Origin of the sequence: Leeia speluncae (assembly GCF_020564625.1) — a bacterium.
GTDB classification, from domain to species: Bacteria; Pseudomonadota; Gammaproteobacteria; order Burkholderiales; family Leeiaceae; genus Leeia; species Leeia speluncae.
On sequence record NZ_JAJBZT010000010.1, the window covers coordinates 1 to 57,671 of the forward strand.

48 protein-coding genes (1 of these 48 running past the window's edge) are annotated in these 57,671 nt (G+C 44.9%); 22 read left to right on the forward strand and 26 right to left on the reverse strand.

Annotated features, from left to right (window positions below):
* Together LIN78_RS14955 and nhaR are read left to right on the forward strand one after the other, a co-directional pair.
* On the forward strand, nt 1-3,124 hold a 3,124-nt coding region (locus LIN78_RS14955; protein ID WP_227181665.1), incomplete at its 5' end, for a type I secretion C-terminal target domain-containing protein.
* 117 nt (nt 3,125-3,241) lie between these two features.
* Complete coding sequence (gene nhaR / locus LIN78_RS14960) at nt 3,242-4,123, forward strand: transcriptional activator NhaR (RefSeq protein ID WP_227181666.1); 882 nt, start codon at nt 3,242-3,244, stop codon at nt 4,121-4,123.
* Nucleotides 4,124-4,214: 91 nt separating this feature from the next.
* Here the strand turns inward: nhaR and LIN78_RS14965 are convergent, their stop codons facing one another.
* On the reverse strand, nt 4,215-5,084 hold the full coding sequence (locus LIN78_RS14965) for a Tim44 domain-containing protein (protein ID WP_227181667.1): 870 nt from the start codon (nt 5,082-5,084) through the stop codon (nt 4,215-4,217).
* 149 nt (nt 5,085-5,233) lie between these two features.
* On the reverse strand, nt 5,234-6,454 hold the full coding sequence (locus tag LIN78_RS14970) for a LysR family transcriptional regulator (protein WP_227181668.1): 1,221 nt from the start codon (nt 6,452-6,454) through the stop codon (nt 5,234-5,236).
* A gap of 185 nt (nt 6,455-6,639) precedes the next feature.
* Here LIN78_RS14970 and LIN78_RS14975 point away from each other — a divergent pair, with 185 nt between their 5' ends.
* The 6 genes from LIN78_RS14975 to LIN78_RS15000 all read left to right on the forward strand — a co-directional run bounded on the left by LIN78_RS14975 (nt 6,640) and on the right by LIN78_RS15000 (nt 13,578).
* Entirely contained in the window at nt 6,640-7,722 is a 1,083-nt protein-coding gene (locus tag LIN78_RS14975) for a 4-oxalomesaconate tautomerase (RefSeq protein WP_227181669.1), read from the forward strand.
* Nucleotides 7,723-7,796: 74 nt separating this feature from the next.
* Nucleotides 7,797-9,116: an MFS transporter gene (locus LIN78_RS14980; protein WP_227181670.1), complete on the forward strand. Its 1,320-nt coding sequence runs from the start codon at nt 7,797-7,799 to the stop codon at nt 9,114-9,116.
* Between the two features lie 44 nt (nt 9,117-9,160).
* Nucleotides 9,161-10,450: a gallate dioxygenase gene (locus LIN78_RS14985; protein WP_227181671.1), complete on the forward strand. Its 1,290-nt coding sequence runs from the start codon at nt 9,161-9,163 to the stop codon at nt 10,448-10,450.
* Nucleotides 10,451-10,452: 2 nt separating this feature from the next.
* The gene (locus LIN78_RS14990; protein ID WP_227181672.1) at nt 10,453-11,478 is read left to right on the forward strand and encodes an amidohydrolase family protein; all 1,026 of its coding nucleotides are present in this window, start codon (nt 10,453-10,455) and stop codon (nt 11,476-11,478) included.
* Between the two features lie 9 nt (nt 11,479-11,487).
* On the forward strand, nt 11,488-12,180 hold the full coding sequence (ligK, locus tag LIN78_RS14995; RefSeq protein WP_227181673.1) for a 4-carboxy-4-hydroxy-2-oxoadipate aldolase/oxaloacetate decarboxylase: 693 nt from the start codon (nt 11,488-11,490) through the stop codon (nt 12,178-12,180).
* Nucleotides 12,181-13,578 (forward strand): MFS transporter, encoded by a 1,398-nt coding sequence (locus tag LIN78_RS15000; RefSeq protein ID WP_227181674.1) that lies wholly within the window; start codon nt 12,181-12,183, stop codon nt 13,576-13,578.
* Nucleotides 13,579-13,624: 46 nt separating this feature from the next.
* Here the strand turns inward: LIN78_RS15000 and LIN78_RS15005 are convergent, their stop codons facing one another.
* Nucleotides 13,625-17,623, reverse strand: coding sequence for a Pls/PosA family non-ribosomal peptide synthetase (locus tag LIN78_RS15005; RefSeq protein WP_227181675.1), 3,999 nt, complete (start codon nt 17,621-17,623; stop codon nt 13,625-13,627).
* A 272-nt stretch (nt 17,624-17,895) separates the two neighbouring features.
* On the opposite strand from LIN78_RS15005, the gene LIN78_RS15010 reads away from it, so the two are divergent.
* From LIN78_RS15010 to LIN78_RS15020, 3 genes are all read left to right on the forward strand, one after another.
* A complete protein-coding gene (locus tag LIN78_RS15010) occupies nt 17,896-18,354 on the forward strand; it encodes a MarR family winged helix-turn-helix transcriptional regulator (protein WP_227181676.1) in 459 nt (152 codons plus the stop codon).
* 128 nt (nt 18,355-18,482) lie between these two features.
* Nucleotides 18,483-19,217 (forward strand): siderophore-interacting protein, encoded by a 735-nt coding sequence (locus LIN78_RS15015; RefSeq protein ID WP_227181677.1) that lies wholly within the window; start codon nt 18,483-18,485, stop codon nt 19,215-19,217.
* A gap of 297 nt (nt 19,218-19,514) precedes the next feature.
* Entirely contained in the window at nt 19,515-21,518 is a 2,004-nt protein-coding gene (locus LIN78_RS15020) for an alpha/beta hydrolase-fold protein (protein WP_227181678.1), read from the forward strand.
* Between the two features lie 69 nt (nt 21,519-21,587).
* Here LIN78_RS15020 and LIN78_RS15025 read toward each other — a convergent pair whose 3' ends face one another.
* The 4 genes from LIN78_RS15025 to kynB form a co-directional block, all read right to left on the reverse strand.
* A complete protein-coding gene (locus LIN78_RS15025; protein ID WP_227181679.1) occupies nt 21,588-22,199 on the reverse strand; it encodes a hypothetical protein in 612 nt (203 codons plus the stop codon).
* 202 nt (nt 22,200-22,401) lie between these two features.
* Complete coding sequence (gene kynA / locus LIN78_RS15030; protein ID WP_227181680.1) at nt 22,402-23,244, reverse strand: tryptophan 2,3-dioxygenase; 843 nt, start codon at nt 23,242-23,244, stop codon at nt 22,402-22,404.
* Nucleotides 23,245-23,292: 48 nt separating this feature from the next.
* Nucleotides 23,293-24,558, reverse strand: a complete 1,266-nt coding sequence (gene kynU / locus LIN78_RS15035) for a kynureninase (protein WP_227181681.1) — start codon at nt 24,556-24,558, stop codon at nt 23,293-23,295.
* A gap of 56 nt (nt 24,559-24,614) precedes the next feature.
* Entirely contained in the window at nt 24,615-25,244 is a 630-nt protein-coding gene (gene kynB, locus LIN78_RS15040; RefSeq protein WP_227181682.1) for an arylformamidase, read from the reverse strand.
* A 131-nt stretch (nt 25,245-25,375) separates the two neighbouring features.
* On the opposite strand from kynB, the gene LIN78_RS15045 reads away from it, so the two are divergent.
* A complete protein-coding gene (locus LIN78_RS15045; protein WP_227181683.1) occupies nt 25,376-25,879 on the forward strand; it encodes an Lrp/AsnC family transcriptional regulator in 504 nt (167 codons plus the stop codon).
* Here LIN78_RS15045 and LIN78_RS15050 read toward each other — a convergent pair.
* Together LIN78_RS15050 and LIN78_RS15055 are read right to left on the reverse strand one after the other, a co-directional pair.
* The gene (locus tag LIN78_RS15050; protein WP_227181684.1) at nt 25,876-27,144 is read right to left on the reverse strand and encodes a sensor histidine kinase; all 1,269 of its coding nucleotides are present in this window, start codon (nt 27,142-27,144) and stop codon (nt 25,876-25,878) included. The genes LIN78_RS15045 and LIN78_RS15050 overlap by 4 nt on opposite strands.
* Nucleotides 27,141-27,845, reverse strand: a complete 705-nt coding sequence (locus LIN78_RS15055) for a response regulator transcription factor (protein WP_227181685.1) — start codon at nt 27,843-27,845, stop codon at nt 27,141-27,143. The genes LIN78_RS15050 and LIN78_RS15055 overlap by 4 nt, the downstream gene beginning before the upstream one ends.
* A 152-nt stretch (nt 27,846-27,997) precedes the next feature.
* Between LIN78_RS15055 and LIN78_RS15060 the strand changes: the two genes are divergently transcribed.
* From LIN78_RS15060 to LIN78_RS15070, 3 genes are all read left to right on the forward strand, one after another.
* Nucleotides 27,998-28,375 (forward strand): hypothetical protein, encoded by a 378-nt coding sequence (locus tag LIN78_RS15060; protein WP_227181686.1) that lies wholly within the window; start codon nt 27,998-28,000, stop codon nt 28,373-28,375.
* Nucleotides 28,376-28,472: 97 nt separating this feature from the next.
* On the forward strand, nt 28,473-28,847 hold the full coding sequence (locus tag LIN78_RS15065) for a DUF4288 domain-containing protein (protein ID WP_227181687.1): 375 nt from the start codon (nt 28,473-28,475) through the stop codon (nt 28,845-28,847).
* 110 nt (nt 28,848-28,957) lie between these two features.
* Nucleotides 28,958-29,857, forward strand: coding sequence for an aldo/keto reductase (locus tag LIN78_RS15070; protein ID WP_227181688.1), 900 nt, complete (start codon nt 28,958-28,960; stop codon nt 29,855-29,857).
* On the opposite strand, the gene LIN78_RS15075 is transcribed toward LIN78_RS15070, so the two are convergent.
* Nucleotides 29,858-30,214: a hypothetical protein gene (locus LIN78_RS15075; protein ID WP_227181689.1), complete on the reverse strand. Its 357-nt coding sequence runs from the start codon at nt 30,212-30,214 to the stop codon at nt 29,858-29,860.
* Between the two features lie 293 nt (nt 30,215-30,507).
* On the opposite strand from LIN78_RS15075, the gene LIN78_RS15080 reads away from it, so the two are divergent.
* On the forward strand, nt 30,508-32,190 hold the full coding sequence (locus LIN78_RS15080; protein ID WP_227181690.1) for a thiamine pyrophosphate-binding protein: 1,683 nt from the start codon (nt 30,508-30,510) through the stop codon (nt 32,188-32,190).
* Between the two features lie 264 nt (nt 32,191-32,454).
* Here LIN78_RS15080 and lldP read toward each other — a convergent pair whose 3' ends face one another.
* The 5 genes from lldP to LIN78_RS15105 all read right to left on the reverse strand — a co-directional run bounded on the left by lldP (nt 32,455) and on the right by LIN78_RS15105 (nt 40,050).
* Nucleotides 32,455-34,098, reverse strand: a complete 1,644-nt coding sequence (gene lldP / locus LIN78_RS15085) for an L-lactate permease (protein WP_227181691.1) — start codon at nt 34,096-34,098, stop codon at nt 32,455-32,457.
* A 207-nt stretch (nt 34,099-34,305) separates the two neighbouring features.
* Nucleotides 34,306-37,206 carry an FAD-binding and (Fe-S)-binding domain-containing protein gene (locus LIN78_RS15090; protein WP_227181692.1) on the reverse strand — a complete coding sequence of 967 codons (2,901 nt, stop codon included), beginning with the start codon at nt 37,204-37,206 and terminating at the stop codon, nt 34,306-34,308.
* Complete coding sequence (locus LIN78_RS15095) at nt 37,128-38,570, reverse strand: LutB/LldF family L-lactate oxidation iron-sulfur protein (protein WP_227181693.1); 1,443 nt, start codon at nt 38,568-38,570, stop codon at nt 37,128-37,130. The genes LIN78_RS15090 and LIN78_RS15095 overlap by 79 nt, the downstream gene beginning before the upstream one ends.
* Nucleotides 38,567-39,268 carry a LutC/YkgG family protein gene (locus LIN78_RS15100; protein WP_227181694.1) on the reverse strand — a complete coding sequence of 234 codons (702 nt, stop codon included), beginning with the start codon at nt 39,266-39,268 and terminating at the stop codon, nt 38,567-38,569. Before LIN78_RS15100 ends, LIN78_RS15095 begins: the two co-directional genes overlap by 4 nt.
* Nucleotides 39,265-40,050, reverse strand: coding sequence for a (Fe-S)-binding protein (locus tag LIN78_RS15105; protein WP_227181695.1), 786 nt, complete (start codon nt 40,048-40,050; stop codon nt 39,265-39,267). Before LIN78_RS15105 ends, LIN78_RS15100 begins: the two co-directional genes overlap by 4 nt.
* A gap of 233 nt (nt 40,051-40,283) precedes the next feature.
* Here LIN78_RS15105 and LIN78_RS15110 point away from each other — a divergent pair, with 233 nt between their 5' ends.
* Nucleotides 40,284-41,045: an FCD domain-containing protein gene (locus LIN78_RS15110; protein WP_227181696.1), complete on the forward strand. Its 762-nt coding sequence runs from the start codon at nt 40,284-40,286 to the stop codon at nt 41,043-41,045.
* A 74-nt stretch (nt 41,046-41,119) separates the two neighbouring features.
* Here the strand turns inward: LIN78_RS15110 and LIN78_RS15115 are convergent, their stop codons facing one another.
* The gene (locus LIN78_RS15115; protein ID WP_227181697.1) at nt 41,120-41,791 is read right to left on the reverse strand and encodes an XAC2610-related protein; all 672 of its coding nucleotides are present in this window, start codon (nt 41,789-41,791) and stop codon (nt 41,120-41,122) included.
* 324 nt (nt 41,792-42,115) lie between these two features.
* On the opposite strand from LIN78_RS15115, the gene LIN78_RS15120 reads away from it, so the two are divergent.
* Complete coding sequence (locus LIN78_RS15120) at nt 42,116-44,251, forward strand: methyl-accepting chemotaxis protein (protein WP_227181698.1); 2,136 nt, start codon at nt 42,116-42,118, stop codon at nt 44,249-44,251.
* Between the two features lie 160 nt (nt 44,252-44,411).
* Nucleotides 44,412-46,394 (forward strand): methyl-accepting chemotaxis protein, encoded by a 1,983-nt coding sequence (locus tag LIN78_RS15125; RefSeq protein ID WP_227181699.1) that lies wholly within the window; start codon nt 44,412-44,414, stop codon nt 46,392-46,394.
* Nucleotides 46,395-46,888: 494 nt separating this feature from the next.
* On the opposite strand, the gene LIN78_RS15130 is transcribed toward LIN78_RS15125, so the two are convergent.
* Together LIN78_RS15130 and LIN78_RS15135 are read right to left on the reverse strand one after the other, a co-directional pair.
* Nucleotides 46,889-47,401, reverse strand: a complete 513-nt coding sequence (locus LIN78_RS15130; RefSeq protein ID WP_227181778.1) for a hypothetical protein — start codon at nt 47,399-47,401, stop codon at nt 46,889-46,891.
* A gap of 118 nt (nt 47,402-47,519) precedes the next feature.
* Nucleotides 47,520-48,479 (reverse strand): Ppx/GppA family phosphatase, encoded by a 960-nt coding sequence (locus LIN78_RS15135; protein WP_227181700.1) that lies wholly within the window; start codon nt 48,477-48,479, stop codon nt 47,520-47,522.
* A gap of 240 nt (nt 48,480-48,719) precedes the next feature.
* On the opposite strand from LIN78_RS15135, the gene LIN78_RS15140 reads away from it, so the two are divergent.
* Both LIN78_RS15140 and LIN78_RS15145 read left to right on the forward strand, forming a co-directional pair.
* Entirely contained in the window at nt 48,720-50,330 is a 1,611-nt protein-coding gene (locus tag LIN78_RS15140) for a methyl-accepting chemotaxis protein (RefSeq protein ID WP_227181701.1), read from the forward strand.
* 165 nt (nt 50,331-50,495) lie between these two features.
* The gene (locus LIN78_RS15145; protein WP_227181702.1) at nt 50,496-50,840 is read left to right on the forward strand and encodes a hypothetical protein; all 345 of its coding nucleotides are present in this window, start codon (nt 50,496-50,498) and stop codon (nt 50,838-50,840) included.
* A gap of 18 nt (nt 50,841-50,858) precedes the next feature.
* On the opposite strand, the gene LIN78_RS15150 is transcribed toward LIN78_RS15145, so the two are convergent.
* Nucleotides 50,859-51,134: a metal/formaldehyde-sensitive transcriptional repressor gene (locus LIN78_RS15150; RefSeq protein WP_227181703.1), complete on the reverse strand. Its 276-nt coding sequence runs from the start codon at nt 51,132-51,134 to the stop codon at nt 50,859-50,861.
* A 133-nt stretch (nt 51,135-51,267) separates the two neighbouring features.
* Between LIN78_RS15150 and LIN78_RS18280 the strand changes: the two genes are divergently transcribed.
* Complete coding sequence (locus LIN78_RS18280) at nt 51,268-52,464, forward strand: HoxN/HupN/NixA family nickel/cobalt transporter (RefSeq protein ID WP_284700261.1); 1,197 nt, start codon at nt 51,268-51,270, stop codon at nt 52,462-52,464.
* Between the two features lie 47 nt (nt 52,465-52,511).
* On the opposite strand, the gene LIN78_RS15165 is transcribed toward LIN78_RS18280, so the two are convergent.
* The 7 genes in view from LIN78_RS15165 to LIN78_RS15195 are tightly spaced (at most 55 nt apart) and all read right to left on the reverse strand, a layout consistent with a single transcriptional unit that may run on beyond the window.
* Nucleotides 52,512-52,802 (reverse strand): DUF3861 domain-containing protein, encoded by a 291-nt coding sequence (locus LIN78_RS15165; protein WP_227181704.1) that lies wholly within the window; start codon nt 52,800-52,802, stop codon nt 52,512-52,514.
* 3 nt (nt 52,803-52,805) lie between these two features.
* Nucleotides 52,806-53,126, reverse strand: a complete 321-nt coding sequence (locus LIN78_RS15170) for a DUF190 domain-containing protein (RefSeq protein WP_227181705.1) — start codon at nt 53,124-53,126, stop codon at nt 52,806-52,808.
* A 14-nt stretch (nt 53,127-53,140) separates the two neighbouring features.
* Nucleotides 53,141-53,878: an SDR family oxidoreductase gene (locus tag LIN78_RS15175; RefSeq protein WP_227181706.1), complete on the reverse strand. Its 738-nt coding sequence runs from the start codon at nt 53,876-53,878 to the stop codon at nt 53,141-53,143.
* 10 nt (nt 53,879-53,888) lie between these two features.
* The gene (locus LIN78_RS15180) at nt 53,889-54,338 is read right to left on the reverse strand and encodes a GlcG/HbpS family heme-binding protein (protein ID WP_227181707.1); all 450 of its coding nucleotides are present in this window, start codon (nt 54,336-54,338) and stop codon (nt 53,889-53,891) included.
* A gap of 8 nt (nt 54,339-54,346) precedes the next feature.
* Nucleotides 54,347-55,387, reverse strand: coding sequence for an HlyD family secretion protein (locus LIN78_RS15185; RefSeq protein WP_227181708.1), 1,041 nt, complete (start codon nt 55,385-55,387; stop codon nt 54,347-54,349).
* Nucleotides 55,388-55,442: 55 nt separating this feature from the next.
* The gene (locus LIN78_RS15190) at nt 55,443-56,981 is read right to left on the reverse strand and encodes an MFS transporter (protein WP_227181709.1); all 1,539 of its coding nucleotides are present in this window, start codon (nt 56,979-56,981) and stop codon (nt 55,443-55,445) included.
* Nucleotides 56,978-57,671, reverse strand: the 3' end of a protein-coding gene (locus tag LIN78_RS15195) for an efflux transporter outer membrane subunit (protein ID WP_227181710.1). 788 nt of this gene lie beyond the right edge of the window; 694 of the gene's 1,482 nt are visible here — the last part of the coding sequence; its start codon lies off the right edge, out of view; its stop codon occupies nt 56,978-56,980. The genes LIN78_RS15190 and LIN78_RS15195 overlap by 4 nt, the downstream gene beginning before the upstream one ends.

Below are 57,671 nucleotides of genomic sequence, written 5' to 3' on the forward strand. Positions count from 1 at the left end.
TGGCAGCATGACCGTGACCTTAGCCGTTACAAACGGCACGCTGACGGTAAGCGGTGGTAGTGCGTCTATCAGTGGCACGGGTACAGGCACCGTGACATTGACCGGCACAGTAGCTCAAATCAATGCGACGTTGGCAGCGAATGTTACCTATGTACCGACAAAAGATTTCAACGGTACAGCCACCTTAACCATGACCACCAGTGACAATGGTAATACGGGTTCAGGTGGTACGTTGACTGATGTAGATACGGTCTCTATTGCAGTGAATCCAGTTAATGACGCGCCAGTAGTAACTAGCACGTCTGCAACGGTTTCTGAAGAAGGTTTGGCAGGTGGAAACCCAGATACAACGGGCAACCCAACAGATGCCACAAATTCGGCGACCGCCTCAGGGACGATGTCGATTATCGATGTCGATAGTACCGTTACCATTAGCTTGGCTGCGCCAACTCAGACCATTACCTCTGGTGGAGTGGCTCTGACCTGGTCCGGCGTAGGAACTGGTACGCTAGTCGGTTCGGCTAACGGTGTAGAAGTAATGCGTGTAGCAGTAAGTAGTAGTGGTAGTTATACCGTAACGATGTCAAAAGCAATTGATCATACAACAGGCAATGGTGAGAACATTTCCTCATTTAGTGTTGGTGTGACCGCAAGTGATGGTTCTTTGTCATCTACAGGTACATTGACTGTGAATGTCGAAGATGACTCGCCATATGCAGTTGCATCAAGCAATACTGTTTCTCTACCTGTTCAGAATACTAATATTATGTTGATTCTGGATGTGTCTGGGTCAATGGCAGGTACTCGTCTGCAGATTATGAAAGATTCAATCACTGAGTTATTGAATCAATACGATAATCTAGGGGATGTGATGGTTCGGATTGTAACCTTCTCAACCTCCGCAGCGGAACAAGATGCGACATGGGTAACTGTTGCTAGAGCTAAAGAAATAGTGAATGGACTGACCGCTAATGGTACAACTAACTACGATGCAGCATTGATTGCAGCTCAATCAGCATTCACAGATGCTGGCAAAATTGCAGGTGCAAACAATGTTTCATACTTCCTTACTGATGGTTCGCCAAATGGGAACACCGACTGGGACGGTAGTTCTGGCCCGTTGACTAGCGCAGATGGTATTCAAGCGGGTGAAGAGGCAATTTGGCAATCCTTTTTGATTGCTAACAGCATCAACTCTTTTGCTTATGGGATGGGAACAGGTGCATCACAGGCTAATATGAATCCTATTGCCTATAATGGTGCGACTTCAACTAATACCTCATCAGTTGTTGTTGCCGATATTAGTCAGTTGCCACCAATTTTGCGTGATTCAATCTTGACTGCAACCTCAGGCTCACTAACTAGTTCAGGTACACTTGGTGATGGGGCTTCTATTGGTGCTGATGGCGGCCGCATGGTGAGCATTGTTATTGATGGCACAACCTACAACTACGATGGAACATCAACGGGCACCGTTCGTGGTACATATGATTCTGCTACCCATGTTTGGACAATTGGTACGCTTGCCGGTGGTAAAGTAACTTCAACAAGTAATGGTGGTAAGTTTATTGTCGATATGGATACCGGTGCTTATACGTATACGCCGCCAGTTTCTACAACCGCAAACTTTACTGAGGCAATTAGTTATTCACTAGTAGATAACGATGGAGATAGTGCAAGTTCAACATTGTCTATTAACGTCACACCACCAACCGAAGTTACTCTTGTCAGTACTAGCAGTACGATAACAGGCGTGAATATGGGGCTGAGTGGTGAATATTACGGTTATAACGAAACACGTGATGGCACTGCCTCTGATCCTAAGTATGCTTCGTCGACATCGACTGTGCGTTTGCATTCAGATGATGGAAGCGCAGATGCTGGCACTGCAAATAACGTCGATCGCCTAGCTGATGTTGAAGCTATTATCGAAGGTCGCGCTGGCAATACAAACTTGATTAACAATGCGATTATTGCACCCGCTTCTGCATCGGATGCTACATTTAGTACGAATAAGCTAGAGTTTGGTTTAAATAGTGGTTCTAACACACCACTATTTAGTAATGATCTTGGCCAAAATGGCAGAGTTGAAAGTGGTACTATCACCGCTTCTTCAGGTGGAAATACAAATAACTTGTACACCTTCCTGAAGGTTAGCAGTGGTAATGTGGACAGTCTTGCTGCGACAAGTGGCTTGGGTGATACCACCGATGCCATTATTCGCATGGTGGGTTATATCTACATTCCAACTAGCGGATCTTATGATATTCGTATCACAGCGGATGATGGTTATCGCTTGTTGATTGGTGGTCAAAACGTTGCTGAGGTGGATTACATTCAATCTACTGCTGTCACGGTCTTTTCCGGCAAAACGATTTCTGAAGGATTGCTGCCATTAGAATTACTCTATTGGGATCAAGGTGGTCACGCTTCTTTACGTGTCGAAATCAAACCAACTGGTTCAGCAGATACTGCCTATACCGTGATTGGTACCGATCAGTATGCGCTGTTCTCTCCAAGTGATGTACCGACTTTGGCTGCCAATCAGGATATTGTTGAGACTTCTACCAATGGCGTGTATGCAATTCGTACGGGTGCTACTTATACAGGCACAGATACTGCCGAAAAAGTCACTGGAACAGATGGAAAAGACTATATAGATGGTGGAAATGGGAATGACATCCTTTCTGGTGGGGCAGGTTCCGATACGTTGATTGGCGGTGGTGGCAAGGATACGCTGACAGGCGGACTCGGTTCCGATACCTTTGTATGGCATTTATCTGATAAAGGATCTGTCGGTTCTGCTACCGTGGATACCATTACTGATTTTGATACAGCAAGTAAAGCACTTGGGGGAGATATTCTCGATCTTAAAGACCTACTGCAAGGTGAGAACCACACAACAGGTACAGGTAACTTAACAAGCTACCTACACTTCGAGAAATCAGGTTCTGACACGATTATTCATGTGAGCAGTAGTGGTGGATTTGCTTCAGGATTTAACGCAACTGCGGATGACCAGAAGATTGTGTTATCGGGTGTTGATTTAACTAGTGGAAGCACATTAACAGATACCGCTATCATTCAAGACCTGCTGAACAAAGGTAAATTGAATACCGATTAATCCTTTTTAAGTAGGTCACGTAAACCCCTATATAGCAATATATAGGGGTTTTTCTTTGCGTGATGTTTAGCAATCGGTAAGATGTATTCATCAACCAATTAAATAGTCGGGCATGCTGTGAACCTGAAGCATTTATTTTATTTTTGGAAAGTTGCGCATCATGGAGGGGTGATCCGTGCGGCAGAAGCGATCCATATGACGCCGCAAACCCTCAGTGGTCAAATCAAACTATTAGAAGATTCCTTAGGTATTGCACTATTTGAGCGAGAAGGTCGTTCGATGGTGTTGACAGATGCTGGCCGTCTTGCGATGCAATACGCAGATGAATTGTTTGCGCTGGGCGCAGAACTAGAACAGGTGTTAAAGCATTATCCGAAAGACCAAGTGACTGATTTTCGCGTAGGCGTAGCGGATATTGTGCCTAAAAACTTGGTTTATCAGTTATTAAAGCCAGCAATGGCGATTGGTGATTCGGTCAGATTAGTTTGTCGAGAAGGGCCGCTCACTACCTTACTGACTGATTTGGCTACCCATAAATTAGATTTGGTTATCTCAGATGAGCCCTTGCCGGCTAGAGTTGAGGTGAATGCTTATAGCCATCCCCTTATTGAGTCCGGCATCAGTTTTATTGCCCATGAAAAGATGCTGGCGGGTAAAGAGGTACATTTCCCAAATATTCTTGGGGATCTACCTATATTCATGCCGAGCGAACACGCGACACTAGGTAGAAAACTTCGTGAATGGTTTGATCAACAGCATATTCGCCCCAACATTATTGGTGTATTCGATGATACCGCGTTAATGAATGCCTTCGGTCAAGAGGGCGGTGGGGTATTTCCAATTCATAGCGTCATGGAGAAAGAGTATTTGCAGATGCCTAGTATGCGTTTATTGGGACGAACGAATTTTAACTTAACGTATTTTGCTTTGTCTGTAGAGCGGAAGATTCGCCACCCTTGTGTATTGGCGATGACAAGCCACTTAAATGCGGTGACCTAAAAGAAAATAGCCCCAGCTAATTAAATAACTGGGGCTTTAAAAACGTCAGGACGGGAAGACCTGACGCGAAGCAGCTAGTAAGGAGTTTCGATTAGTTAGTTTGTTGAATACCAGCCAACAACCAACCAGAGTTTCCATTTGAAGCGCGAACCAAGTGCCATACTTCATCAATTGGATCTGCAGCAGCATTTTTATCTTCGCGGACTAGGCCGGTAAAGCGCACGCTGGCCACTTGGCGGTTATTTTCTTGGATCACTTCCAAGATTTCCGCTTCAATATTCAGCACATCTGTTGTTTGTGCTGCACCTTTACGGTCTGCAATATCCATTTTGATTTCGGCAAACATTTCAGGCGTCGTGAACTCACGAATATCATCTAAATTACCAGCATCATTTGCTGCTTGTAGGCGGATAAAGTGCACCTTCGCGCTACGCACAAATCCATCTGTATCAAATCCTGCTGGTACTGATGGGGTAAAGCTATTTGATGCAGTAGAACCGTATGGTTGAGCAGATTGATCAAATGTCGCTTGTTGGTTGCGGTATTGGTTTTGAGCATAGTTACCACCCATACCAGCCATTGCCGGTTGTTGAGAGGCTGCTTTTCTTCGCATGAAGAAACCAATTACCATCATGATCGCAAAGCCAATTAAGACCATCATCATGATTGAAGCCATTTCTTCACCAAAGCCAAAGTGTGAAGCCAACGCTGCCAAACCGAGACCGGCTGCCAAACCTGCGATGGGACCAAGCCAAGATCGCTTTTGAGGTTGTGCGGCAGCGGCTGCACCTGGTCTTGCTGCATTATTTGCCATGGGACTTTGCATCGGTTTAGATGGCGCATCGATATTGCGTTGCATACCCGAAGAACGACCACTTCCTAGACGCTTTGCTTCTGCATCTTGGCTGACAAAGGCAAAACCCAGTGTCAGCACGATTGCTAACATGGATAAAAATTTCATGATTCGTCTCCTTCAAAAGACATTAAAGTCATGAAACGAATACTAGACGAATTTTTTTGTAAATAAAAACAGTATTATTTTTATAATTTATCAGAAAAAATCGAACAATTGATGCTTGTTCTGAATCTGATTAATTAACTAGCGTACCGTTAGATGGAACGATGAACTTCGTCTCTAATGACACGTTTTACCTCATTCATCATTTCAAGCACTGCGGGTGAGGGGAGTGATTGTTTTCTGGAGGTAATCCCGATAGAACGCTGCGTATTGTCTAGATCTATCGGCAATGCTTCTACTAACTGGTCTTTGATTTCATAAAAAAGCTGGAAGGGGGAAATAGCGGTGATTAAATCGGTACTTGCTAATAGGTATCTTAAAATCGCTAAATCGCCAGACTCAATTGCGGGTTGAGGCGGTGTTAACCCTTTTTGCAGAAATGCTTTAGTTAGTACTTGCCTAGCAGGTGAATCTTGTCTTGGTAAAATCCACTGCTGGTTAGACAAAGTGGCTAGATCTATTTGATTTTTCTGCGTGAGGGGATGATTGGCTCGGCAAAAAATAGAAACCTGATCCATAAATAAGTGCTCTATCTGAAATTCACTTTGTTCAGCCTTTCCGCGTACGGCACCAATAATGAAGTCGATATCGCCAGACTTTAAACCTTTCGCTAGTTCATCGTATGGGCTTTCTAAGGTCTTCACTTGAATATCAGGATGGGTAATGAGCAACTGACTAATTGCTTTTGGCAAAATCCTGGTCCGGCACAGGGGAAGGGCGCCAATAATCACGGTGCCTTTTAGCGCACCTGCTAATGCGGATAATTCAGTCTTTAAATGGCGAATTTCTGCGCTAATGCGTTTGGCGCGGATGAGGAGTTTTTCTCCGGCCGTATTGGGAATCAGCCCATGCGCCATTCTTTCGAATAAATGAATCCCCAAATATTCTTCCATTCTGCTTAATGACATCGAAACACCAGAACGGCTGAGCGCTAGTTGCTTTCCTGCTTCTGATAGTGATTGATGTTCCGCAATACTCGCAAATACTTGCAGTTTTCTGCCCGCTAATAAAAAAGCACTAAGGTGTTTTTCTTCTTTTGCGGGACGGCAAATTGGCCCCAATTCTTCACAAGCAATTTTTAGCTCCATCAATATTCGGCGACTTCGTTCCTGCACGGCTTCGCCAAAGTGGTTCATTAGCATGCCGTGCGGTAGTCGATCAAATAGGGTGAAACCTAATGTCTCTTCGAGTAAGGCGATGGATCTCGTTAAGGCTGAAGGTGCTTTAAATAGAAATTCTGATGCCCTAGATACACCTTTTTGTTCGGCAACCGCCATGAAAGCAGGAATATTTCTGAGAATTTCATCATCCAATTTCTGTTCCTTTGAAATTGTTAGCACATTAATTAAATTGATTGTGACTTTATATGTTTGATTTTAAATGAATTTGTAAATTCTCATAACTATATGTTCACAAAATTAGAATGATAGGGCACGAAGTTATAACACGGAGGGGAGTTTTAAGAATTAGTATTCACAAAACACAAAGAGGGGATGACATGAAAACAGTCGGCAATGACTTATACGCAGTGAGATGTACATGGATGCGCGGTGGCACATCGAAAGCTGCTTTTTTTCATGCATCTGATTTACCGACAGATCCTGCGCAAAGAGATCAGTTATTACTTGCTGCAATGGGTACGGATGCGCTGCAGCGTGATGGGATTGGCGGCGGACAACCGCTCACTACAAAAATCGCCATTATTTCTTCATCTGTACAGCCCGAAGCCGATGTGGACTACCTATTTGGCCAAGTTGTGCTTGGGGAACATCGCATCGATTATTCACCTACCTGCGGCAATATTCTTTCAGCGGTTGCACCATTTGCGATAGAAGCAGGTTTAGTTGACATCGCGGGGGAAGAAACTGCTGTTCGCATTTATATGGTGAATACCAAAAGCTTTTGTGTAGCAAAAGTAAATACCGCGCAACAGAGAGTGAATTATTTAGGTGTTACCGCGATTAGTGGTGTGCCAGGTACGGGTGCTGCGGTGGAATTGGTTTTTTCCGATGTGGCAGGCTCTTCATGCGGGAGTTTATATCCTACTGGTAATCACTTAGATGAGTTTGATGGCGTTGGGGTTACCTGCATCGACAACGGCATGCCTGTAGTGGTGATGAAAGCGGCAGACTTAGGCGTTAGTGGCTATGAAACGCCTGCAGAGCTAGATGCCAATGCTTTACTAAAGTCTCGGATTGAATCTATCCGATTGCAAGCAGGCGCCAAAATGAACTTGGGCGATGTAACAAATAAAGTCGTCCCCAAAATGACCTTAATCGCTGCCGCAAAAGAGGGTGGTGTGATTTCGACGAGGACATTTATCCCTAAAAAATGCCATGACGCCATTGGTGTTTTGGGCGCAGCCTCAGTTGCTACCGCTTGCCATCATGAAGGGACTATTTGTGCAGAGTTTCTTCAATCTAATTCGTCCGATGGAAATGGGGTTTATTCCATTGAACATCCGACCGGTGAATTCACGATCAGAATCATCGATCAACCTAATCAGCCGATGCAGGTGGCGTTAATCAGAACGGCGCGACCGCTATTTACTGGTTCAGTACTGATACCCAAAAACGACTAATACGGATTTTTACATCCGAAGTACTGACTTTTTCTTTGCCCACTTTTAATGTTGCAACTTGAGGAGACAATAATATGCAACAAAATGCATTAGATGTGCGTGAGTACATCAATGGACAAAAAATGTCCAAATATCAATGGTGGCTTGTGGTTCTCTGCTTCTTGATTGTGGCAGTGGATGGTATGGATGTTGCGATTATGGGCTTTATTGCCCCGAGCATTACAGCAGCATGGCACATTTCAAAAACTGCTTTTGGTGTAGTAATGGGCGCGGCCCCGTTAGGCTTAGCTGTAGGTGCAATTTTTGCTGGTTCTTCTTCTGATTGGATTGGGCGCCGCAAAGTCTTAATTTTGGCTGTTCTAGGATTTGGTATTGCAACGTTGGCGACGGCGTACGCACAAAACCCGCATCAAATGGCGATTCTTCGCTTTATTACTGGGCTAGCATTAGGCGCGGCAATGCCGAATGCAACGACCTTGCTATCTGAATATGTGCCAGAAAAACGGCGTTCATTTCTAATTGCTACCATGTTTACAGGGTTCAATTTAGGCTCTGCAATGATCGGTTTTGTAGCTGCTTATTTAGTACCTCGCCATAACTGGGAAAGTGTACTGGTTTTTGGTGGTGTTTTACCGCTGATTCTTGTACCTGTTATGTTGTTCTCGCTTCCAGAGTCTGCAAGATACCTAGTGGTCAAAGGTGCTGCTGTAGATCGTATTAGAGAAGTACTAACCAAAGTATGCCAAGCAGACTTTTCAAACTGGACAAGCTTTGTTTCAAATGAAAAAGTCGTGGCAAAACAACCAATTACTGTGCTATTTGCTAGCGGTTATGCCTTCCGCACCATTTGCCTATGGGTAACCTATTTCATGGGTTTGTTGGTGATTTATCTGTCTACTGGTTGGTTGCCAACCATTATGAAAGACTCTGGTCTATCTATCGAACGTGCTTCTACACTGACCGCGATGTTCCAATTGGGCGGTACTTTAGGTGGTGTGTTAGTTGGCTTGGCAATGGATAAATTCCGCCCTAACAAAGTGATCAGCACCAGTTATGTGCTAGGTGGTGTGTCGTTGATCATGCTAGGCGCAGCCGGTCTGAATTCTCCAATTATGATACCGGTGATTCTGTTAGCAGGTTTCTGCTTAAGTGGTGCGCAAACGGGATTGAATGCGTATGCACCAGGTTGCTATCCAACCATGGCACGTGCAACAGGTGTGAGCTGGATGCTGGGGATTGGTCGTTTAGGCAGTATTTTAGGTTCTTCAATTGGTGGTGTGTTACTGAGCTTTGGATGGGATTTCCAAATGATCTTCGTCGCACTGGCTGTACCCGCAACCTGCGCAGGTTTAGCAATTTACATTAATAATAAAAAATCAACAGCTAGCTTTTAAGTCTTCACTTATTAGTTGCTGCTAGCAATTCAAAAGGAAACGTCATGGCTCGAATCATTGGTGGCATTGCATGCTCTCATACTCCAACGATTGGTTTTGCGGTAGATAAACAAAAACAAAATGACCCAGTATGGGCACCAATTTTTGAAGCATTTCAGCCCATCCGTCAGTGGCTAGATGAGAAAAAACCAGATGCTTTGTTTGTTATTTATAACGACCATGTCACCTCTTTTTTCTTTGATCACTATTCTGCGTTTACCTTGGGGGTCGATAACACTTACCCAGTAGCAGATGAAGGTGGCGGGGCGAGAGATTTGCCGCCAGTGAAAGGGCATGACGCATTAGCAAGACATATTGGCGCGAGTTTGATGGCTGCCGAATTTGATATGTCTTTTTTCAGAGATAAAGCACTTGATCATGGCTGCTTGTCCCCATTATCGATGATCAATAATGGCAATACTGATTGGGATTTTCCGATTGTGCCGTTGGCCGTTGGGGTGTTGCAGTTCCCTGTACCTAGTGCTGCGCGCTGCTTAAAACTTGGCCGTGCACTACGTGATGCGATTGAGAGCTTTCCAGAAGATATGTCGGTGGCGATTGTAGCTACCGGGGGCTTATCTCATCAGGTACATGGAGCGCGTGCCGGATTCAATAACACAAAATGGGATTTGGATTTCTTATCACTATTTGAAAATGACCCGGAAGCACTGACCCGTCTGACATTGGCGGACTACGCTGAGTTGGGTGGGATGGAAGGCGCGGAAATCATCATGTGGTTGATTATGCGTGGCGCTTTATCCTCTCAAGTGAAGAAGATTCATCAGCAATATTATTTACCTTCGATGACCGGGATTGCCACGGCAATCTACGAAAACCTCGCAGTGCCATTACCGAAAAACCGCACCCAAGATCTCAATTACAAGATGGAACGAGAGCTTGCTGGGGTGGGAGATTTAGAAGGTACGCATCCATTTACGCTGGCGCAAAGCCATAAAACATACCGACTCAATAAATACCTTCGCAACATGATTGTTCCGGCGCATCGCGAGATGTTCTTGGCCGATCCGGAAGCCTCATTTGAGCAGCATGGCTTAACGGAAGAAGAGAAAGACATGCTGCGCAGACGAGATTGGGATGCACTAATTCGCTATGGCGCAATTTTCTTTGGCTTAGAAAAGTTGGGGGCAGTTGTTGGTGTTTCTAACTTACATATCTACGCGGCGATGAAGGGGATGTCTTTAGAGGCTTTCCAAGCTACTAGACAAGCCCCGAATGCGTTGTATTCCGTGGCCGGAAAAGACGAAGGTAAAACAGACTGGAACAAAGGGAAGTAAAGATGATTATTGATATCCATGGTCACTATACGACCGCACCAAAAGCACTAGAAGAGTGGCGTAAGAAGCAAGTTGATAACTTAGCGACGCCAGAATTAGGCCCAAAAGCTTCTGAACTAAAAATTAGTGATGATGAGCTTCGCGAAAGTATTGAAACAAACCAGCTTCGTTTAATGAAGGAGCGCGGTGCAGATCTGACTGTATTTAGCCCGCGTGCGAGCTTTATGGCGCATCACATTGGTGATTTTCAAGTTAGCTCGACTTGGTCTGCGATTTGTAATGAGCTTTGCTACCGGGTGGCGGAATTATTCCCAGAGAACTTTATTGGTGCTGCCATGCTGCCGCAAAGCCCGGGAGTAGATCCAGCAAGTGTTATTCCAGAACTAGACAAGTGTATTAAAGACTATGGTTTTGTGGCGATTAACTTAAATCCAGATCCATCTGGTGGCCACTGGAATAGCCCGCCACTGTCTGACAAACATTGGTATCCCGTGTATGAAAAAATGGTGGAGTACGATATTCCCGCCATGATTCATGTATCTACCAGTTGTAATTGCGCCTTCCATACAACGGGCGCGCACTACCTGAATGCTGATACCACCGCATTTATGCAGTGTTTGACTTCCCGTTTGTTTGAAGATTTCCCGACATTAAAGTTTGTGATTCCACATGGTGGTGGCGCGGTGCCTTACCACTGGGGCCGTTTCCGTGGTTTGGCGCAAGAAATGAAATTGCCAACGCTGGATAAACACCTGTTGGAAAACATTTACTTTGATACCTGCGTGTATCACCAACCAGGTATTGACCTGCTGACCCATGTGATTCCGGTGAAGAACGTGCTATTTGCTTCCGAGATGATTGGTGCGGTTCGAGGTATTGACCCTGAAACAGGTCATTACTATGACGATACCAAGCGCTATATCGAGGCTTCTAACTTATCTGCAGAAGACAAGGCAATGGTCTACGAGGGGAATGCACGACGTGTGTACCCATTGTTAGATAAAAAACTGAAATCACAAGGTAGATAAGGAATCATCATGAGTGCATTTAACGAGCTAGGCGTGGTCTACCGCCAAATTGAACGGGCAGATAAAGAAGCCGTGGCTGCTTTGTCTCGATTTGGTGTGGCGACAATTCATGAGGCAATGGGTCGTGTTGGACTGATGAAGTCTTATATGCGTCCTGTGTACAATGGCGCCAAATTTTGTGGTACAGCAGTGACTATTTTGTTGCAGCCGGGAGATAACTGGATGATGCACGTTGCTGCAGAACAGTTGCAACCGGGCGATGTAGCGATTGCCGCGTGTACAACCGATAATACCGATGGCTTTTTTGGCGATTTGCTAGCAACCAGCTTTCAATCTCGAGGTGCGGTTGGTTTAGTAATTGATGGCGGTGTGCGCGATGTAGACGAGTTGGAGAAAATGAATTTCCCCGTCTTTAGCAAAGCCGTGAATGCGAAGGGTACTGTAAAGGCAACCTTGGGTTCAGTGAATATCCCTGTGGTTTGTGCTGGCGCTGTGGTCAACCCGGGTGATGTGGTGATTGGTGACGCAGATGGGGTAGTTGTGGTACCTGCCGCTAAGGCCATGGAAGTTGCCCAAGCGGCGGAAAAGCGTGAAAACCTAGAAACTGAAAAACGAGCAATCTTAGCGAGTGGCACACTGGGGCTTGACCTTTATAAAATGCGCGAACCACTTGCTAAACAAGGTCTAAGATACATTGATTAAATGAGTGAACCTGTAGTTACCCGATCTAACCCGCACCAGAACATGATTATGTATCTGGTAGCGGGTGCTTTTTTTATGGAAAACCTAGACGCCACCGTACTGGTGACGGCGATTCCCGCCATGGCAAAAGCTTTTCATGTCACTGCGTTTGATATGAATATTGGTATTACGGCTTATCTGGTGGTGCTTACTTTATTGATTCCTGCGAGTGGCTGGATTGCAGATCGCTTTGGCACTAGACGTGTCTTTTTTACTTCTATTGGTTTATTTACGCTCGCTTCTGCCTGTTGTGCGATGGCACCTTCATTAACGTGGTTTGCGATTTTTCGCGGACTGCAAGGTGCGGCTGGCGCATTGATGGTGCCTGTTGGGCGGTTGGCGGTATTAAAAAACACTCCAAAAGAACAATTATTGCGGGCAACCGCCATGATTACTTGGCCTGGTTTAGTTGCACCGGTCATTGGCCCGCCTTTAGGCGGCTTGATTGTGCAATATATCCATTGGGAGTGGATTTTTTATCTCAATATTCCGCTTGGTATTGTCTTTATTTGTTTAATCTTTCGATTTTTCCCAGATACCCACACACCACATGAAAAGGGGTTTGATCTCTCCGGATTTTTGCTTTCCTGTGGATTTAATGTAGGGCTAATTTATAGTTTAGATGCAATTGCTGAGTTATCGCATTGGCCGACAGCAATTGCTTCTGTCTTGCTAACCGCTTGGTTTTTGTGGGCGTTTATTCGGCATTGTCAGAACAAAACGCATGCCATCATTAATTGGCAAATTCTACAGCATCCAACCTATCGCTTAGTGGTAACGGGCGGGACATTATTTAGAATCTCGCTAAACGCTGCGCCATTTTTATTTCCACTGATCTTGCAATTAGGGATGGGGATTTCGCCATTCCAGTCTGGCTTACTGATGCTAGTCATGTTTGGCGGAAACTTGTTAATGAAATCTCTCATCCGTGTGCTAGTCAGAAAGTTTGGTTTTCGCCCCTTACTACTTGGTGGGGTGGCCGTCAGCATTGGCATTTATCAGTTAATGGCATGGATTGGTGTAAATGCTTCAATGGCGGTCATTGTGCTGATTTTATTTGGCTATGGTATTTCACGATCGGTTGGCTATACCGTGTTAAGTACCTTGGCTTTTTCCGACGTAGATGATCACCACATGACGGATGCGAACACCTTACTCAATATGCTGCTTCGATTATCGAATGGGGTAGGGGTAGCATTTACTGCGCTGGTATTAAAATTATCTGTTTTTGCACACCCTAATGGTGGCCACTTATTTGCCTACCAAATGGCATTAGTTGCACTTTCTTTACTAGGTGTTTTCGCGCTAGTCTTGTTACGGAAGGTAGATAAAACGGCAGGGGAAGGGATTGTGGTCTAAAGAGAATAATGCGACATCTTTAGACCACCTACTTAGATCAATTAGCCTATTTTTCGGTGCGAGGTAACCAAGGTGAGGTTGGTGTTCCCATCCAGCGACTATTGGCTGGTAAGGTTTCCCCTTTCATTACTAAGCTTAATGGGCCTAAAACAACATCATTACCCACTTTTGCATCGTACAAGATGGTACCTCTAGGGTGCACGGTTGTCCCCTTACCAATATGCACGTTGCCAATTTTCATAATACGGTCTTCAAATAAATGCGTTTGCGGGCCGGTTAAAGCATTCATTTCAACGTTATCGCCAATATATGCACAATCAAATTCAGTGATGTCCGTTGTGTCTAGATAGGTCCCTTTTCCAATTTTCGCGCCCATTAATCTTAATGCCCAAGGCAAAAATGGCGTGCCCCGAAGGAAGTTCACAAAATTCGGTACGGCAATCGATTCGTACAAGTTAGTGACAGCTTCACTGGTCCAGACAAACATGGTCCACATTGGTGCTGCTTTGGGTTCGTAGCGACCAATAAATAGCCACTTCAATACCCAAATAATGACAAAGCACAACGCCCCATATAACGCACCATCTATCGCCAAATGCGTACATAGTTTTACCCACGCTTCTTCTTCTACAATCGGAAGAAGATCTAACACGATCAGATATCCGGCACAGATCGTTAAGGCTTGCGGAAGCACAATCCTTGCTGCTTCGATAATGCCCCTACCCACACGACGTTTCCAAGAAGGGGAGAAGGTTAGTTCATCTGAAAAACCAAATAGTGACTCTCTTGCCGGTAACCGTAGAGAAGGAGAGCCCATCCAAGTATCCCCAGGACGAATAGCTTGTTGATTTGGAATGGTAGATTGCACACCAATTAATACTTCAGGGGGCAATACCGTTCCATCAGGGATATATGCACCATTACCTACAAACGTTCTATCCCCAACTACCGTGTGATTGATGCTCATCCAGCCCGCATTAATTTCATCATCACCCAGCATTACTGCATCAGCAATGAAGGCATCTTTGCCCAGTGTAAGCATATCTGGCACAACGCCCATGGCTGTAGAAACCTCTGTTCCTTTGCCAATTTTCGCGCCAAGTAGACGATACCAAGTCGGCGCATACAGCGTGGCATAAATACCATGCAACACAAATAGACTTGCCTCTTGAATCTGGTTAGTTAACCATTTGCGGTAATAAAGCGAGCCATGCACCGGCCAGCTAGAGGGGGATAATCTCGGAAGCACTGTCCAGCGAATCGCCGATGAAACCAAGGCGGTAATCACCACCAGCAGCAAACAAGCAGGAATAGACACTAAAAAGTAGATAATTCCCACCCAAATTGGTGAGCTTAGTTGCTCTTGAATATGTAACCACTGAAAGTCAATCCAATCGACCAACACAAAGGTTGGGAAAATAGGAATAAAAAAGACGACTGCCATTAGTAGCGCACCTAAAATGTAGAAAAGGTGTCTTAGTAGATGGTCTTTTTGCTGCGCTAATGGTCGTTTAGGATAGGTCGACATATCTACTGCGCCTACCAATTTTGCAGGTGCGCCTTGATAGCGCTGTTTGGCTTGTAATGTTTCCCCAGATGGCACGGCAGATAAGCCTTCTACATGGCAAAGCGTTTCTAACTTGGTATTCGTACTCAAAACCGCGTAAGAGCCAATATAGGACGATTCGGCTAGGTGAATCGTGCCAACCTCTAGTTCACCATTTTCAATATGCGCATTTTCTAGGTTGACCGATGACCCAATACTGACCTTATCTTCTATTGTTAGCAGACTGGGCGCACGAATCGTGACAGAACCAATCACCACTTGCTCACCAATTTTTGCGCCCATTGCTCGTAGATAAAGGGGGTAGAGTGATGAACCAGAAATTAAGTGAACAGGGATAACTTCGGTGAGTCGATTTGATAACCACCATCTGAAATATCCAATCCCCCAAAGCGGGTATTTGCCGGGTTTTAGATGTCCCTGTAAGGCACGAACACCTAATACAGGAAGAATAAAACTGAGTATGACGCCTAGTAAAAAGACTCCCACGGAGATCAGCATCGCATTGACCATGCTGTCACCTTCATCACCAGTGAGCATGTGATAGGTCACAAAGGGGGCTAACCAACTTAATATCCGGAAAGCCACCAGTACCGGAATCGCCACTAACTGTGCTACCCCGCAACGTAACCTTCTCCACGTGCTATTAAAAAGATTAGGTGCTTTTGTCGTGATGCTTTGCTTTTGGTTGTGTAGCGCGACAAGATGCATTTTTTCTGCAATTTTGCCGATGCTACGCAATTGGTAAATATCTTGAACGGTGATGGTTTCAAAAAGAGGATGTGCGCGTAACTCTGACACCATTCTTGCCGCTAAAAGCGAATGCCCACCCATATCATCAAAAAAATCAGCTGATAATCGAATAGGATGGCCCGGAAATAGCTTTTTGAGGGTGTCGAAAATAACCTGTTCAGTTTCATTCTGTGGCTGGTCTTCATCTTCGGATAATAATCCGCTCAGCGTAATTTCTTTGGCTTTTAAAACTTTGCGATCGATTTTTCCAGAAGTCAGGCGCGGTACTTCTGCTAGATACTCATAAAAAGCAGGCACCATATAGACAGGTAAGCGTTGCTTTAAATGCTGCCGGAGTTCACTAATGCTAGGTGGCGTATCTTCTTCCGATGCGATAAAGGCAACTAGTTGATCCATGCCGTTGATGGCTTTTAAAATTACTGCTGCTGTGCCAATGCCCGGAATATCACAAAGTGCGGCTTCAATTTCACCTAATTCAACACGAAATCCACGGATTTTGATTTGATCATCCGCGCGACCTAAACACTGCACCGAGCCATCTTCATTAATAATGGCTAAATCCCCGGTTTTATAGAGTCTTTCTTCATCTGGTCTAGTCGCATACGGATTACGAATAAACTTTTCAGCCGTTAAGTCTGCTCTGCCTAGATAGCCATCAGATACCCCTGGGCCAAAAATACAGAGTTCGCCGGTTTGACCTGCAGGCAAGGCTTCGCCTTGTTCATTCATGACTAATAAGCCATAGTTTGGCAACGGTGTACCAATAGTGACAGGTTGTCCTTTTACCAAACTTGCCAAGCTAGCAGAGACAGTCGCCTCAGTTGGCCCATAAGTATTAAACATTTGACGATTTGGCGTCCACCAGCGCTCCACCACCGACTCTGGGCACATTTCGCCACCCAAATTAATGAGGCGAAGGTTAGGTACATCTTCAGCAAATAAAGCAAGCAGGGTAGGGACTGCGTGTAAAACGGTGATTTGATTTTCGCGTAGCGCAGTAGGTAGTGCTTGAGGATCTGCAATCAGCGACTTAGGCGCAATCCACAGCGTGGCACCGACTAAATAGCTAATCCAAATTTCTTCGAAGGACATATCAAAAGCAACAGAAAAGCCCTGATAGACTTTGTCTCCTTCTGTAATGCCTAGCTGATGGTTTTCGGAGCGGAGAAAGTGAGAAATACTCCCTTGGTTGATGCAAATCCCTTTCGGTTTACCTGTCGAACCAGAGGTATAAATCACGTAAGCAGGCATGGTATGTGTATGCCCGCAACGCTTTAATAATGGAGGATGACTATTTTCACATAGGGCTTGATAAGACCAAGCGGGGATTTGTGTGCCTGCTGGCAATTCAAAGTCTGTGATAATCCCCACTGCTTTTGCGTCATCAATGCAAATCTCTACCCGATCGGCGGGTAAATCTGCGTCCATCGGTAACCAAGCTGCCCCGGCTTTTGCAATGCCTAATTGTGCGACTAATAATGAAATTCCCCGATGCATCCATAAGCCAACCATGGCACCAGAAACCACTCCGCGTTGGATGAGGTGATGCGCGACGATATCTGCTTTTGCATTGAGTTCTGCGTAAGTAAGCGATTCATTTTCAAAAATCAGCGCAGTTTTGTTTGGTAAACGTTTCGCCGTCGCTTCAAATAAATCTGGCAGCGTTTCATTTTTGAGTAGCTCAGGCAGGTAAGGGCCCTGGAGCAAGGTGTATTCAGATTTAGTCACGTCTGTTAACTGCTTTCAATTGGAATGATATTGTTTGAGGCTTGCCTATTAGTCTGATTTTTTAGGCTATTTTGGCCGAAGGTACGGACTATCTATCTGGTGTATTGCCCTACAGGTAGTCATCCCAAACAGTCAAACGTTTACAACTTGTTATGTAGTGTTAACGCATGGAGTAAGAACGAGACGACAACTGATATTTGAATAATTCAATTTGATATGTAGAAATGAGCGATAATAGGACGTATTGAATGTTGGGTTTGGGTGTTTGGAATATGGCGCAAGAAAAAAAACAAGTAGAGCAGCATGAGTTAGGTGAGCGCTGTATGGACCATATTCATTCCATCATGCACTTGTACCGGTCTAAACAGTATGCGCTATTAAAAGACCAAGCTTTCGAACTAAGCCACATGGAATTTAAGGCATTAAATTACTTTTGGTATCATCCAAATACCACGCAAAAAGACCTAGTCAAACATTCTGGCAGAGATAAATCACAGTTAGCTAGGTTAATCACCGGTCTAAAAGACAAGGGCTTGGTGCTTACGACCACAGACCCAGAAGATCGTCGGGTGGTGAGGATTTCTTTATCGCCAGAAGGCGAGCAGATTCACGAAGAAGTAAAACAATTAGGCAAATCGCTGTCAATGCAGGCAGTTGCAGGGTTGTCCGTGCAAGAATCCCAAACGTTACAGCAGCTGCTATCTAAAATCAGATCTAATTTGACGGACTAAGAACATCCTGTTCGTGTGCTTTCTTTTGTAATGACAAAAATCTAGATACAACTTGTTACAAACTATTAGTTGACTATATCAACAATTAGATTAAAATGTTGATATAGTCAACTAATAAAGGAAAGACCATGTTCTTCACAGGAAAACAAAGAGGGATTAATCGTGTTCGTCGTGAAATCGTACTAAGGGATGTGAACGTCGCGGCACTAGATTGGAAGGGACCTAGCTTACTCTACGTGACCTTCAAAGGTGAGGCGCTGACGACATTCGAATCGGATTCGTTTGATGATCATATCAAGTTCATTTTTACAGATGCATCAGGGCAGCAGTTTAAAAGAGATTACACACCAATTTTGATGAATAAAGCCGCTGGCGAACTGGTGATTGCGTTTGCAGTTCATGCCGGGGGCAAAGCATCGGATTGGGCAACCAGTGCAAAAATTGGCGACAGTGCCATTATTGCTGGTCCGAAAGGCTCTATGGTGATCCCGATGGATTATGACTGGCATTTCTTAGTGGGGGATGAGTCGTCTTTCCCTGCGATTGAGAGACGCTTAAAAGAGCTTCCTGCTGGTATGCCTACGAAAGTGTTGTTGAAAATTGAAAATGCGCAATCCAGAGAAGAAATTGCAAAAGAGCATAGCCATATTCAGTTTGTGTCAGATAACGCTGGGTTAATAAATGCTTTACAAGCCGCTCACTTGCCAAGTGGCGAGGGTTTTGTCTGGTGCGCTGGTGAATCGAATGCAATGAAAAAAGCGAGAGATATTCTGATTCACGAAAAGAATCATCCTAAGTCAGATATGAAAGTAGCTGCTTATTGGAAAGTTGGTGAAGCGGATTTTCATGATCGCTTAGTGTAAACAAACATTCGCGGATCTTTCCTATACGACTTTCACTAGATAAGCCTCTTAAATGGGGCTTTTTTTATTTTTAGTGAAATAGTTTGAGTTGGTATTAGCCATTCATTTGTAAACAAATCGTAAGAAAGTTATAAGGCAACCATAAGATGCCTCGAAAGATGTAAAAAACGCTGTGAATGAATTGATCCGTATTAAATAGCCCAGTAGGCTACAACGAATGATTCGATAGTCTGATTAAAAAAGCGTTGAAAATGTATTTTCAAAAATGAAATGCGTTTTCTGCTAAAGAGAGAAAGTATGCTGAAGAAAAAATGGATGGTGAGTGTAAGTATGGCGATGTTGCCTTTCATCGTGTCTGCAGCCGAGACTCATCCACCACTTAGCGCAACGATGCAGAAGTATGAAGCAGCTAATCAAGCAGGGGATGATTCGACCGCCCTTAATTTATTGTTAGAAGCCGCCTCTGATAAAGATCCAGAAGGTCTGACAAGATTGGGCGAGGCGTACTTGCATGCGCGTTATGGTGAATTAGACGAACAACGCGCATTTAGCTATTTTCAAATGGCTGCCAATGTAAATAGCCCAAGAGGTATGACCAATCTGGGCATTATGTATTTGAATGGTGTGGCAACAGCGAAAGATGTAAAAACCGCGAGAGCGTGGTTTGAAAAAGCGAGTGCCGCCGGTGATATGAAGGCCCCGCGGTACCTTGGCCTTATTGAGGAAAATGGCTGGGGTGTCCCAGTTAATTATACAAAAGCAGCAAAGTACTACCAAATGGCAGCAGATAAAGGCGATATCTCTAGTCAGTATTACCTTGGACAATTATATGAAAAAGGTAAAGGCGTTAAAAAAGATGAGCAACAAGCCGTTGCGCTTTATTTAAAATCTGCCGCTCGCGGAGATGAGATTGCACTGCCAGCCATTTTGGCTTTAGGTAATGTCTATGAGCAAGGCATTGGCGTGACAAAGGACGTGAATCAAGCGCTTAGCTGGTATAAAAAGGCTGCTGAGCTAGGTAGCGAATTGGCGAGAGAAAAAGTTTCAGCCATTCAATTCCCAAATCATCCCGAATTAATGAATATGACTGCCATTGTGAAAGTCATGGGAGATGGTCAAAAGGTCAGCGCGGTTGCTCTAGAGTACGCCAAAACGGTTGATCCAAAGTCACTTGATGTTCGTGATTATCAAGTGCCGAACCGTGAAGTGACGCGTATTTATACTAACGAATTACCAGAAGTAAGTACGACAAGCAAAGCAGGTCGGTTTGTCATTATCGAACTCAAAACGGTGGTCGATAATAAAAATGCCGAAATGGGTGGCGGCCCAGCTCAGCCAACTACTAGTGCAAATACTTCGACAAAGAGTGAGCCTCCGGCTGGTGGTGGTGGACCTCAACTTGGACAAGTATCTGATAAACCAGCCAAAGTCGCACCATTAGCGGTTAGTGTGCTACAAACCGGTGAAATTAAAGTAGGGGATAATCAAACCATTTCACCTTCTGCTGAAGTGCTAACTAGTAACCTATCTCAAAGCCCTGACACGCAAGATTTTCAGCAAATGGTGTTTTACGATGAGCAATACCGAAAATCGCTGATGTTTAATTTGTACATCCCAAAACATTACGATCCGAAGAAAAAATACCCGCTGGTTTTGTTTATGCATGATGCGGGGGCCGTCAGCAATAACCCCATAGAAACACTCACTCAAGGCACCGGTGCGGTGGTCTGGGCATCGCCAGAAGAGCAGGCTAAACATGAAAGTTTTGTTTTAGCGCCGCAGTTTAATAAGGTGATTGCGGGGGACTCATCTAAAACTACCGACGACATGGATATTGCCGTTAACCTACTTAAATCCTTGCTCAAAACCTATAGCATTGATGAAAGCCGTCTATACAATACGGGGCAATCCATGGGGGGGATGACGTCCATTGCAATGAACATCAAATACCCTGATTTATTTGCGGCATCTTATCTGGTTGCCTGCCAATGGGAACCAACTTTGACGGCAGTCATGGCCAAAAAGCCAATGTGGATTGTCGTTTCAGAGGGGGACACCAAAGCCAAACCGGGAATGGATGCCATTACGACTGTACTAAAAAATAATGGTGCAACCATAGCCAAAGCTAATTGGAATGCAGAGGGGGACGTAAACTATCTTGCCTCTCAGGTGGAAGCGATGCGCCAGCAAGGAAAGTCGATTAATTTCACGACGTTTAATGGTGGAAACCATCGCTATACATGGTTTTACGCCTATTCGATCCCCGGTATTCGTGATTGGTTGTTTGAACAACATAAGTAGGTTGCCCTGAATCAAAATCCTGCTAAATTAAGCGGGATTTTGATTGGATGGACCAGCTAAGCACATCGCTTAGTTTCGACGTTTAAGCCAAAATCCGAAAATAGCAAACACCAGAGCAGGTAAGAAGTAGAAATACACCCAATTGTGTTCGCTTGCATTTCGGCCTTTTAGCACGTAGACATCTAGTGATTCCAATTGAAGATTTTCTAATTTTTGTAGATCAAGCGAGGGAGCTACTCTGCCTGCGCTCGTCATATAGACTTGCTCTCCTACTAAAAGCTTATCAATCGTGTCACCTGCCTTAAGGTCTTTCTCAAAAAGGCCTGGACCTACTTTTCCGTTATCGGTCCAAAATGTCCAAAAACTTAGTGCAACAGCACCATCTTGTTTGGCGTGCCCTTTAACATGTAGCAGCACCCGACCTGCTTCGGTTGCTTCTAGGGGCATGCTTTGCAATTGCCAATTGCCCATCCTTGTTTTTTTGATGCCAAATTCAGAGCGACCATTTTTTACCATCTCGTCAATTTCATCCCCATTGAGATGAAACTGCATGGCCAGCACTTTTCCGTACTTTTTGCTTAATTCATCTGGCGTCAGTTCGGTATCTGGTTTGCGATTACAGGCAGTGATAAATAGCAAAGTGCAGAGAATGAGAAGCAGTGGTTTGGCAATGTTAGGCATGATAGAAAACGCAAAATGATTAGAGAATTGACATAAATTGAAATGTCATGCGGAATCTATCATGCGTGTTAAAAGATGTTAAGTACTTACTTTTTAGTAAGTAGTAAATTTCAGAAGAAAATCTTTAAATTGCTTCCTTAGAATGCAAAACACCTCACATGGCGTGAGGTGTCGCAGTGCTGCTAACTGAGGGCTTAGGAAATTACAGCGCGGTACGCAAGCGCCACAGTTCTGGAAATAGCACCACATCGAGCATTTTCTTTAGGTAACTAGCGCCTTCTGTGCCGCCCGTGCCGCGTTTAAAGCCAATGACACGTTCTACCGTGGTTAAATGGCGGAAACGCCATAGACGGAAAGCATCTTCCATATCTACAAATTTTTCGGCTAGTTGGTAGAGTTCCCAGTTAGCTTGCGGGTCTTTGTACACTGCTAGCCATGCTGCCTCTACGGATTCATTGTATTGCGTGGGTTCTGCCCAATCTTTATTGAGACGGCTTTCTTCAATAAAGAACCCTTTTTTCGCTAATAGTTTGATGGCTTCATCGTATAAAGATGGCGCGACTAATGCGGCTTCTACGCGCATTAGCAATTCATCTCTATGAGCATGCGGTTTTAGCATGGCCGGGTTTTTGTTACCTAAAATAAACTCGATTTCCCGATATTGGTAAGACTGAAAACCAGATGACTTCCCCAAGTATGGACGCATTGCGGTGTATTCTGGTGGCGTCATGGTGGCGAGCACGTTCCAGGCCTGGACGAGTTGCTCCATGATGCGTGATACACGCGCCAGCATTTTAAAGGCTTCTGGCAGGCGCTCTTCCATCACACAGCTGCGAGCTGCATGCAATTCATGCAACATCAGTTTCATCCAGAGTTCACTGGTTTGATGCTGGACGATAAACAGCATTTCGTTGTGATCTGGTGATAACGGATGCTGCGCAGTCAGAATTTGGTCTAAGGCCAAATAATCACCGTAACTCATGTCCTTGCTGAAGTTTAATTCTGCGCCGTGCCACTGTCCGTTAGTTGGGGTAGGGGTTGTCATCTGGTTCTCCAAGTATTGCTTTGTGTATTTTTATCTGGTGGTTAAAGATTAAGTCACGGCACCACGGCGGTGAAATTGTGGCTGATCCCAACGACGGGTATCCAAGATATCTTTCAGAATACGAACGGACTCCCACACATCAACAAAACTGGTGTAGAGCGGGGTAAAGCCAAAGCGCATATTCCGCGGTTCACGATAATCAGGAATCACACCTTGATCGATTAATGCCTGAACGACCGCAAACCCTTCTGGATGTTCGTAGCTTACTTGGCTGCCACGGTAGTTTGCGTCCGTAGGGGTAATGAGGGTAAGCGGATGATCAGCACATTCTTGCTTAACCAACTCGATAAAGAGGCTGGTTAAAGCGAGTGACTTGGCACGAATCGCTTGCATATCGGTATTTGCAAAGGTGTTTAAGCCACATTCCACCAGCGATAGCGAGGTAATCGGCTGTGTGCCACACAAATAACGACTAATGCCTTTTTGTGGTTCATAGCCCGGCTCCATCGCAAATGGGCGTGCATGGCCCCACCAGCCAGATAATGGTTGCCAGAATTGATTTTGATGAACTGGGTTTACCCATAAAAATGCGGGTGAGCCTGGACCACCATTTAGATACTTATATGTACATCCCACGGCATAGTCAGCATTTGCGCCGACTAGATCTACCGGTACTGCGCCGGCAGAATGGGCAAGGTCCCACACCGTTAACGCACCACGCTCATGTACTAGGGCGGTGGTTTCTTTCATGTTGTACATGTAGCCAGTTTGGTAGTTCACATGCGTGAGCATCACAACAGAGACATCATCAGTTAACGCTGTTGGCAGCTCTTCTGGGCTATCAATTAAACGCAATTCAAAAGCAGGCGCGCCATGAGCCATTAATTGCTCGGTTAAGCCTTGCGCAATATATAGATCTGTCGGGAAGTTTCTGCGTTCAGACACAATCACCCGACGGGTAGGCGCATTGGCCGCTTGCTGGCGAAGGGCTGCCGCTAGCACTTTGTAAAGGTTGATTGATGTCGTATCGGTAACGACAACTTGGTCTTCACCTGCACCAATCAGCCTCGCGAGTTTATTACCTAAACGCTGTGGCAAATCAAACCAACTAGCCGTGTTCCAGCTGCGAATTAACCCTACGCCCCATTCATAAGAGACAACTTCGCTTGCACGCGCTAAGGCAGCTTTGGGTTGTGCGCCCAATGAGTTGCCATCTAGATAAATGACACCTTCTGGTAACGCAAACTGATCTCTTGCGGCAGCTAATGGATCTTGGCGGTCTTTTTCTTGGCAGTCTTGCAAGGTAATCGACATGCAGGGTTTCCTTTGGAGTTTGTTTTTATTGGGTGGTGGGCAATCGGGTTAATTCATTACGGTAGTGTGCGCAAAATGGCGCGCACTGGGCTTGCATCTAATCCGGCTAGCTTTAAGGGAAGGGCGATTAATTCATAATCGCCTTCTGCCACTTGGTCTAGTACTAATCCTTCTAATATCGCCATGCGATGCGCTTTCACGCGTAAATGGGCTGACATCGTTTTAGAGGTTTCAGGGTCTAAAGAAGCGGTATCCACACCAATTAACTGGACTTGCTTCTCCGCCAGCAAATCAATGGTATCTGGGTGAATTGCCGGAAAGTGGCTATCCCATTCGGTTTGCGGGGCATTTACGTATAAGCGGAGCAACACTCTTGGCGGGCAATCGTCTAAAGCATGCTCGATATGGCTAGGCAACACCGTTGGCGCCACGCCCAGCACATGGATCACCCGACAGGTGCCTACATAGTAGTCTAGTGGCACGTCGGCAATCGCTAACCCGGCTTCATCATAGTGATATGGGGCATCTGCATGTGCGCCGGTATGCGGCGAGAGTTCTATTTTCCCTACGTTCACAGGGCAGCCCGGACCAATTTGCCACATTGGTTGAAGTGATACCTTGGTATCACCCGGCCAAATGGGGGTACCTGCATGAATCAGCGGGCTAATATCAATGATGTTTTTCATGTTGAACTCTGCAAAAGCGTTAATTAATCTTATGCAATTTATTGCGAAATAGGTGACGAAACTTGCGGCAGGTTTTGGCTGTTTGTGAAATAATCTGGCAAGAATTTGCATAAACTTGGAATTTCCTGCACATGAATGCATTAGATGTCATCGACCTAAAGATTCTGGCCTTGCTACAAGAAGACGGCCGGATGAGTAATCAGCTATTAGCAGAGAAGGTTGCCCTTTCTCCATCAGCTTGTTTACGTCGCGTGCGTTTATTGGAAGAGGCAGGGGCGATAGCGGGCTATCGGGCGATACTAGATGCGTCTCGATTAGGGCTAGAGCTAGAATCGATTGTGCAAGTATCAATGCGGCAAGATGTAGAGGGCTGGCACGAGCATTTTAGCGAGGCCATTCGCAATTGGCCGGAAGTGACGGCAGCCTATGTGGTGACGGGCGAAGCAAATTACATTTTGCGCGTTCGCGCCAAAAATCTGCACGAATACTCAGAGTTTGTGATTAACCAACTCTACAAAACTAAAGGCGTACAGGATATTCGTAGCAATATCATCATGCAGCGCTTAAAAGAAGAAGAGGGGAAAATCCCCCCTGATTTACTAGCCCTTAGCCAGAAACGAACGAGCAGTAACTAGATTGACTGCTTAAATGGAATAATCAGCCGGCAACACCAGCCAGCGGCTTGCCTTTCTGTTTCAATGCGGGCTTCGAAGCGATCTGCAATTTGTTTTACAATGGCTAAACCTAAGCCTGTTCCTGGGCGGCCTCGGCTGCTATCTCCTCTGGCAAATGCTTGCCAGAGTGTGGCGGATTCCTCCTCCGAAATCCCTTTTCCCGTATCAATCACTTCAACTACCAGTGCTTCACTATTTTGCGAGAGAATAAGCGAAACCGGTGGTTTGCCATGGTGTAGGGCATTATCAATAAGATTTTGAATGGCTCTTACTAGCAAGGTGACGTTGGCAGCTTTAAGTGGTCTGTCTAATGCCGAAGCATCAGACACTTGAAAACCTACTTCCGGAACATCTTTATAGATTTCTCGAAGTGTGCTGAATGCATCTGCAAAGCAAACTGTATGATCTACAGGTGCGGCGCCGGCGCGAACGTATTCTAAAAAGCTACCAATCAGCTGATCTGCCACATCCACGTTTCTAGAAATCATTGCCGCTTTTGTTGAAATGGCGGGATCATCGGGCAGTAAGGACGCCGCCGTTTTGATTCTGGCTAACGGGCTGCGCAGATCATGCGAAACCCCCGCTAAAAGTAGACTTCGCTCCGCCGATTGTTTTTCTTGCGCGGCTTTTAGCTGGTTATAGGTTTCTGCAATCAGAGAGATTTCTTGCGCCGTATACTTTGGCAGTGAGCCAACCGTTTGTTGGCCTTTAATGGCGGTTTCTATTTGGCGAAGTGGTTGAATAATCCGTTTTACTTTCCACCAGCTAATGCCGGCAATCGCTAAGAGCGATAGTAAAACAGCAAGGATTACTCTACCCCGTACCGCATTTTCAAGTAGCGGGCTATGAATCGCGAACCACTTGATACCATCTTTCTCGGTATTGAGTTCAATCCATAATTCATCGAAATTATCCGGATTAATTTGGATATTCCCAATGTGTAATCCACGTTCTTTTAAGGTATTTTTCAAGATCCAATTTCTAGGTGCAAACTGAATTAAAGGTTGCCTTCTAGCTGGTGCAGGGACGGCACGCAGCCCATCATTGGGGATGTTTTTTGGGTTTGTTTGAACAGTTAATAGGCTAGTTGCCCAACGGTTACTTAGTAACTCACTAACGGTTCGGTTACGTTCTAAGACAAACGTAAACCAAACAATCACGCTAATTAACACACTGAGCAATAAGTGGCTAAGGATGAGTTGCCTAAATAAACTTTTACGTTTCATGTATTACTCGAAGAAAGTAACCTAAACACATATCCCTCACCACGTACCGTCGCAATCGGGTCAAATAATGGGTCAACTTCCATTAGCTTTTTTCTTAACCTAGCAATTTGCACATCGACTGTTCTGTCTTGTGGACGGTAATTATCTGCTTGGGTGAGCTGACTAATGGTCTCTCTACTGAGCACTTGCCCTGCATGTTGGGCAAATGCATATAAAATTTTATATTCGATACTGGTGAGCGAGAGTGGCTGCTCATTAAGCGTCGCGATTCTAGATAATGGCTGGATTACCAACGCGCCAATTTGAATCAGCGATTCTGTATTGGGCGTGCTAAATGTATCTAAGCGCCGAAAATAAGACCGAATACGGGCAATCAGTTCTCTTGGCTCGAAAGGTTTTGCCAAATAATCATCCGCCCCCACTTCTAGCCCAATCACCTTATCAAATGGATCACCCCTTGCGGTCAGCATCACAATCCCTAATTGCGGCCAACGTTGCCGAAATCGCTTACAAGCATCCAAGCCATTGCCATCCGGTAGCATCACGTCGAGCAAAATGAGTGGCACAGGCTGGCTGACTAAGCCTTTTTCAGCCTCTGCTAAACGAAGGTAATGGTTTACCTGCCAACCTTCCCGACTAAGTAGTTCCGTCAGTAGCATCACCAGTTCTTCATCATCATCAATGATCGAAATTTGTTTCATTAACGTATCCATGGTTGGCAGTATAGGGCGCGGAGGCGCGGGTGTACGCAATTGTTACAGTGATGTCATATTTTGTCATTCGATGTCATCCACTGTCATGCTGTTTTCATGTTTAATGACATCATCCAAAACGCATAAACAGGAGTAATCACATGAAAACCCTATCGATGATCACCAAAACTAGTCTATTAGCCATGTCGCTATTGGCCGTGCTTGCAACTAGTAGCGTAGAAGCGCGTGAACGTAGCAGTACCAGCACCGGCTCAAGAGGAAATACATGGAGCCGATCTGTGGACCGTAGTCAAGGTGACGTATCGTCTTCTACTACCGTTAATGGGCAAGAAGTCGCAACACGAGACGTAGACCGCAGCAAAGGCGCAACGGATGCAGTCATTACCGGCAAAAATGGCAAAACGTTTAAACGTCAAAAATCGTACTCTAAAACTGGTTCAGAAACGACTTACACCGGTGCAAACGGCAAAGAAGTCACCAAAACCACCACTTACGGTAGTGGAGACGGAAGTAACTAACGCATTTCTGCTGAAACAAATCGCTAGATTCGGTTTGTCCGTATGCTGAATCTAGCTTGCAGATAGTTGAATCATCTATTTTAGAGAAAGTACTCGGATGACTTGGTTTGCCGCTAGCATCGTGCTCGCCACCCACCCATTAGACCAACCAGATGGCCCTTATCAAGTACAAGAAAACATTGTGCTATTTGAAGCACCTTCTAGAAGCTTGGCGCTGAAAAAAGCCGCAGAACATGGCTATAAAGAAACCATCGTGGATGATGATTTTGTAGTAAATGGTGTTCTCGCCAAAAAGCACTTTGCAGGGATAAGGAAGTTAATCAATATTCTAAACCCATACCCACTAGATCAAGACGAAGATCAACCCACCACGGGGACTGAAATTACCAATACAACGTTTGAGATCGCCAATCCTGATGATCTTTCTGCCTTCACCAAAGGCGAAGTGATCACGCTGAAGTACATTGATTAACACTAAAACGTGCTAAACATTTGCCAAAGATCAGATGTTTTATCCCTTTATTAAATAGCAGAGGTGTAAGATAGCTTGTCTAACCACTGCAAAAATAAAAGGGGACACAGATGCAATCTAGTCGAATTCAACTCGCCGAAGGTGGCTTATCTCTCTCCCGTATCGTGGCAGGCATGTGGCGAATGGCCGAATGGAACATGACCCCAACTGAACGCGCTGAATTAATTAATCAGTGTTTAGAACTAGGGGTCACCACGTTTGATCATGCAGATATTTATGGTGACTATGCGGTAGAAACACTCTTTGGCGAAGGCTTACAGCTTATTCCCTCTATTCGCGAAAGCATCGAAATTGTCACCAAATGCGGCATCAAATTAATTTCAGACAAAAAGCCATCCCACAGCTTAAAACATTACGACACATCTGCCGCGCATATTCGTGCATCGGTAGAAAACTCGCTCAAAGTATTGGGAACGGACTATATCGATGTACTGCTGATTCACCGCCCAGACCCATTAATGCACTATGATGAAATCGCAGAAATCTTCTCAAAGCTTGCCGCGCAAGGCAAAGTGAAGCACTTTGGGGTATCTAATTTCACGGCCACACAATTTAACGCCTTACATAAGCGTTACCCCTTGGTCACCAATCAAATTGAATTATCTCCACTGCAATTAAGCCCAATGGACGATGGCATGCTCGATCTTCTCCAAGATTTAGCCATCCCGCCCATGCTCTGGTCTGCCTTAGGTGGTGGTCGATTATTTAACCCTGTATTTTTACAAAGCGAAGCAGGGATTACCTTAAAAGGCATTGCCGAAGAATGGAATGTTAGCCTTACCACTCTCGTCTATGCGTGGTTGCTAAAACTCCCATCTCATCCACTGATTCTGACCGGTAGTGGCAGAATCGAAGCGATAGAAGAAGCCGTACAAGCATGCGACCTATTGCTAGACCGCATTACGTGGTTCAAGATTTTAGAAGCAGTGAGAGGGTGTGAGGTGGCGTAGTTAATAACAAAATGCTGTCGAGGTTGATAAGTTCCATCTATACCCTCTCTGATCTTTACCTGACGATCCTATGGCATTTATTGGAAACGGATCATCCATTTCAATTAATGTAACCTGATCGGGTCCCCAGAAAATAACTGCATATAATGAGAAAGAGTTATATCTATAAGAATTTGTCTTTCGATTTAATTCTTCTCCTTTAATTACTTGTGCATTAACCTTATATTGCTTACCTGTATTTTCGTATTTTGCACATACAGTAACTACTTGATAATTTTCTGCTTGAGCTGAAAAACAAATATTATAAAATACTATAAAAGCAATTGTTTTAGTTAGTAATAGTTTAAAATTTTTCATTTTATGCCTAAATATAATTATGTGTATTTTAAATATAGATTGGTTTTTTTATTTTTCAATATTTAAAAAATTGTTTTTTTAAATATATTGGATTTGTATTGTTCTGAAATGTTATTGATATTGGTAAACCACTTCAAAATTAGGTTGTAACTTACCTTATTCTACTGATGCGCCTTTCCTCATCTTCAGATAGAATCCGCGACACTTATCACGATCTTTTCGTCATCCAACACCCAAGATAGCCACAAGCTGTTACGGGATGTGAAAGACACCATACCAAGGAGTGTTTTCTTATGAGTAGTATCAAATCCGTTTCTTCCGTTCGTAGTGGCGCCGATGTATTGCTAGAAATCCTCGAAAATGAAGGGGTGGAGTACATTTTCGGCAATCCAGGCACAACCGAACTTCCTCTGATTGATGCATTCTTACGTCACCCAGATGTGAAGTATGTGTTTGCCCTACAAGAAGCTTCTGCAGTGGCGATGGCCGATGGCTACGCGCAAGCGGCAAAGAAACCGGGTTTTGTGAACCTCCACACTGCCGGTGGTTTAGGCCATGGTATGGGGAATTTGATCAACGCCAAAGTTGCGCAAACCCCAATGGTGGTAACAGCAGGTCAGCAAGATTTACGTCATACCTTAACTGATCCGCTACTTTATGATGATTTAGTCAGCATTGCTCGCCCATCTGTGAAATGGGCACAAGAAGTTACCAATGCAGCACAATTGCCGGTGTTGTTACGCCGTGCATTTAATGATGCCAACGCAGCGCCTCGTGGCCCGGTCTTCTTATCACTTCCAATGGATGTGATGGAACAGATGACAGATGTCTCTACTGATGGCCGCTCTCAAATTAACCGTGATTATATTGCCGGTAGTTTAGATGAGTTGGCACATGAACTAGCGATTATCCCTGCGGGTAGAATCGCGATTATTGCTGGCGATGAAATTCATGATTCAGATGGATCAGACGAAGTTGTTCAACTAGCAGAATTGCTAGGCGCACATGTGTATGGCTCTTCTTTCCCTGCTCGGATTCCGTACCCAACAGCACACGCCTTGTGGCGTGGCAATATGCCAACTAACGCAAAGTTAATTTCTGAAATTCTACAGAATTACGATGCCATTCTGGGCTTGGGTGGAAAATCGCTGATTACGATTTTATATAGCGAAATCCCTGCGATTCCTGCGGGTTGCTTGGTTTACCAATTATCTGCCGACCCTACCGATCTTGGCCGTACGTACGAAACCCGTTTTTCTACTATTGGTAATATCAAAGCTTCTCTACAAGTGTTAATCCCGTTGCTAAATGCAGAATTGCGTAAGCATCAAATTAATAATCAAGCCTTGCTAGAGGCCGCCAAAGCAGAAAAGGCAGCAAAGCGCTTGCAATTAGCCGAATCTGTACAGGCTGCGTATGATGACGCGCCGATTTCTCCGTTAGTGGCCGCCTACGAAGCCGCCAGAGTAATTGGGCCAGAAATTGCGATTGTGGATGAAGCATTAGCCACAACCCATGCCCTTCGCCAAAGCTTAAATAGTGATTGCCCCGGGCAGTATTCCTTCTTCCGTGGTGGTGCGCTGGGTTGGGCGATGCCTGCGGCAGTGGGTTTTAGCTTGGGACGAGGTAGGGCACCAGTGGTGTGTTTTGTCGGCGATGGTGCTGCCATGTATTCGCCTCAGGCACTTTGGACTGCCGCACATGAAAAACTGCCAATCACGTTTGTGGTGATGAATAACTTGGAATACAACATTCTGAAAAACTTCATGCGCGGGCAGTCTCACTATACCTCTGCGCAAACCGGTAACTTTGTCGCGATGGATATTATTAACCCAGCGGTTGATTACCAAGCCCTAGCCACTTCCATGGGCGTCACCGCTTGCAAGATTACTAAGGCATCTGAAATTGCACCAGCGATTGAGGCCGCTATCAAGAATGGCCAAACTAACCTGATTGAAATTATGATCGGGAAGTAATTTCACGTTCCACTTTGTATTTCAGCGACAAAAACTAGGGCGGTCTACTTGATCAAGTAGGTCGCCTTTTTTATTAGATAGTACGGAAGAAAATACAGATACGCGATTTGAATGAACGGGTCGTTGGGATAAAAAAATCCCTCTGGCCTCACGACCAGAGGGAAATGCCCACAACATACCGGTTGGTAGCCATATGAAGGCTGGTGGATCCCCCCAAACCAGCCTATTCATGCCAACCAGTGTTGCCCGGTTTGCACGACCTACTTAGATGTAGTAAGCCATGACGTAAGTCATAATGCCCACGAATGAGCAGAAGATTAGACTGTGTTTCAAGGTGAAACGTAGCAAGTCAGATTCTTTACCTACCAAGCCAACCGCCGCGCAAGCCACAGCGATAGATTGTGGAGAAATCATCTTACCTGTCACACCACCAGTAGTGTTTGCTGCTACAAGCAAGGTATCCGATACACCAAGTTGGTGAGCGGTAGTGGCTTGTAGTGAGCTGAACAACGCATTAGATGAAGTATCAGAACCAGTTAAGAACACACCCAACCATCCCAAGAATGGAGAGAAGAATGGGAATGCAGAACCAGTTGCTGCTAGTACCAACGCTAGGGTTGATGACATACCAGAGTAGTTAGCAACAAAGGCAAACGCCAACACCATACCAATAGAGATGATTGGGCGTTTTAGTTCTACTAGGGTTTCTTTGAAGGTACGGATACCATCTGCTGGTTTCATTTTCAGCACAATCATACTGATGATTGCTGAAATCAGAATGGCACTACCAACTGCATTGAACCAGTCAAACTTCAGAATTGCTTCGTATGGTTTGGCTTCGGTCACAATCGGAGGCATTTTCATTACTAGATTGTCTAGGTGTGGAACATGGAATTTAATTACCCAGTTCTCTAGCGAACCACCTTTTGCGAACAATGCTTTGAATGGCTTGATACTCCAGATTGTTACCATCACGGTAAGAATCAAGAATGGAGACCATGCTTTAAAGATTTGACCGCCAGTGTATTTCACTGTGGATGTTTTTGCTGCAACCGCTGCCGTACCTTCTTTTTTCGCAAAAGTGAAGATGTTCTTTGGTTGCCAGAATTTTAGGAACACAGTCAAACATACCAAGCTAACTAGCGCAGAAGTAATATCAGGTAACTCTGGGCCAACGTAGTTAGATGTGAAGTACTGTGTAATCGCAAAAGAAGCACCTGCAACCAATACTGCTGGCCATGTATCTTTCACGCCTTTAAAGCCATCCATCATCATCACTAGCCAGAATGGCACGATCACAGACAAGATAGGCAATTGGTGACCAGCAACCGCACCAATGTGGAATGGATCAATACCGGTTACCTGACCTGCAACAATAATAGGAATACCCATTGCACCAAAGGCAACTGGCGCGGTGTTTGCAATCAAACACAAACCAGCAGCGTATAGCGGGTTGAAACCTAGGCCAACTAGCAAAGCAGCGGTAATCGCTACTGGCGCGCCGAAACCTGCAGCACCTTCTAGGAACGCACCGAAAGAGAAGCCAACTAGCAGCATTTGCAAGCGCTGATCTTCGGTAATAGAAAGTACAGATGCGCGGATCACATCAAACTGGCCTGTTTTCACGGTAATTTTGTACAAGAAAACAGCGGTGATAATAATCCAGGCAATAGGCCATAAGCCGTAGGCAAAGCCATAAGCAGCAGCGGCAAATGCTATATCAACTGGCATTTTGTAAGCAGCAATGGCAATGACTAACGCGATTACAACGGTAATCGTGCCAGCAATGTGGCCTTTCATGCGAAATACAGCTAACGCAAGAAAGAAGAAAATAATAGGTACAGCTGCTACAAATGCAGATAGCCCCAAGCTACCTAGCGGTGCATAGACTTGTGTCCATGTTGGCATGAGAGGTTCCTCCATGAACTGATGCCTGCATCTTTTGTGCGGTCATTCAGCTCAGTTTTTGTTAGTGTTTGCCTCATCGGCATTTTGTTTGTTTTGCCTTGCGTATTTACATCACAAGGCAAGTGATGATCGATTTGGGTGTTATGGGCTGGTCATCGCTTTTTTGGGTGTCTCCTCAAGTTAGATGAAGTGTTTCCGGCTTATTATTTAGTTGCCGGTTGTTGTACAGGCATCGAGTAGCGCTTCAATGCTGGCGTATTCGATACCACTATGTTCTGTCAGACCAATCTGACAAGTACGGCTCATAGAGACACCGTGCTGACAGCTATCTGGCAGTTGTTTTTTCAATTTGCGTAGACCATTTGCGTTTAGCTCTGGTAACTCAAATCCTTTGTTGCCAGCAAAACCACAGCAAGCAATGTCTGGCACATTAATTTTTTGTGCGCAGGCACTAGCGAGTGCAACTAAATGCGAACCTGTACCCATGCGGCTTGCGCTACAAGGGACATGAACTGCGAGTTCACCAATTTGTTTGCTGACTTTGACGTTTGGCAGCACTTGTTGGCGCAAGAAAGTAGCTGCATCAAATAGCTTCAGACGACTATCTAATTTGCCTTCTTGCTGTGCTTGCATAATGCGGTAGGCGCATGGGCTGTTATCTAGGTAAACCGGTAACTCACCATTTTTAGATGCCGCTAATAGCGCACCATTTAGGCTGGTTGTCGATTCATCTGCCGCTTCTTTTGCATTGGCAGAGATAAACGGCTGCCCACAGCATAGTTTGTCCATTTGTGGTGGGAAGACCGGATCAAACCCTGCTTTTTGTAAGAGGCTAATCGTATGTTCTGCCAAGCTTTGTTGGCCGGTTGTACCTTCTGCCACTGTGCGGTTAACACAGCTCACGAAGTACACCACTGGCGATTTGCCACGTAGAGCAGGTGCCTGAATCTGACGTGCCGCCTTTGGCATGCTCGCCGGCAGAATAGGAATACCTTTAAAGGTTTTATGAAGCGCTTTGGTGGCTTCGTTCATGCTATCAGCGCCTAGGACGTGGCTTAGACGGATGGCAATGCGTGTCCCACGCGTCATCCATTGCATATTGCGGGCAGCAAAACGAGCACGGCCAGTTTTTTTGCTATCACCCTTTAGCTTCTTCATTAATTCGCCAGTATTAATGCCAACTGGGCAACGGGTGGCACACATGCCGGTGGCGGCACAGCTATCTACACCCGCATATGGATAGTGTTGACGGTAATACGCTAGTTCATCTGCTGCCTTGCCTGAACGGCGAAGGTCTTCCATGCGTCTCCACATCACAATCCGCTGACGTGGGGTGAGGCTTAGCCCATTAGACGGACAGGCTGCTTCACAGAAACCACATTCAATACATTTATCGACAATTGGGTCTGCAGCAGGCAAGCGCTTGATGTTTTCTAAGTGAACAGAGGCATTACCACTAATAATGACATCAGGGTTGAGCAGGTTTTCAGGATCAAACAGGTGTTTGATTTCGCACATAATGGCGTAAGCAGCATCACCCCATTCTTGTTTCACAAATGGCGCAACGTTTCTACCTGTACCGTGTTCAGCTTTTAGTGATCCACCAAAGCGATCAGCCACTAATTCAGCAATGGCTTTCATAAAGCCATCGTAACGGGCAACTTCGCTAGGGCTTTCTAGATCTGGTGCAAAGACGAAGTGAAGGTTACCTTCTAAGGCGTGACCGAAGAGTAGGGCATCTGGGTAGCCGTGTTCATCGAACAGGGCGGTTAATCCACGAACGCCTTCTGCTAGGTGATCAACAGGGAAGGCTACATCTTCAATAATAACGGTCGTACCCAGTGCGCGAGTTGCACCCACGGCAGGAAATAGGCCTTTACGCACAATCCAATAGGTTTCGCAAACAGCAGGGTCAGTAGAAAAACCACTGTAAGCAGAAGGGTGGAAGTCTTCTAATACTTTACCAATGTGGGCGATTTGTTTATTTAGCGTTTCAGCATCTGCACCATGGGTCTCGATTAGTAGACAAGCTACTTGATCGCTAATGGTTTGGTACATAAAGTCTGGCAGGCCTTTTTTGTTCTGCACGGCACGAATACTGCGAGAATCAATCAGTTCTACCGCTTCAACCGGTGCGCTTTCACGAAGTGCCGTTACTGCGCGGCAACAGTTGTCTAATTCATCAAACAATACCAAGCAAGATGCCTTGTGCGGATGATCTGCAACCGTGTTGAAAGTCACTTCACTAATGAAGCCCAATGTACCTTCAGAACCCACCATCAGGTGGCTTAGCATGTCGATTGGATCGGTATAGTCCAATAAAGCGTTAATGCCGTAGCCAGTGGTGTTTTTTAGGCGATACTTGTGACGTACTTTTTCTTTTAACGCTTCATCTGCCTGAATGCGGCCAGACAATTGCATTAAGCCGTTTAGTAGGTTTTTGTGGCTAACACGGAAATTCGCTACAGATGACGTATCGCTTGTATCAAGGATCGTGCCATCAGCGAGCATCACACGTAGGTGTTGAAGTGTGTGGTAGGTATTGTGGTGCGTACCACAGCACATTCCAGAAGAGTTGTTTGCAACAATCCCGCCAATTTTCGCCGCACCAATCGATGCAGGATCGGGACCAATTTTCTTGCCAAAAGGAGCGAGCAATTTATTCGCTTGCGCACCAATCATGCCTGGTTTGACTTTGAGTTGCGCGCCATGATTCAGCACTTCACCCTGATCAAAACCATCACCCATTACCACTAAGATGGAGTCACTCACTGCTTGACCAGACAAACTCGTACCTGCCGCACGGTAGGTAACCGGTAGTTTGTGCTGATTGGCCGCCGCCATAATTGCACTAACCTCCGCTTCATTGTCTACCCGAATCACAATCTTCGGAATCAGACGATAGAAGCTTGCATCTGTCCCATAAGCCAATGTAGACATTGGATCGGTAAACAGACGATTTGTAGGCACTTTTGTGCAAATTTCCTCATAGAAGGCCTGGTAGGCAGCGGGCAATTGATGCGTCATGATCAGTGTTTCTCTCGCTCTTTGAGTAATTGGTGTAGGGTCTTCGGTGCCGGTTTCATTGGCACGTGGTTTTGTGTCCAACCGGCTTGTTGTACCGGTGTTAGTGCGCGTAAATGGCTAGCCGTCCAGCCAAATAAGCGATAATTTCTGGATTTACCCATTACCCCACGCCAAGTACGCCATGCCAGCGTTTCCTTGGTTGTTCTTGCTGCGCCTTGGCCTTTTAGTGGATGCGCAACCGATTCGTTGGCATCGCGTTGGCTTTCTTCACGTAAGCGCATCAGCATTTCAGGGATAGGAATTTTGACTGGGCAAACCTCACCGCAAGCGCCGCATAGGCTAGAAGCGGTAGGTAAGTCGGCCGTGTTTTCAAGCCCCAATAAGTGAGGAGAAATGATTTCCCCAATCGGACCTGGGTAAGTCGTGCCGTAAGCATGCCCACCAATGCGGGTATACACTGGGCAATGGTTCATACAGGCGCCACAACGAATACACTGCAAGGTTTTGCGTAGTTGGGTATCTGCGTAAGCCTGGCTACGACCATTGTCTAGCAAGACCAAATGCACTTCGCGCGGACCATCTAATTCTCCCGGTTTACGAGGAGAAGAGATCATGTTGAAGTAGGTGGTAATGGGTTGGCCAATAGCCGAACGGGTGAGTAGGCTATATAGCGGCACGACATCCGACAGTTTTTCGACGACTTTTTCGATACCGGTAATCGCGATGTGCATATCCGGAATTGTCGTACACATACGGCCATTACCCTCGTTTTCCACCAAACAAAGGGTACCGGTTTCAGCTACCGCAAAGTTCACACCGGATACACCCACATCTGCAGTCATGTACAGATGGCGCAGCGCATTGCGACCAATCTGAATCAGTTCATCTACATCTTCTGTGTAAGGTGTTTGTGGAATATTTTCGCTAAATAGTTTCGCGATTTGCGCTTTGGTCTTGTGAATGGCCGGCATAATAATATGCGTTGGTTTTTCACCCGCCATCTGGACGATATATTCGCCCATATCACTTTCAACCGCGGTAATCCCTTTGGCTTCTAAATGGTGATTCAGCTCGGTTTCTTCACTGACCATCGATTTGCCTTTTACCACCAATTTTCCTTGGCGGCTGGCAATCAGCTCTTCAATAATCTGATTCGCTTCTGTGGTGGTTTCTGCCCAGTGAACCTTTACACCATTAGCAGTTAATTGCGCTTCTAGTTGTTCTAGCAGGCTAGGTAGCTTCGCTAAACAACGTTGGCGAATGGTTTCGCCTAGTTTTCGTAATTGCTGAAGTTCATCTTCATCTGGAAAAGCAGAACGGCGCTTATTCATTAAGAAGTCCATTGCGGTACGAAGACTCGTCCGCAATTCGCCGTCTTTTAATGCTTCACGCGCGTTTTGTTTAAATTCACGAGATGGATAAATAGTGACTGGATGTTGGCTCATTGTGCATCCTCCAAGTCAGCTGGAGAGATATCATCCGGCAAGCAAGCAAAGACGATGACATCTTTCGGACCGTGCGCACCATAAGCTAGGGTTAGCTGAATATCAGCTGTTTTAGATGGGCCGGATACCAAAACTGCATTGGTAGGCATGCCTTTTTCCCAATTTAGGCCACTCATGGCACTAAAAAAGTCTGGGTAAAGAGTGCTGGTATCAAACAGAATAAAATGCGTTGGCGGCACTAGACTCATGCTTCTAGGTGCTGCTGCATTTGGCCATAAAACCAAGGTGCCCGTTTTGGCGATGCCGCAAAGGCAATCGGTGATACTCGCATCAATTTTATTAAACAGCGCTTCTTTCCATTCCTCGATTGGCTTATCAAAGCGCCAAACATCGGTTGCTTGGGTTGCTTGGGTTGATAGAGCTGCACTGGCCATGTCGCCAAGAGAAGAATTTGGTACAAGAAAGTTTTGGATTTGGCGCTGGCTAATCTGCGTTTTTAGCGCGTCAGTCCAGTGGGCTTGTGTCGTCCAGATAATTTCTGTTTTCACGGAGCGCATCATGCTTGCCCAATGGCGCAATAAGGTAATGCGATCTGCCTTGGTAGCAAACTTTTCGAAATAAGCTGCGGTATCTGGTTCTACAACCGGTGTCGTTGGCGCAGCTTTCAATCTGGCAAAAATATTGGCTCTCGCGTTCATGCTTTGCCTCCTGTACGTTCAAGGAGGAAGCTCGCTAAATGGCGACCATTAAAAGTCGCATCGCCATCTTTTGCCAATTTTCCATTGATATTCATTAAGCAGCCGCAATCAGCGGTAATGAACTCATCTGCGCCAGTTGTTTTTAGCGAACGCGCTTTGTCTGTCACCATCGCACCAGAAATATCTGGGTGTTTTACCGAGAAAGTACCGCCAAACCCACAGCACTCGGATTCATGATCATGTACAAGGCGTTCTACATTTGCTAGACGGTCGACTAATGCCCAGCTATTGATGTGGACATCCATTTCACGTCTGGCACTACAGGATGTGTGGACGGCAATTTTGGTTGGTTCGCCCAAATCTTTTGGCTGCCAATCCAATACATTTAGCAAAAAGTCACTGAATTCAACAATACGGCCAGCAATTTCATTGGCAATGGCTTCGTCTTTATCACCAGCAAATAGGGTCGGCCAATGGTGTTTCATCATGCCGCCACAAGAGCCAGAAGGCACAACTACCGGCCAATCTTCAGGGAATAGAGATAACTGAGCACGGGCAACTTCACGTGCTTCTGCAGGGTGTCCGCTTGTGTAAGCAGGTTGGCCACAACAGCTTTGAGCCATTGGAAAATGAACGTTGATACCAAGCTTTTCTAACAAGGTAATTGCATCCATACCTGCGTTTGGAACAAAGATATCGATCAAACAGGTACCAAAAAAGTACACATCCCTTGGAATTGGGCGCTCGCTCTCTTGGTTAGAGGTGTTGGTGTTGTGGGCCATCTCTTTTCCTTTGTAAATTGGTATTACCAATTAATTTTGTTTGTTGTCACTTTATTATGAAAATTTATTCAAGTCAATCAATGGTTTCGGTAACAATATTGAAATGTGGTAGGTTTGTACTATAATTGGTCATACCAATATTAATGACGTATGCCTGAAAGATGCCTTGCTGCTGCGCATTCGGTAAAATACATCCCAATTAAAAGTGAATCAGAAGAGAGACCTAGTCCCGCATGTCTTACCAAAAAATTAATGTGCCAAGGCTGGCAGATGCCATCATGGAACAGCTAGAGCAGCAAATTATTGAAGGGGTGTTAAAGCCTGGCGCACGCTTGCCTGCTGAGCGGGTATTAGCTGAACAACTAGGCGTTTCTCGCCCTTCGCTTCGGGAGGCGATTCAAAAACTATCTGCCAAAGGACTAATCATTAGCCGGCAAGGCGGGGGTAACTATGTATCTGATCAGCTTGAGACGGCTTTTTCAGATCCATGGGAAAAGCTCATCCGTGAAAACGAAGGCTTACACGACGATGTTTTAGAGTTTCGGCGGGCAATGGAAGGGGTGGTAGCAGGCATGGCGGCAGAACGTGCAACAGATGCCGACCGTAAACACCTAGAAGATTTAATCAAACAACTGCGTGCTGCGTATGATGGGGAAGACCTTTCAGCCCAATCTGCAGCCGATGTGGCATTTCACCAAGCGGTAGCGGAGGCCTCCCACAATGTGTTGTTTGCTCACTTAGTTAGTAGCTTATTACACATGCTGCATCGAAATATTGAAGATAACATCGCTAATCTATTCGCTAGCGGTTCAGTTGCCGCTACCTTATTAGGTCAACATGAAGATGTATGGCAAGGCATCAAAGAAAGAGACCCAGTAAAAGCGAGAACCGCAGCAGAAGCGCATATCGATTTTGTTGCCAAAACCATGGCACACTTTCGGGACGAAAAAGAACGGCTAAAACGAGCTAAACGCCGATTAGGTGAAGATGCTTGATCATTGCGCGTTAGGTAGTTTCTATTGCTTGTGAAGCTACCTATTTATTTTGTCTAACTTGATGATTAGCTCATTTACCGTTGTTGTAAGCTAGGCTTAAACTCTCCAAAGCGTCTTTTCTGTTGCGTTTCTTCGTCTTCCCCACCATGTTCTGTGTAGATCAAACCTTTCATACCGTGCCGGATGCTGTATTCCCTGTAGAGTAACCCTGTTTCTTCGCAAGATTGTTCTCGGTGATGAATGGCTAAGAGAGCACCTCGTTCCCACTGATAGACATCGTAATAGAAATTCATCCCTGCACAGCCTGCATTATCAATCCCGCTTTGCAGAAGTTGCTGAGTTGCTGAAACCGATAAATTACTCATTGAAGATAATTGGGTGTGGTACACAAAGGTTTTAGACTTGGGTGAGTAAAGCCAAACATCCGAAACCCGATTTCGGCATTGCCCATCGGTACATCCTGTTATCCAAATATCTGTCCACTCATCAAAATTGAGATCGACACCTTTTATCTCTGGAGGCTGTTGATAAGTAAATTGGCTAGTGAGTGAATGCTTGCCAATACGTAGCTTTACTTTCTGCGCTATTGCTAAGTTTGGCAGAGAGGCCGCCAAAAGTGCTGCCGGGGGCGTTCCGCTCTCAATCAATATATGACCTGCTAGTGCAGTGTTGGGGATGCTCAATAAGTACACAGAAAAGATCAGCGCAGCTATCGAAACAAAATGTTTGATTTTTGAGTGGCTCATTGTGTTTTCTTTTCAGTATATTGGATACAAAATAAAACATAGGCGACCATTATTTATACAAATACGACCTAATGTGGTGCGCTTTGCTTAGTTGTGGTGCATGTTAATGACATTATTCCATTTAACTATAAGAAATATTAATTAAACAATCCCTAAACATGTCCTTATTTATATCTAAGTATAAATACTTAGGGTTTGTGCTCTTTTTTTGGGCATTTGGCATGGATGTTGCTGAGTATTGTTTACAAAAATATAGAAATAGATGAGGGACTGTCAAAGATGGATCCCTCGCGTAAAACAGCAATCAGTGACTGGGGAAATGTCATGCTACAAAGTCAAACAATGCGGCTAAATGCCAGAGAGAAATCATGGTTACCATGGTTCGGTAAAACCGGTAAGTTGGCGATGCGTTGGGCCACGTATCAAAATCGCTATCGGTATGAATGGTTAGAAAGTGCATTTGAAGGAATTGCACAAACTAGGGTAAGAATCCTTACCGAGTGGGCTAATCAACAATGGTCACATTTGCAAGGTATGGCGCAATCGATTGCGCTAACTGGTGTACCAACGTCAGATTGGTTAGCTCACCGTTTGCGTATTTGTAAGGACGCTTCAGAACTCTTTTTGCTATCTGCAGAGGGCGAAGTAAAGGCCAGTAGTTATGCAAAGCATGTTGGTATGCGGGATATACCGCAAAAGACGTTACCTTATGTGAAGAAAGGTCCTTTTCTATTTGGCCCTTATCTAGACCCGATGACCGAGTTGATCGGAAAAACCACTTCTGAGTTTCATGATGCCGTGACCTTGTTGTTTATGCTCCCAGTTTCTATTGGCAATGAACTTCAATTCATCCTTTGTGCGAGAGTACCAAATGATGTGTTGGGCGATCTGATTCAACGAGAAGGTGGGCATGTCTTTCATGAATCTGGCGATAACTATCTGTTTATGGCGGAATCAATCGTTGAGCCTGCAATAAAGCCTGGGACTGCCTTGTCACGCTCCCGCTTTGAAGATAACTCATTTAGCTTAGGGGATAATCTGAAGGATGGCGTTAAAACCGCCTACGGCACGGTAAAGGTAAATCGGCATACCGAGTTTGAACTAGTATTTAATGACCCTGCCACGAAGCAACTTCACCCCGGCGTCAGAGAAACTATTGCCAATGGTCAAAACCTGTTTGTTACTTATCCGGGTTATTCAGATTATCGTCACATCCCTGTGATTGGAAAAGGTGTTACGTTTAAGCTACCAGGCGCAGTCGATAAATGGGGATTAATGTGTGAGGCGGATCTTGAAGAGGTTTATCGCCTTAGACCGCTGAGTTACCGTGGCACCAGAAAATTACTGGCATTCTCCGTGGTCTCTTTTCTAGCCGCGATGATTGCGACGCTGACTTTTCATTTTGGAGAGACTGGCGCCTTGGTGAGTTGTGGCATTGCGATGTTGTTTTCAACCTTCATGCTACACCAAACCTACCTGAAAAAACTATCCAAACGCTTATCTGAAACGGCCAAAGTGGTACAAGCAGTAGCGGAAGGAGGGGGTGATCTTTCAAAACGATTAGAAAAACCCGGTCAGTACCGAGATGAAATTACTGCGACTTCCCAATGGGTAAATAGTCTTCTTGATAATATGGAAACCATGATAGGCAGCATCATGCATATTAATAAAGAAGTTAGCCATGCCAATAAAGCCCAAATGGATGCAGGAAAGATGACCGGTGAGCGCGCAGAAGAAGTATTTTCAGCCATGCAAAATATTTTGCGTTCCTTAGAAGATCAATTACAGGAAATATCTGTTGCTACCACACAAGCAGATTCAATGAAAATTGAAATTGCGAATGCATTTGCAACCGCGCAAGGGCAGTTTAGATCACTAGATAAAATGTCGAGCGATATTCGTCTTCGAATTAGCGGCTCAGCACAAACAATTGGCGATTTACAGCAACGTACCGCAGAAATTGATCATATTGTTTTAGTGATTAAAGAAATTGCTGATCAAACAAATTTATTGGCTTTAAATGCAGCTATTGAAGCCGCTAGGGCAGGGGAAACCGGCAGAGGGTTTGCTGTCGTAGCAGATGAAGTGCGTAAATTAGCAGAGCGTACTAGACAAGCTACTTTGCAAATTAGTGGAATGATTACTGGCGTGCAAGACCAAGCAGCGGTGGCGGTGACTTCTATGCAATCTAGTATGTCGGAACTTGAAGTTGGCCTAAAATTAGCCGTCGAAAGTGCTGCGGATAGAACCGATACCGAAAAAATGGTGAGCAATATGCTCGATACGATTCAGCATATTGCAGAGTCTTGTATTTCTCACTCCACTTCTATTCAAAGTATTACTGGCACAGCGGAAGCGATGCGTGTTGCTTTAGATGATTCGGAACAAAGTTTAGAAGAAGCGGCAGTTGCTGTAGACAAACTCGATAATTTAACGGCGAAATTTAAAGTCGCTATCTGATATTTTTCAAACTAATGATTAGCACACGCAAATTCCACTTGCGTGTGCAAATTCTCCTTCTATACTTATCCTTGGAACATGCCAATTTGTTAAAGCTATGATAATGGGCTTATGCGTTTATCTTGTAGAAATGACAAGTTAATTTCAAGGGTGAAATAGAATGATTAAATTAGATGCAATCAATATCAAGGCAAAGCTATTGCTCTTAGTAATGCCATTTATTGTGTTGATTATTATCTTTGCTACGCTTTTTGCCTTTGATCGTTATCAGTCTTATCAGCAGTTAAACTCTGCCATGTCTCTGGTTAACGTGTCGGAAAATTCCTCCACGCTGATTGATACTTTGCAAACTGAACGTGGATTAACCAATGGTTTTCTGAATGGGCAAGGCGATTTACCTGCGCCACTTCAAGGGGCGCGTGGTAAAACAGACGCAGCCTTTGATTCATTCAAACAACTGGGTGATCAATTAACCGATCCTGCAGTGAGTGAAGATGTTAAAAAACTCACCTCCTCTATTTCTTCTCTTATTAGCATGCGCAGCCAAATTAATAGCCGTTCTGCTGCCGCGTCAGACGTGTTTAAAGCCTATAGCCAACAAATTGAAGGATTAATTCAGTTAATTTCAGGATTAGGACAGATTAGTAAAGAAAGTAAGCTTGCTAGCTACAGCGTTAGCTTGAGTAACCTACTGTGTGTGAAAGAGTTTGCCGGGCGTGAGCGTGGTTTCGTGAATGGTGTGTTGAGTAAAGGCGCCTTTGACCAAGCATCTTTTGCCCAAGCAAAATCATTAGAAGCGCAACAAAATGCATGTCTTGCACAATTTAAGCAACTATCTAGTGATGCAGTGGTTGCTAGCACTGCATCACTATTGCAATCACCTGAGTTTGCTAATGTCGATGCAATAAGAAAACAAGTTTATGGCGCAGAACTTGGTAGCCCTGCAGCCATTAAACCTGCAGAGTGGTTTTCTACTACTTCTGCTCGTATTGGCAAATTATTGGCTATTAATCAATTTCTATTGCAAGCGCTAAAAACAGATGTATCGGCCGCTTTAAATACAGCGAAAAATCAACTTATCCAAGTACTTGTGGGCGCAGGCGGGCTGATTGCCCTTGTTGGCGTATTCGCCATCCTTATATATCGCAGTATTCATCAACCGATTGTAAAGCTAGAAAACACTATTTTAGAGATGAGTCAAAAGCTAGACTTAACGCTAAAAGCCGATGTAAATGGTAAGAATGAAATAACCAGCATCTGGAATGCATTAAGTAAATTGATTCACTCTATCAGCCAATCACTGAACACAGTGAAAACACATGCACACCAGCTAGAAGGTGCATCAAGTACATTACTGAATGTGGCAGATCGTTCTGCCAAGAATAGTGATATTCAAAGCAATGCATCCGCCTCGATGGCTGCAGCGGTAGAGGAAATGTCTGCGGGTATTTCGATGGCGAGTGACAATATTCAAGAGAATATGAAAGCATCTCTAGATATGCAGCAGCGGGTTCAACATGGTTGGGAGCGAATTCACTCTACCGCCAAAGCTGTAGAGTCTACCGCCGAAGCGGTTGGACATGCAGGTAATGTGATTTCCACATTAGAAGAGAAATCAGCCAATATTCGCCACATTATTACCGCGATTCGCACCATTGCCGACCAGACAAATTTGTTAGCATTAAATGCCGCGATTGAAGCGGCGCGTGCGGGAGAGCAAGGTAGAGGTTTTGCGGTGGTGGCAGACGAAGTGCGTAAGTTGGCCGAGCGTACAGGTAGAGAAACCGTAGGTATTACTACCTTAATTGAAGAAATTAATTCGGAAACCGCGGCCGCCTCTGCAGACATGCAAAATGCCAAAGAAAGTATGAGTTTATCTTTAGGATTAATTAGCCAAACGCTAGAAGACCTAGATGGTATTCATGACATGGCAAAAAATGTGTCTATTAACAGCCAAGATTCTGCCTCTGCAATGCAAGAGCAAACAGCAGCAAGTAATGATGTGGCAGAAAACATTAGTCGAATTGCTGCACTTTCAGAGGAAACGTCTGACGTCGTGCAATCTGCGGCCAATTTGGCTAAACAGCTATCTCATTCTTCATCCGAGCTAGTTAGTCAGGTAGATAAATTTAAGCTTGATTAGGTTTTTTGAACACGGTCTGCTGACTCTCTCTCCTAGGCAGACCGTGCTTCTTTTCTTTCCAAATAATCAATTTGCTGATTAGTTCGCCAGATAAATCCTTTTTCATGTATTAAAAATACAGAAATTTTTTTGTTTTTATCTATTTTCTATTGCAATTTGCAAAGATAAGCATATTATTTTGTCATTGAATTTTAAAGTAAGTGACATCAAGAGGTAATATGCGCGTAAAAATATACGAAGACATGCACGGATCAAAAATTTTACTGGTCCGCGATGATTTTGTATTTTCAGATTTGCCAACCGATCGTTTAGCAACAATTCGACCGCAGTTGAAATACCCTTACTCTGTGAAGGAGTCTCAACTATATTCAATGGGTGTAAATGTAGGGGTCGCCATTCCTGCGCTTATTTCTAACGGATATTGCTTTTTGTAAGATCTGGCGGGAGAAATGAGCTGAATCCACATTGGTGTACTCAGCTCATTTTATAAAGAGTTACTTGCCTGGACGACCAGTTTTTACTATTTCAACTGCTGCTAAAGCCGCTTTTAGCTGATCACCATTTAGCTTGTTTAGTGCAATCAAGCCCGCACGTAGTAATTCACTTTTCTTGATAGATACATTCAAGCCGAGTGCTTTTTCTTTCAGTACATCAATCAGATCATAGTCATCCTTAGGCATCGTGAAACTATCACGCACTACCTTGGTTTTCTTTTTCTTCTTTTCTACCGCTTCTACAACAGCCACTGTTTCCACTTCGGTTTCAACTGGTGCCACGGCTTTAGTTGGCGCTGCTTTAACGGCTAATTCTACTTTAGGGGCTGGGCTTGGTTTTGCTGCTGGTGCAGCGGTTACTTTCTTAGCGACAACAGGTTTGCTTGCAGGCGTTGCCGATGGTTTGTTTTCTACTGCTGCAGGTTTTTCCGCTGCTGGTTTTGCGGCAGTATTCGTCGCCGGTTTTGCTGAGCGAACAGGTGGTTTTTTGGCGTTATTGTTGGGGGTAGACATAAGCAAGCCTCAATCATGAATTGATATAAACAGTATATATAGTATATTTTTGAGGGGAGTAAAACAATCTGATTTTTATGACAGTTTTATTACTAACTACTTGAGTTTAAATGACTATTTAGTGGCGTCTTGGTAATTCGTGAACCGGCTTATCATGTATTAAATGATGAATTAAACCCATTCTTAATCCAGGAGGAGAGGGGATCATCTCCTCAATGCCGAGTGTCTTAAACACAGCCAGCATAATCGCTAAGCCTGCAGGTAAGATGTCAGATCTTCCTAGTGGAAGCATTTGTTGAATTTGGCGATCAATCTTGCCTGTATTTAGTAAATAAAGAGATAGTCGAAGTAAGCCTTCGTGCGTAATCCCTGTTTTACCTTTCGGGTTTAACTCTAATGCTTTTAATACCTTTGCTAAAGCCCTAGACGTGCCCGAGGAACCGATCGCAATCTCCCAATCATGAGATCGATAATGTTCTACCATCGGCGCTAAGATGAGCGATGCTTGCCATTCTGCCTCTTGAAGTGCAGATGAAGAGATCTTGCCTTGGGGGAAGAATAGAGGGCTAAAAGAGCCACTACCCATTGGAAAACTATCGATCAAGAAGGGCATATCACCCTTGCCTGTGATGATTTCTGTTGAACCGCCACCAATATCAACGACTAATTTTTTTTCTGGTAATTCAGGCATGGCGTGACAAACACCCGAATAGACCAATCTAGCTTCTTCCTGACCAGATATTACCTTGATTTTAAAGCCTAATTTATCTTCTGCAGACTTTAAAAAATGGGCTGCGTTTTCAGCAATGCGCACAGTATTGGTGGCAACCGCTTTTACCCGATGCTGCTGAAATCCATTAATACGTTTACCAAATCTTTCTAACGCTTCCCAAGCGCGTGAAAGTGCTTTTTCATTTAAATGATTGTTTTGTAGGCCTTCAGCCAATCTCACCGGTTCTCGTAAGGTTTCTAGTGTCACAATTTTTTCTGTCGTATTGGCCGGGTGTTTGCCAATGGTCATTCTAAACGCATTCGAACCCAGATCAATTGCAGCAAATAGTTGATGATCAGAAGGCATGGAATATCCTTAAATGAAATCGCTACGCAGGAAAAAATTGTTGTGTATAAAACTGTGTATACGGTATTACCTCATGCGTGAGTTACAACTTGATGACAATTAAATGACGTTTTTATATTGCTGGTGAGTTGAATAGTTAAAAGTTGAATCATGAATAAATTTATTTCTTTGCTTTTCTAAATTGTCACGGATTTGTCATTAAATATTCATAGTATGTCGCGAGATGTTAGGGGACATAAAATGACTATCTCAAAAAAATTGTGGGTAATGGTTGGCGTCACACTGCTATGCGTGGTGGCTGTTGCTGTATTTAGTGCGTTGCAATTAACCATACTGAATAAGCGGTTTGCGAGTTATCAGACTGAAGATGAAATTACGAGCAGGCTATATCAATTAAAAGGGTCCTTGTTGTCTTTGGCTAGGATCGACCCTATCTTGCCGGAAGCAAGTACGCTCCTGAAAACGGTGAATACCGAAGTTACCCAAAATTTGCCTTGGTTAGCAGATCATATGGCGGAAAAATCCGCAGCGACGTTCAAAATAAACATTGCTGAACACTGGCAGAGTTATCACAAGAACTTAGTCTCTGCGATCAAAATTGCACTAACTGCACCACAAGATGCACTGTCTGTACCGGAAGAGGCATACCGTATTGATTTGCTCCCTGCGGTGGACCTTATCGATAAAGAGATTTCATCTAGACAAAAAGCACTGAAAGAAACCGCTACACGTATGCAGGGACGTATGGAAGGCTTGTTAGTGTGGTCAATCACGCCGTTAGTGTTTATGGGGGTCGTGATCTTATTTCTACAAATTTGGACCGCACAAAGAATTCGCCACCAAATGGCGAACATCACTCAAGCGGTTGATCAACTTGCGAGTGGCAATTTGGCGGCTAGGTTACCGGTGATTGGCAAAGATGAGTTTGCACACCTCTCAGAAAGTATTAATCACATTGTGGTGAAGTTTCACGATTTATTAGTAGCGATTCGAGGGTTTGCCTATAAAGGCATAGAAGATGCGAAGCAAATTAATGCGTTAACCGGCGTGGTTGCTGGTTTAACTCAGCAACAAACTGAAAGAGCTGAAGCTAGCCGATTGGTCGCATCTGATATTTTTGCCAAGAATGAAGCGATCACCAGTAATGTCGATCAGACCTTGTTAGAAGCCAACAAAAGTACGGTGCGTTCCGGTGTGATTGAAAACAAAGCCAATCAAACTGCGCTAGAAATTAAAGAATTAACTGTCAATATTCAGCAGGCAGTATCTTCTTCTAATGAGCTTACCCAAGCACTAGATGAAATTGCCAAAATTAGCCATCTCATTAAAGAAATTGCAGATCAAACGAACTTACTAGCACTAAATGCGGCGATTGAGGCGGCGAGGGCTGGCGAGCATGGCAGAGGATTTGCGGTGGTGGCGGATGAAGTGCGGAAATTATCTGCTAGTACGGCAGAGTCTACCCGCCATATTTTTGTGTCGCTAAATAGGTTATCCGATGTTGGGCAACGGATTTTGCATTGCATGAATAAAGCAGATGAATCTGGCGCGGTTTCTCTCAAGCTTCAACAAGATCTAATGTCTGAAATTCAGGCGGTGAATACAGAGTTGCAATCCGTTTGCCAGATGATTACGGGCATTGCCGAGATTTCTCAGTTACAGCATGAGTCTGGAGAGGAAATCGTGTTACATGGAAACGATGTGGCAAAATTATCTGCCGACATTAGTGAGCACGTACAGACGTTGCCTGAAGCGATGGTGAAATTGTCTGACTCTTCTGAATTATTAATTTCAGAGCTTTCTTATTTTAGAGAGGGTGAACAGGCTTTTGTGAGCCATGCTGCAGCTTAACGCTGCTGGCATTTTGATTAGTTGCTTGTCATCAATCTGTAAATAAAATTCCATCTAACTGAAAGGCGCATGTCTTATTTGGTCATTAAACTAATACTTCAACAACTATTAAAGCGTTGTGGTCATTGGATGTATTTGTTGAATGAGATGGGAAGTTGTTAAGCCATGCGTGTCACATTGTATGAAAGTAAAAACCAGCCTAACTTTCTGATCGCGTTTCGAACAGATGCGGTGCTTGATCTGATGTCGGTAGAAGAGAAAGACTTTTTCGGAGAAATGTCACGCATTCACGAGTGTGATATTCGTGATCCGCATTTGCCAGAGGCGATTCGTACCAATGCTGCGAAAGCAGATTTGTGTGTAAATGGTTATTTTGTGTTTTTGGTACGACAAGTAAAAACGTGGGAATCCGATAAAGTTCAGCAAAGCGGTGAAGTTGAATTTAAGGCATTTTCTGCGTTTGGCTTAGCCGTTCAAAATTCTCGCCGTTCCCAACGCATTTTTTGCTAACAAATTCACTTAGCGCACTTATTTCATAAAAGATTTAATCGCTGTTAACACCTCTGCTAATGCTTTCTCTTTCTCTGCTGCAGAAATGCCATCTTTAGCCAGATGTTCTTTAATGTGACCTTCTAGCATTTCATTCATCAATCCATTTACTGCGCCGCGAATCGCTGCGATTTGTTGTAGCACCGCATAGCAATCTGCGTGTTCTTCCACTGCTAGCTCTAAGGCATTGACCTGACCTTTGATCCGTCGCACTCTCGTTAAAATTTTCTTCTGATCTGCCGCAATGTGTGCCATTTAGGTGTTCTCTTGTGTGATATCGAGATTGTACATTGTTTAAATAGAATCGAACGCTAGTATTAATATACTGGGGGGTAGTATATACTGAATGTCAATTTACGAAATATCTTTTACGAAAAAAGTAGAAACTATGCCGCCAATCGCAGAGCTGATCCAACAAGGTAGTACTAACCTTTGGTTATTTATCCCCACCGCTATTTTATTGGGTGCCTTGCACGGACTAGAGCCTGGGCACTCCAAAACCATGATGGCTTCCTTTATTGTGGCTGTAAAAGGGACAATTCTTCAGGCCGTATTGCTGGGACTTTGTGCAGCACTGTCGCATTCTTTTATTGTTTGGGTGTTGGCGTTTGCTGCATTGAAGCTAGGAAATAGCATGATTGCGGAGCAAGCAGAACCGTATTTAATGCTACTATCGGGCGTCATTGTTGCGATCGTCGGGGTTTGGATGTTCTGGCGCACCAGAAAAGATAATCTGATGGCGAAAGCCTTTGGTAAGGCAGGGCCGAATGGTGGGGTGATTATCGGTACGGGGCACGACCTTTTTGAACTCTGTGTACAACCGAGTGGAGCGCAGACTAAGTTAATCCTTAAAAAACTGACTGCATCTTTAAAGCCAGCCAATATCTCTAAAGATGAAACGGCGGAAATGTCGCTTCTCTTCATCAATAGTGCACAGTCGCCAATCACTTTTCAGCCAGCAAATAATGAATTAATTGGCTTGGTTGATGTTGTATTGCCAATTGCGTTTAGAGGTCGGTTAAAAATTGGGCATCAGGGGCACGCCCATGAATATCCCTTTTTAATGGGAAAAGTAGCGGACCTTCCTACCGAAAAACCGGCAAAGCAATACCGCATGGGGGCGGTGACTGCTAAAGCTGGCATGCGTCCTAGTACCAATAAACCGAATCTGGCAACCGGCAGTAAAGATGAGCTACCTGCAGTAGATGGCTACCAAGACGCTCATGAACGTGCACATGCAGAAGAGATTCACCAACGATTTCATGGCAAAGACGTCACCACTGCACAAATTGCCATGTTTGGCTTAACGGGCGGGTTAATACCATGCCCAGCTTCCGTTACCGTTTTGATGGTGTGTTTGCATCTGAAGCAATTTACCCTCGGTACGATTATGGTGGCTTCTTTTAGCTTAGGGCTGGCGATTGCAATGATTAGTGTGGGGGTGATTGCCGCATGGGGGGCGAATCGCATTACCAAACGCTATGGCAATTTGGGCGATATTGCGAGAAAAATGCCGTACTTTTCTAGTTTGCTGATGTTGGTGTTAGCACTTGTTATGGCGGTACAAGGGGCGATGGCAATTTGAAGGTGGTAAGGTGGCAGGTAAAAGGGAAACGAAAGTTTCCCTTTTTATTATGACTTACCTTTGAGTTTTTTCATGAAGTCCCCAAAGTGAGGGGCAAACTCTGCGAATAAAGGATTATCTTTATTTTCTAACATCACCTCACCAAACAGTTTTAACCCCACAGCAAACGGAATGATCGACTCTTCTGGTAACGCAGATTTTTCTTGGCTTTTTGCAATCACCTTGAAAATATCATCGTGGTTTTGTACTTCAAACTTCACGGGTTCTGTGTAAGTTGAAGGGTTGCCATGGTTATCTGTTAGGTGCTTCACGGTGATTTCGTATAAGTGCTTTTTCATGGTTTATTCCTTTGCGCATAGCGTACCAAACGTGACTTCAAACTTAGTGTAGAACACGTTTACCTTTTCTTCAGTTAGCCGCTGAAATAATCGATCACATTCTTCATCTGTCACAATGAGCGTCACGATAATCGGTTGGTCGGAGACATCAAATAGGTTGATCGCATGGATTTTGCCATCATGCCCCATACCTTCTATTCCACCTACTAAGGTTGCTCCACGAAGACCTAATCCTTTAGCTGTTTCAACTATCCATTGCGCTAAGGGCTGATTCGCGTGCGTTCTATCTTGTTGGGTATAAAAATTAAGTTGATAACCTTGCACGGTTATTCCTTTCTTTACATCGCATTCTTACCAAGCATAATGCCGCCATCGATCGCAAGGTGTTGACCTGTCACAAACTGGTTTTGCATCATGAAAATATATCCATCAGCTAGTTCATCCATCGTGGCGGTTCTACCTAGCGGGATGAGATGAGAGAAATGGGCTTGGGTCGCTGCTTTTTGCTCTTCGGGCATGTTTCGCCAGAAAGGGGTAACCGTCCACGTTGGTGACACTGCATTTACACGGATAGCAGGGGCGAGTTCAACCGCTAGCCCTTCAACCAGCGCATTAATGCCCATATTGCCTACATAGCTTGCGCAGGCATGGTGTGCTCGACCACCTGTGCCAGATGTAAACACCATGCTGCCACTTGCTTGAATCTTCTTACCTGCCAATTGGGCGATTCTGACGTTAGCAAAGAATTTGGATTCGATCACATGGCGAATCACCGATAGTTCTGCAGTCATAAATCCTCCGCCCATGACATCACCTACCATGGAAACGAGGTGGTTAAAAGCGGGTACTTGGTCGAATAATTGGGTAATTGCGGTTTCATCGTGAGCATCGGCAATAAAGGTGTCTACTTCGCCCATGTACTTACTCAATGATTCTTTTGCCGTCGCTAAACGATCCGCATTGCGTCCAACTAAAATTAGATTGCCACCTTGTTGCGCTACTTTTTCTGCTACATGAAAGCCAATGCCAGAACTACCGCCAATAATGAGAACGGTTTGATTTCGAAAGGTAGACATGGTGTTTCTCCTATTCCATTTCGCGTTGGTTTAGCTGATAAATACTATTTGCAGCAATTGTGGCAACGGTGCTGTCATTCACGCCATGTGCGCCACTAACGCCAACTGCACCGATAATCTGATCATTCCATTCAATAGGTACCCCTCCTTCTAGCGCGGTTACCCCTGGCGTAGATAGAAAGCTGGGTTGTCCTTGGTTGATAAAGTCTTCAAAGTGCTTTGATGGTGATTTTAGTAACGCAGCGGTTTTGGCTTTGCCAATCGCAACGTCGGGTGTAATGCCAATCGCGCCGTCTTGTTTGGCAAAGGCAATTAGTTGGCCAGAAGCATCTACCACTGCCACACTAATTCGCCATCCATTTTGTAGTGCGGTATCGAGTGCGACTGCCGCAATTGCTTGTGCTGCGCCTAATGAGAGCTGTTCGATGCTATAACTAACTGGGAAGAGATATTGATTCATGATTAATCCTAACGCGTAGCAGAAACATCGATGGTTGGTTCAACCGACATGCCCACGCGCAATTTGGCGAGTGCAGATTGGTTTTTATCTAGACGAATCCGTATAGGCAGACGCTGAACAATTTTGGTGAAATTACCGGTGGCGTTGTGCGCGGGTAGGGAGGAGAGGCTCACGCCACTTGCTGGCGAAATACTCTCTACGCTACCAGACAGTGTCTCACCGGGTAGGGCATCAACGGTGAGGCTGACTTTTTGACCAACATGAATATTGGCTAACTGGGTTTCTCTAAAGTTGGCTTCCACATAGAGTGCATCTAGCGGGACAAGCGTTAGTAGTGGCTTACCTGCTTGCACAAAGCTTCCAACCCGCGCTGCTTTTTGAGCGACCACACCACTTACTGGTGCTTGTAGGTGCGTGTAAGACAAATCCAGCAGAGCCGCATCTTTTTTCGCATTCGCCGCTGCTAGATCAGCAGTTGCCTTTTCAATATCACTTTTAATCATGGCTAGTTGCGCTTGCGTGGCGGCTAGCCCTGCTTGATCTCTACTTAGGTTGGCATTCTGAATAGTAAAGCTAGTTTCTGCTTGCTGCTTGGCTTGTAACGAGCCTGCACCATCGGCCGCTAAATTGGTAAAGCGGTTTTTATCTGCAAGTGCCAGTTTAATATTGGCCTCATCTGCAACTACCGCTGCTTTGGCTTGGTTAATGGTGGCAGCTTGCCGATTCAGTTGCTCTTTTAGTCCGTGCAATTGCGCGGTAATCGACATTACTTGTGCATTGGCGGTTTGTAGTGCAATTTTGAATGGGCGATCATCAATTTGAAGTAATGGTTTACCAGCGCTAACCAATTGGTTGTCTTCAATTAACACCTGCTGGATAACGCCAGATACCTGTGGGGAAATACTGGTGATATCTGCATTAATAAACGCATCGTCGGTTTTTTGTAGGTTGCTGGCAGACTCTGGGTGATTGAATATCCACCATGCGCCACCAATAGCAACGACGGCAATCGTGCCAATTATCCAACGTACTCGGGGTTGATTTGTCATCTAACTTCTCTTTTCAATGCGGTATGTGCGTGTTCAACTAATTGGGTGAAATGTCTTAATTCGGTTTATGTGGTGGAACTGCGTTAACTACTGGTGGTGGGATGTATTGCAACATCAGTACAAATGGCACCATTACCACCGCCATTAAGGCAAAAAATCGGTAAATATCAATCGTGGTTAATAGGCTAGCTTGCTCTGCAATGACACCCACTAACGAAGCAACAGGGTTGATGCCAGATTGGGCTTGTTCACTCGCACCTTGCAATGTATCTGCGTACTGAATGGCGCCATTACTCGACCAATGGCCAATAAATGCACCACCCACTAAGGTGCCAATGCCTCTAAGCATGTTCACAATGCCAGACACCGAAGGGCCTTCCATTGGCTGCACGACGCTAGTTGCCAGAAATAGCAAAGGAATAATGGCTAACGGTTGGCCAATTGCTTGGAAGAAGGCAGAAAGCAGAAACTCATTCGCCATCCATTCGTCAGTCAGATAGGTGTTGCAGTAAATGCCAGCACACATGAAGAGCAACCCCAGAGCGAAGACTTTTCTGGCATCTACCCATTTTTGATATAACAGTAGGGAGGTTAGCGGGCCTAAAATTAGCTGGGGCAAACCGACAACCAAACCAATTTCATCTGTTTGGGCCGCTCTAAATCCATGTAAATGAGCCAGCACATTGGCTGGCAGGCCGACAGCGGTAGTCATTAACACTAGTAGTGCAAGGAATAAAATAAAGCCAAGCCCGAGGTTTCTGCGGGAAAGTAGTTGCAACCGCATAAATGGCGCTTCATGAAACCATTCGGTAAACACAAAAATTGCGAGGAATACGCCGCCTAATAATGCGGTGGCCGAGATCACCGAAGAGCGCCACCAATCTAGGTGGTTGCCTTGATCAATCGTGATGGCAAGGAAAAATAGTCCAGGCATGCCAAATAGCATGCCAAGCCAATTGGCTTGTTTGATTCTAGGGAGTGCCAACGGCATTTTGGGAATGCCCCAGTAGACTAGTAGCGCAGCAAGCGCACCCAGCGGGATAATATGCCAATAAATCCATTGCCAATGATTGCCACTATCCATACAAAGTGAGGCAACCCACAGCGCGACATTTGGTGCAAACGTGGCAGTCATCGCATACAAGGCCAAACCATGAAGCCGGATATTGGGCGGGAGAAACCGTAGCGCGCTCATCATTAACATCGGAATCAGCGCCCCGGCAGTAATGCCCTGAACCGCTCGCATCAATAACAACAATGGGTAGGAGCTAGTAAATGGGAGAAAACACGCAATCACCATCGTGCTAATTAGCATCATCAGATGAAAACGGCGCAGCGAAAAGGTAATCGCAAACCACGTGGCAAACGGCATAATCGATAATTCGCCCGCCGTATAAATGGTGCTGAGCCACGACGTTTTGTCACTAGATAGGCTAAATGCACCTTGAAGATCGGCGAGCAACAAACTAGGCACTCGGTTGTTTAACCCTGCCACAATCGCCGCTAATAAAATGCCGAATAAGCCACTTCCTAATCGAATTCCAAATGCTGGCGGTGCCTGAGTAGCGGTTGGCGTTGCCGCAGGGGCATTCATGATGCCACCTTCGCGGTGGTCAAGTTTTCTCCGGCAACACTGCCGCCAATTGCACGATATAGGGCATTGATTGAGAGTTGTTGGTTCAGCTTGGCTGCATTTAATAAGATCTCGGTATCAAGTACCGCATTTTGGCTATTCAAAATGGCAGAAACGGGCTGCGCACCTTGTTGGACATTCCGTTTTGCCATTTGAAGTGCATGTTGTTTTGCCGCTAGGCTATTTTCTAATGTGCTTAGGTTTTCAATGCTCACATGGTAACTATCTAGCGCATCATCTACTTCATGCCATGCGTTAAGCACCGTTTTCTGATAGTTGATTGCCGCTTGTTTCTGATGAACTTCAGAAATGGCTAGGTTGGTTTTTAGTCTTCCGCCATCAAAGATTGGTAAGTGGAAGGTCGGCCCAATGGCGTAATGTCTGGCATTCCAGTTGCCTAGATCTGTTCGGTCGAATGCTTGTACGCCAACTGTTCCTACGAGACTAATTCTGGGGTAAAAGTCTGCATTGGCCGCATCTGTATCCGCTAGACTTGCTCTTAGCTGTGCTTCTGCACGTAAAACATCTGGTCTTTTGCTTACCCATTCTGAAGGAATGCCCACTGCCAACTCTCTGCTTTGTGACATGGTGCTAGACGCCATTAGCAGATCGTCAAGTGAATGCGGAGCCTCTCCAATCAACGCGGTTAGC

Bases quoted from the DNA above. Each gene is read 5' to 3' on its own strand.
- LIN78_RS14965 (WP_227181667.1), bottom strand. From the start codon at position 5,084: ATGAAATTTTTATCCATGTTAGCAATCGTGCTGACACTGGGTTTTGCC.
- LIN78_RS14975 (WP_227181669.1), top strand. From the start codon at position 6,640: ATGAAAACAGTCGGCAATGACTTATACGCAGTGAGATGTACATGGATG.
- LIN78_RS14980 (WP_227181670.1), top strand. From the start codon at position 7,797: ATGCAACAAAATGCATTAGATGTGCGTGAGTACATCAATGGACAAAAA.
- LIN78_RS14985 (WP_227181671.1), top strand. From the start codon at position 9,161: ATGGCTCGAATCATTGGTGGCATTGCATGCTCTCATACTCCAACGATT.
- LIN78_RS14990 (WP_227181672.1), top strand. From the start codon at position 10,453: ATGATTATTGATATCCATGGTCACTATACGACCGCACCAAAAGCACTA.
- ligK (WP_227181673.1), top strand. From the start codon at position 11,488: ATGAGTGCATTTAACGAGCTAGGCGTGGTCTACCGCCAAATTGAACGG.
- LIN78_RS15000 (WP_227181674.1), top strand. From the start codon at position 12,181: ATGAGTGAACCTGTAGTTACCCGATCTAACCCGCACCAGAACATGATT.
- LIN78_RS15010 (WP_227181676.1), top strand. From the start codon at position 17,896: ATGGCGCAAGAAAAAAAACAAGTAGAGCAGCATGAGTTAGGTGAGCGC.
- LIN78_RS15015 (WP_227181677.1), top strand. From the start codon at position 18,483: ATGTTCTTCACAGGAAAACAAAGAGGGATTAATCGTGTTCGTCGTGAA.
- LIN78_RS15020 (WP_227181678.1), top strand. From the start codon at position 19,515: ATGCTGAAGAAAAAATGGATGGTGAGTGTAAGTATGGCGATGTTGCCT.
- LIN78_RS15025 (WP_227181679.1), bottom strand. From the start codon at position 22,199: ATGCCTAACATTGCCAAACCACTGCTTCTCATTCTCTGCACTTTGCTA.
- kynA (WP_227181680.1), bottom strand. From the start codon at position 23,244: ATGACAACCCCTACCCCAACTAACGGACAGTGGCACGGCGCAGAATTA.
- kynU (WP_227181681.1), bottom strand. From the start codon at position 24,558: ATGTCGATTACCTTGCAAGACTGCCAAGAAAAAGACCGCCAAGATCCA.
- kynB (WP_227181682.1), bottom strand. From the start codon at position 25,244: ATGAAAAACATCATTGATATTAGCCCGCTGATTCATGCAGGTACCCCC.
- LIN78_RS15045 (WP_227181683.1), top strand. From the start codon at position 25,376: ATGAATGCATTAGATGTCATCGACCTAAAGATTCTGGCCTTGCTACAA.
- LIN78_RS15050 (WP_227181684.1), bottom strand. From the start codon at position 27,144: ATGAAACGTAAAAGTTTATTTAGGCAACTCATCCTTAGCCACTTATTG.
- LIN78_RS15055 (WP_227181685.1), bottom strand. From the start codon at position 27,845: ATGAAACAAATTTCGATCATTGATGATGATGAAGAACTGGTGATGCTA.
- LIN78_RS15060 (WP_227181686.1), top strand. From the start codon at position 27,998: ATGAAAACCCTATCGATGATCACCAAAACTAGTCTATTAGCCATGTCG.
- LIN78_RS15065 (WP_227181687.1), top strand. From the start codon at position 28,473: ATGACTTGGTTTGCCGCTAGCATCGTGCTCGCCACCCACCCATTAGAC.
- LIN78_RS15070 (WP_227181688.1), top strand. From the start codon at position 28,958: ATGCAATCTAGTCGAATTCAACTCGCCGAAGGTGGCTTATCTCTCTCC.
- LIN78_RS15075 (WP_227181689.1), bottom strand. From the start codon at position 30,214: ATGAAAAATTTTAAACTATTACTAACTAAAACAATTGCTTTTATAGTA.
- LIN78_RS15080 (WP_227181690.1), top strand. From the start codon at position 30,508: ATGAGTAGTATCAAATCCGTTTCTTCCGTTCGTAGTGGCGCCGATGTA.
- lldP (WP_227181691.1), bottom strand. From the start codon at position 34,098: ATGCCAACATGGACACAAGTCTATGCACCGCTAGGTAGCTTGGGGCTA.
- LIN78_RS15095 (WP_227181693.1), bottom strand. From the start codon at position 38,570: ATGAGCCAACATCCAGTCACTATTTATCCATCTCGTGAATTTAAACAA.
- LIN78_RS15100 (WP_227181694.1), bottom strand. From the start codon at position 39,268: ATGAACGCGAGAGCCAATATTTTTGCCAGATTGAAAGCTGCGCCAACG.
- LIN78_RS15105 (WP_227181695.1), bottom strand. From the start codon at position 40,050: ATGGCCCACAACACCAACACCTCTAACCAAGAGAGCGAGCGCCCAATT.
- LIN78_RS15110 (WP_227181696.1), top strand. From the start codon at position 40,284: ATGTCTTACCAAAAAATTAATGTGCCAAGGCTGGCAGATGCCATCATG.
- LIN78_RS15115 (WP_227181697.1), bottom strand. From the start codon at position 41,791: ATGAGCCACTCAAAAATCAAACATTTTGTTTCGATAGCTGCGCTGATC.
- LIN78_RS15120 (WP_227181698.1), top strand. From the start codon at position 42,116: ATGCTACAAAGTCAAACAATGCGGCTAAATGCCAGAGAGAAATCATGG.
- LIN78_RS15125 (WP_227181699.1), top strand. From the start codon at position 44,412: ATGATTAAATTAGATGCAATCAATATCAAGGCAAAGCTATTGCTCTTA.
- LIN78_RS15130 (WP_227181778.1), bottom strand. From the start codon at position 47,401: ATGTCTACCCCCAACAATAACGCCAAAAAACCACCTGTTCGCTCAGCA.
- LIN78_RS15135 (WP_227181700.1), bottom strand. From the start codon at position 48,479: ATGCCTTCTGATCATCAACTATTTGCTGCAATTGATCTGGGTTCGAAT.
- LIN78_RS15140 (WP_227181701.1), top strand. From the start codon at position 48,720: ATGACTATCTCAAAAAAATTGTGGGTAATGGTTGGCGTCACACTGCTA.
- LIN78_RS15145 (WP_227181702.1), top strand. From the start codon at position 50,496: ATGCGTGTCACATTGTATGAAAGTAAAAACCAGCCTAACTTTCTGATC.
- LIN78_RS15150 (WP_227181703.1), bottom strand. From the start codon at position 51,134: ATGGCACACATTGCGGCAGATCAGAAGAAAATTTTAACGAGAGTGCGA.
- LIN78_RS18280 (WP_284700261.1), top strand. From the start codon at position 51,268: ATGCCGCCAATCGCAGAGCTGATCCAACAAGGTAGTACTAACCTTTGG.
- LIN78_RS15165 (WP_227181704.1), bottom strand. From the start codon at position 52,802: ATGAAAAAGCACTTATACGAAATCACCGTGAAGCACCTAACAGATAAC.
- LIN78_RS15175 (WP_227181706.1), bottom strand. From the start codon at position 53,878: ATGTCTACCTTTCGAAATCAAACCGTTCTCATTATTGGCGGTAGTTCT.
- LIN78_RS15180 (WP_227181707.1), bottom strand. From the start codon at position 54,338: ATGAATCAATATCTCTTCCCAGTTAGTTATAGCATCGAACAGCTCTCA.
- LIN78_RS15185 (WP_227181708.1), bottom strand. From the start codon at position 55,387: ATGACAAATCAACCCCGAGTACGTTGGATAATTGGCACGATTGCCGTC.
- LIN78_RS15190 (WP_227181709.1), bottom strand. From the start codon at position 56,981: ATGAATGCCCCTGCGGCAACGCCAACCGCTACTCAGGCACCGCCAGCA.